The 54233-nt window shown below is 70.0% G+C and carries 54 protein-coding genes and 3 pseudogenes (2 of these 57 only partly in view); 29 read left to right on the top strand and 28 right to left on the bottom strand.

Going from position 1 to position 54233, the window contains the following annotated elements:
• On the bottom strand, positions 1 to 1575 hold the 5' portion of the coding sequence (locus ACG00Y_RS09740) for an oxidoreductase (protein WP_394478271.1). It extends 486 nt beyond the left edge of the window; 1575 of the gene's 2061 nt are visible here — the first part of the coding sequence; its start codon is at positions 1573 to 1575; its stop codon lies beyond the left edge, outside the window.
• Positions 1576 to 1742: 167 nt separating this feature from the next.
• Here ACG00Y_RS09740 and ACG00Y_RS09735 point away from each other — a divergent pair, with 167 nt between their 5' ends.
• From ACG00Y_RS09735 to ACG00Y_RS09695, 9 genes are all read left to right on the top strand, one after another.
• On the top strand, positions 1743 to 3065 hold the full coding sequence (locus ACG00Y_RS09735; protein WP_394478270.1) for a DUF4397 domain-containing protein: 1323 nt from the start codon (positions 1743 to 1745) through the stop codon (positions 3063 to 3065).
• A gap of 79 nt (positions 3066 to 3144) precedes the next feature.
• Entirely contained in the window at positions 3145 to 3834 is a 690-nt protein-coding gene (locus ACG00Y_RS09730; protein WP_394478269.1) for a hypothetical protein, read from the top strand.
• A gap of 15 nt (positions 3835 to 3849) precedes the next feature.
• Positions 3850 to 4260 carry a DUF1801 domain-containing protein gene (locus tag ACG00Y_RS09725; protein ID WP_394478268.1) on the top strand — a complete coding sequence of 137 codons (411 nt, stop codon included), beginning with the start codon at positions 3850 to 3852 and terminating at the stop codon, positions 4258 to 4260.
• The gene (locus ACG00Y_RS09720) at positions 4257 to 4472 is read left to right on the top strand and encodes a cysteine-rich CWC family protein (RefSeq protein WP_394478267.1); all 216 of its coding nucleotides are present in this window, start codon (positions 4257 to 4259) and stop codon (positions 4470 to 4472) included. The genes ACG00Y_RS09725 and ACG00Y_RS09720 overlap by 4 nt, the downstream gene beginning before the upstream one ends.
• Before the next feature lie 32 nt (positions 4473 to 4504).
• Positions 4505 to 5386 carry a DMT family transporter gene (locus ACG00Y_RS09715; protein ID WP_394478265.1) on the top strand — a complete coding sequence of 294 codons (882 nt, stop codon included), beginning with the start codon at positions 4505 to 4507 and terminating at the stop codon, positions 5384 to 5386.
• On the top strand, positions 5383 to 7044 hold the full coding sequence (locus ACG00Y_RS09710) for a long-chain-fatty-acid--CoA ligase (RefSeq protein WP_394478263.1): 1662 nt from the start codon (positions 5383 to 5385) through the stop codon (positions 7042 to 7044). Before ACG00Y_RS09715 ends, ACG00Y_RS09710 begins: the two co-directional genes overlap by 4 nt.
• Positions 7041 to 7607, top strand: a complete 567-nt coding sequence (locus ACG00Y_RS09705; protein WP_394478261.1) for a nucleotidyltransferase family protein — start codon at positions 7041 to 7043, stop codon at positions 7605 to 7607. Before ACG00Y_RS09710 ends, ACG00Y_RS09705 begins: the two co-directional genes overlap by 4 nt.
• A gap of 52 nt (positions 7608 to 7659) precedes the next feature.
• On the top strand, positions 7660 to 8133 hold the full coding sequence (locus ACG00Y_RS09700; RefSeq protein ID WP_394478259.1) for a GreA/GreB family elongation factor: 474 nt from the start codon (positions 7660 to 7662) through the stop codon (positions 8131 to 8133).
• 25 nt (positions 8134 to 8158) lie between these two features.
• Positions 8159 to 8827: a glutathione S-transferase gene (locus ACG00Y_RS09695; protein WP_394478257.1), complete on the top strand. Its 669-nt coding sequence runs from the start codon at positions 8159 to 8161 to the stop codon at positions 8825 to 8827.
• A gap of 20 nt (positions 8828 to 8847) precedes the next feature.
• Here the strand turns inward: ACG00Y_RS09695 and ACG00Y_RS09690 are convergent, their stop codons facing one another.
• The 4 genes from ACG00Y_RS09690 to ACG00Y_RS09675 are packed head-to-tail and all read right to left on the bottom strand — an operon-like array spanning position 8848 to position 11172.
• Positions 8848 to 9336, bottom strand: coding sequence for a DUF456 domain-containing protein (locus tag ACG00Y_RS09690; protein ID WP_394478255.1), 489 nt, complete (start codon positions 9334 to 9336; stop codon positions 8848 to 8850).
• A gap of 31 nt (positions 9337 to 9367) precedes the next feature.
• Positions 9368 to 10354, bottom strand: coding sequence for a TerC family protein (locus ACG00Y_RS09685; protein WP_394478253.1), 987 nt, complete (start codon positions 10352 to 10354; stop codon positions 9368 to 9370).
• A gap of 42 nt (positions 10355 to 10396) precedes the next feature.
• Complete coding sequence (locus ACG00Y_RS09680) at positions 10397 to 10828, bottom strand: TerB family tellurite resistance protein (protein WP_394478251.1); 432 nt, start codon at positions 10826 to 10828, stop codon at positions 10397 to 10399.
• A gap of 5 nt (positions 10829 to 10833) precedes the next feature.
• Positions 10834 to 11172: an HPF/RaiA family ribosome-associated protein gene (locus tag ACG00Y_RS09675; protein ID WP_394478250.1), complete on the bottom strand. Its 339-nt coding sequence runs from the start codon at positions 11170 to 11172 to the stop codon at positions 10834 to 10836.
• 97 nt (positions 11173 to 11269) lie between these two features.
• On the opposite strand from ACG00Y_RS09675, the gene ACG00Y_RS09670 reads away from it, so the two are divergent.
• Positions 11270 to 12160, top strand: a complete 891-nt coding sequence (locus ACG00Y_RS09670; RefSeq protein ID WP_394478248.1) for a LysR family transcriptional regulator — start codon at positions 11270 to 11272, stop codon at positions 12158 to 12160.
• A gap of 59 nt (positions 12161 to 12219) precedes the next feature.
• On the opposite strand, the gene ACG00Y_RS09665 is transcribed toward ACG00Y_RS09670, so the two are convergent.
• The 3 genes from ACG00Y_RS09665 to ACG00Y_RS09655 all read right to left on the bottom strand — a co-directional run bounded on the left by ACG00Y_RS09665 (position 12220) and on the right by ACG00Y_RS09655 (position 16438).
• Positions 12220 to 15288: a S8 family peptidase gene (locus tag ACG00Y_RS09665; RefSeq protein ID WP_394478246.1), complete on the bottom strand. Its 3069-nt coding sequence runs from the start codon at positions 15286 to 15288 to the stop codon at positions 12220 to 12222.
• A 22-nt stretch (positions 15289 to 15310) separates the two neighbouring features.
• On the bottom strand, positions 15311 to 15991 hold the full coding sequence (locus tag ACG00Y_RS09660; RefSeq protein ID WP_394478244.1) for an NF038120 family PEP-CTERM protein: 681 nt from the start codon (positions 15989 to 15991) through the stop codon (positions 15311 to 15313).
• A 129-nt stretch (positions 15992 to 16120) separates the two neighbouring features.
• On the bottom strand, positions 16121 to 16438 hold the full coding sequence (locus tag ACG00Y_RS09655) for a DUF2834 domain-containing protein (RefSeq protein ID WP_394478242.1): 318 nt from the start codon (positions 16436 to 16438) through the stop codon (positions 16121 to 16123).
• Positions 16439 to 16547: 109 nt separating this feature from the next.
• Between ACG00Y_RS09655 and ACG00Y_RS09650 the strand changes: the two genes are divergently transcribed.
• Positions 16548 to 17321 carry a helix-turn-helix domain-containing protein gene (locus tag ACG00Y_RS09650; RefSeq protein WP_394478240.1) on the top strand — a complete coding sequence of 258 codons (774 nt, stop codon included), beginning with the start codon at positions 16548 to 16550 and terminating at the stop codon, positions 17319 to 17321.
• A 28-nt stretch (positions 17322 to 17349) separates the two neighbouring features.
• Here the strand turns inward: ACG00Y_RS09650 and ACG00Y_RS09645 are convergent, their stop codons facing one another.
• Together ACG00Y_RS09645 and ACG00Y_RS09640 are read right to left on the bottom strand one after the other, a co-directional pair.
• Complete coding sequence (locus ACG00Y_RS09645) at positions 17350 to 17604, bottom strand: hypothetical protein (protein ID WP_394478238.1); 255 nt, start codon at positions 17602 to 17604, stop codon at positions 17350 to 17352.
• Between the two features lie 50 nt (positions 17605 to 17654).
• The gene (locus tag ACG00Y_RS09640; RefSeq protein WP_394478236.1) at positions 17655 to 18038 is read right to left on the bottom strand and encodes a hypothetical protein; all 384 of its coding nucleotides are present in this window, start codon (positions 18036 to 18038) and stop codon (positions 17655 to 17657) included.
• 157 nt (positions 18039 to 18195) lie between these two features.
• Between ACG00Y_RS09640 and ACG00Y_RS09635 the strand changes: the two genes are divergently transcribed.
• Complete coding sequence (locus tag ACG00Y_RS09635) at positions 18196 to 18717, top strand: DUF1697 domain-containing protein (RefSeq protein ID WP_394478235.1); 522 nt, start codon at positions 18196 to 18198, stop codon at positions 18715 to 18717.
• A gap of 32 nt (positions 18718 to 18749) precedes the next feature.
• On the opposite strand, the pseudogene ACG00Y_RS28875 reads toward ACG00Y_RS09635, so the two are convergent.
• From ACG00Y_RS28875 to ACG00Y_RS09625, 4 genes and pseudogenes are all read right to left on the bottom strand, one after another.
• Positions 18750 to 19550: pseudogene (locus ACG00Y_RS28875) on the bottom strand (putative bifunctional diguanylate cyclase/phosphodiesterase); the annotation flags it as partial.
• A gap of 132 nt (positions 19551 to 19682) precedes the next feature.
• Positions 19683 to 20063 (bottom strand): annotated as a pseudogene (locus ACG00Y_RS28870) (diguanylate cyclase domain-containing protein); the annotation flags it as partial.
• A 135-nt stretch (positions 20064 to 20198) separates the two neighbouring features.
• Positions 20199 to 20993, bottom strand: a pseudogene (locus ACG00Y_RS28865) (response regulator); the annotation flags it as partial.
• A complete protein-coding gene (locus ACG00Y_RS09625) occupies positions 20990 to 23212 on the bottom strand; it encodes an ATP-binding protein (protein WP_394478231.1) in 2223 nt (740 codons plus the stop codon). The gene ACG00Y_RS09625 and the pseudogene ACG00Y_RS28865, both read right to left, overlap by 4 nt.
• A gap of 256 nt (positions 23213 to 23468) precedes the next feature.
• Here ACG00Y_RS09625 and ACG00Y_RS09620 point away from each other — a divergent pair, with 256 nt between their 5' ends.
• From ACG00Y_RS09620 to ACG00Y_RS09605, 4 genes are all read left to right on the top strand, one after another.
• Positions 23469 to 23864, top strand: a complete 396-nt coding sequence (locus ACG00Y_RS09620) for a VOC family protein (RefSeq protein WP_394478229.1) — start codon at positions 23469 to 23471, stop codon at positions 23862 to 23864.
• 189 nt (positions 23865 to 24053) lie between these two features.
• Complete coding sequence (locus ACG00Y_RS09615; RefSeq protein ID WP_394478227.1) at positions 24054 to 24806, top strand: SDR family oxidoreductase; 753 nt, start codon at positions 24054 to 24056, stop codon at positions 24804 to 24806.
• A complete protein-coding gene (locus tag ACG00Y_RS09610; RefSeq protein WP_394478225.1) occupies positions 24803 to 24940 on the top strand; it encodes a hypothetical protein in 138 nt (45 codons plus the stop codon). The genes ACG00Y_RS09615 and ACG00Y_RS09610 overlap by 4 nt, the downstream gene beginning before the upstream one ends.
• Before the next feature lie 28 nt (positions 24941 to 24968).
• Positions 24969 to 25874 (top strand): AraC family transcriptional regulator, encoded by a 906-nt coding sequence (locus tag ACG00Y_RS09605; RefSeq protein ID WP_394478223.1) that lies wholly within the window; start codon positions 24969 to 24971, stop codon positions 25872 to 25874.
• Between the two features lie 6 nt (positions 25875 to 25880).
• Here the strand turns inward: ACG00Y_RS09605 and ribA are convergent, their stop codons facing one another.
• Complete coding sequence (ribA, locus tag ACG00Y_RS09600) at positions 25881 to 26480, bottom strand: GTP cyclohydrolase II (RefSeq protein ID WP_394478221.1); 600 nt, start codon at positions 26478 to 26480, stop codon at positions 25881 to 25883.
• 166 nt (positions 26481 to 26646) lie between these two features.
• Between ribA and ACG00Y_RS09595 the strand changes: the two genes are divergently transcribed.
• From ACG00Y_RS09595 to ACG00Y_RS09585, 3 genes are read left to right on the top strand one after another with little or no spacing between them, the layout of a single operon-like run.
• Positions 26647 to 27714, top strand: a complete 1068-nt coding sequence (locus ACG00Y_RS09595) for a collagen-binding domain-containing protein (protein WP_394478219.1) — start codon at positions 26647 to 26649, stop codon at positions 27712 to 27714.
• A gap of 3 nt (positions 27715 to 27717) precedes the next feature.
• Positions 27718 to 30552 carry an XrtA/PEP-CTERM system TPR-repeat protein PrsT gene (gene prsT, locus ACG00Y_RS09590; protein ID WP_394478217.1) on the top strand — a complete coding sequence of 945 codons (2835 nt, stop codon included), beginning with the start codon at positions 27718 to 27720 and terminating at the stop codon, positions 30550 to 30552.
• Positions 30553 to 30607: 55 nt separating this feature from the next.
• The gene (locus ACG00Y_RS09585; RefSeq protein ID WP_394478215.1) at positions 30608 to 31303 is read left to right on the top strand and encodes a dienelactone hydrolase family protein; all 696 of its coding nucleotides are present in this window, start codon (positions 30608 to 30610) and stop codon (positions 31301 to 31303) included.
• Positions 31304 to 31314: 11 nt separating this feature from the next.
• On the opposite strand, the gene ACG00Y_RS09580 is transcribed toward ACG00Y_RS09585, so the two are convergent.
• Genes ACG00Y_RS09580 through ACG00Y_RS09565 form a run of 4 tightly spaced genes read right to left on the bottom strand, consistent with a single transcriptional unit; the run spans position 31315 to position 35770 of the window.
• Positions 31315 to 31902 (bottom strand): PAS domain-containing protein, encoded by a 588-nt coding sequence (locus tag ACG00Y_RS09580; RefSeq protein WP_394478213.1) that lies wholly within the window; start codon positions 31900 to 31902, stop codon positions 31315 to 31317.
• 47 nt (positions 31903 to 31949) lie between these two features.
• Positions 31950 to 32885 carry a DUF481 domain-containing protein gene (locus ACG00Y_RS09575; RefSeq protein ID WP_394478211.1) on the bottom strand — a complete coding sequence of 312 codons (936 nt, stop codon included), beginning with the start codon at positions 32883 to 32885 and terminating at the stop codon, positions 31950 to 31952.
• Between the two features lie 8 nt (positions 32886 to 32893).
• Positions 32894 to 34981 carry a M13 family metallopeptidase gene (locus ACG00Y_RS09570; RefSeq protein WP_394478209.1) on the bottom strand — a complete coding sequence of 696 codons (2088 nt, stop codon included), beginning with the start codon at positions 34979 to 34981 and terminating at the stop codon, positions 32894 to 32896.
• A 51-nt stretch (positions 34982 to 35032) separates the two neighbouring features.
• On the bottom strand, positions 35033 to 35770 hold the full coding sequence (locus ACG00Y_RS09565; protein WP_394478208.1) for a hypothetical protein: 738 nt from the start codon (positions 35768 to 35770) through the stop codon (positions 35033 to 35035).
• Between the two features lie 209 nt (positions 35771 to 35979).
• Between ACG00Y_RS09565 and ACG00Y_RS09560 the strand changes: the two genes are divergently transcribed.
• Entirely contained in the window at positions 35980 to 36714 is a 735-nt protein-coding gene (locus ACG00Y_RS09560) for a CPBP family intramembrane glutamic endopeptidase (protein ID WP_394478207.1), read from the top strand.
• Between the two features lies 1 nt (position 36715).
• Here the strand turns inward: ACG00Y_RS09560 and ACG00Y_RS09555 are convergent, their stop codons facing one another.
• On the bottom strand, positions 36716 to 39232 hold the full coding sequence (locus ACG00Y_RS09555) for a mechanosensitive ion channel family protein (protein WP_394478206.1): 2517 nt from the start codon (positions 39230 to 39232) through the stop codon (positions 36716 to 36718).
• 107 nt (positions 39233 to 39339) lie between these two features.
• Between ACG00Y_RS09555 and ACG00Y_RS09550 the strand changes: the two genes are divergently transcribed.
• Positions 39340 to 40176, top strand: coding sequence for a hypothetical protein (locus tag ACG00Y_RS09550; protein ID WP_394478205.1), 837 nt, complete (start codon positions 39340 to 39342; stop codon positions 40174 to 40176).
• Between the two features lie 22 nt (positions 40177 to 40198).
• Entirely contained in the window at positions 40199 to 42430 is a 2232-nt protein-coding gene (locus ACG00Y_RS09545) for a patatin-like phospholipase family protein (protein ID WP_394478204.1), read from the top strand.
• Positions 42431 to 42524: 94 nt separating this feature from the next.
• Here the strand turns inward: ACG00Y_RS09545 and fic are convergent, their stop codons facing one another.
• On the bottom strand, positions 42525 to 43619 hold the full coding sequence (fic, locus tag ACG00Y_RS09540) for a protein adenylyltransferase Fic (protein ID WP_394478203.1): 1095 nt from the start codon (positions 43617 to 43619) through the stop codon (positions 42525 to 42527).
• A gap of 108 nt (positions 43620 to 43727) precedes the next feature.
• Positions 43728 to 44198: an Lrp/AsnC ligand binding domain-containing protein gene (locus tag ACG00Y_RS09535; RefSeq protein WP_394478202.1), complete on the bottom strand. Its 471-nt coding sequence runs from the start codon at positions 44196 to 44198 to the stop codon at positions 43728 to 43730.
• An 87-nt stretch (positions 44199 to 44285) separates the two neighbouring features.
• Here ACG00Y_RS09535 and ACG00Y_RS09530 point away from each other — a divergent pair, with 87 nt between their 5' ends.
• From ACG00Y_RS09530 to ACG00Y_RS09520, 3 genes are all read left to right on the top strand, one after another.
• Entirely contained in the window at positions 44286 to 47825 is a 3540-nt protein-coding gene (locus ACG00Y_RS09530) for an L-glutamate gamma-semialdehyde dehydrogenase (protein ID WP_394478201.1), read from the top strand.
• A gap of 184 nt (positions 47826 to 48009) precedes the next feature.
• Positions 48010 to 48312 (top strand): nucleotidyltransferase family protein, encoded by a 303-nt coding sequence (locus tag ACG00Y_RS09525; protein WP_394478200.1) that lies wholly within the window; start codon positions 48010 to 48012, stop codon positions 48310 to 48312.
• 23 nt (positions 48313 to 48335) lie between these two features.
• Entirely contained in the window at positions 48336 to 48668 is a 333-nt protein-coding gene (locus ACG00Y_RS09520) for a HepT-like ribonuclease domain-containing protein (protein WP_394478199.1), read from the top strand.
• An 11-nt stretch (positions 48669 to 48679) separates the two neighbouring features.
• Here the strand turns inward: ACG00Y_RS09520 and ACG00Y_RS09515 are convergent, their stop codons facing one another.
• The 5 genes from ACG00Y_RS09515 to ACG00Y_RS09495 form a co-directional block, all read right to left on the bottom strand.
• On the bottom strand, positions 48680 to 49324 hold the full coding sequence (locus ACG00Y_RS09515; protein ID WP_394478198.1) for a pyridoxamine 5'-phosphate oxidase family protein: 645 nt from the start codon (positions 49322 to 49324) through the stop codon (positions 48680 to 48682).
• Positions 49321 to 49887: a hypothetical protein gene (locus tag ACG00Y_RS09510; protein WP_394478197.1), complete on the bottom strand. Its 567-nt coding sequence runs from the start codon at positions 49885 to 49887 to the stop codon at positions 49321 to 49323. Before ACG00Y_RS09510 ends, ACG00Y_RS09515 begins: the two co-directional genes overlap by 4 nt.
• A gap of 3 nt (positions 49888 to 49890) precedes the next feature.
• Positions 49891 to 50643, bottom strand: coding sequence for a DUF899 domain-containing protein (locus ACG00Y_RS09505; protein WP_394478196.1), 753 nt, complete (start codon positions 50641 to 50643; stop codon positions 49891 to 49893).
• 81 nt (positions 50644 to 50724) lie between these two features.
• Positions 50725 to 51378: a Vgb family protein gene (locus tag ACG00Y_RS09500; RefSeq protein ID WP_394478195.1), complete on the bottom strand. Its 654-nt coding sequence runs from the start codon at positions 51376 to 51378 to the stop codon at positions 50725 to 50727.
• A gap of 45 nt (positions 51379 to 51423) precedes the next feature.
• Positions 51424 to 52644: a helix-turn-helix domain-containing protein gene (locus ACG00Y_RS09495; RefSeq protein ID WP_394478194.1), complete on the bottom strand. Its 1221-nt coding sequence runs from the start codon at positions 52642 to 52644 to the stop codon at positions 51424 to 51426.
• Between the two features lie 83 nt (positions 52645 to 52727).
• Between ACG00Y_RS09495 and ACG00Y_RS09490 the strand changes: the two genes are divergently transcribed.
• The 3 genes from ACG00Y_RS09490 to ACG00Y_RS09480 are packed head-to-tail and all read left to right on the top strand — an operon-like array spanning position 52728 to position 53548.
• Positions 52728 to 53045 carry a hypothetical protein gene (locus tag ACG00Y_RS09490; RefSeq protein WP_394478193.1) on the top strand — a complete coding sequence of 106 codons (318 nt, stop codon included), beginning with the start codon at positions 52728 to 52730 and terminating at the stop codon, positions 53043 to 53045.
• 27 nt (positions 53046 to 53072) lie between these two features.
• Entirely contained in the window at positions 53073 to 53258 is a 186-nt protein-coding gene (locus ACG00Y_RS09485; RefSeq protein WP_394478192.1) for an oxidoreductase-like domain-containing protein, read from the top strand.
• Positions 53259 to 53269: 11 nt separating this feature from the next.
• A complete protein-coding gene (locus ACG00Y_RS09480) occupies positions 53270 to 53548 on the top strand; it encodes a DUF2277 domain-containing protein (RefSeq protein WP_394478191.1) in 279 nt (92 codons plus the stop codon).
• A 20-nt stretch (positions 53549 to 53568) separates the two neighbouring features.
• Here ACG00Y_RS09480 and ACG00Y_RS09475 read toward each other — a convergent pair whose 3' ends face one another.
• The gene (locus ACG00Y_RS09475) at positions 53569 to 53796 is read right to left on the bottom strand and encodes a DUF6364 family protein (RefSeq protein WP_394478190.1); all 228 of its coding nucleotides are present in this window, start codon (positions 53794 to 53796) and stop codon (positions 53569 to 53571) included.
• A gap of 104 nt (positions 53797 to 53900) precedes the next feature.
• Between ACG00Y_RS09475 and ACG00Y_RS09470 the strand changes: the two genes are divergently transcribed.
• Positions 53901 to 54233, top strand: partial view of a hypothetical protein gene (locus ACG00Y_RS09470; protein ID WP_394478188.1) — the 5' portion only. The gene runs 93 nt beyond the window's last position; only the first 333 of its 426 coding nucleotides appear in the window; its start codon is at positions 53901 to 53903; the stop codon falls past the right edge of the window.

Genomic DNA, 54233 nt, shown 5'->3' with positions numbered 1-54233 from the left:
CTCCGCCACGTCGAAGCCGATGCCGCCCGCGCCGACGATGGCCACGCGTGCCCCGACCGGCTTGTCGTGCCGCAGCACGTCGATGTAGCTCAACACCTGGCCGCGCGCCGCGGCCTCAATCTGGCCCTGGATCTTCGGGTCGCGTGCGCTGACGCCGGTGGCCAGCAGCACCTCGTCGAAGCCCTTCAGGTCGTCCGCGTCGACCCGACGGTTCAGCCGCAGGTCCACGCCGGTCACCTCGATGCGGCGGCGGAAATAGCGCAGCGTCTCGCTGAACTCCTCCTTGCCCGGGATGCGCCGCGCCATGTTGAACTGCCCGCCAATCTCGGCTGCGCCGTCGAACAGCGTTACCGCATGGCCGCGCTCGGCCAGCGTCGTGGCAGCGGCGAGACCTGCCGGCCCGGCGCCGACGACGGCGATGCGCTTCCTCGCGCCTTGCACCGGCCGCACGACGATCTCCTGCTCGTAGGCCGCCCGCGGGTTGACCAGGCAGGTCGAGATCTTCTGCGCGAAGGTGTGGTCCAGGCAGGCCTGGTTGCAGGCGATGCAGGTGTTGATCTCGTCCGCCCGCCCCTGCCGCGCCTTCTTGACGAACTCCGCGTCGGCCAGAAACGGCCGCGCCATCGAGACCATGTCCGCCGAGCCATCCGCCAGCAGCCCCTCGGCCACCTCCGGCGTGTTGATGCGGTTGCTGGTGATCAGCGGCGTCGTGATGCCCTCTTCCCGCAGCTGGGCCCGAAGCTTGGCGGTCACCCACGCGAAGCCCGCGCGCGGCACGCTGGTGGCGATGGTCGGGATGCGCGCCTCGTGCCAACCGATGCCGGTGTTGATGATCGTCGCCCCGCCGCGCGCCACGCGCCGCGCCAGCTCCAGCACCTCGTCCCACGAACTGCCGCCCGGCACCAGGTCCAGCATCGACAGCCGGTAGATGATGATGAAGTCCGGCCCCACCGCCTCGCGCATGCGGGCCAGGATCTCCAGCGGCAGGCGCATGCGGTTCTCGTAGGACCCGCCCCAGCCGTCCGCGCGCTGGTTGGTGTGCGTGACGAGGAACTGGTTGATGAAATAGCCCTCCGAGCCCATCACCTCCACGCCGTCGTAGCCGGCCTCGCGGGCCAGCTTCGCGCAGCGGATGAAGGCGCGGATCTGCCGCTCGATGCCGCGCGCCGACAGCTCGCGCGGCGTGAACGGCGAGATCGGGCTCTGGATGCGCGACGGCGCCACGCACAGCGGCGAGTAGCCATAGCGGCCCGTGTGCAGGATCTGCAGCGCGATCTTGCCGCCCTCGGCATGCACGGCGTCCGTGATCTGCTGGTGCCGGCGCGCCGCGCCGCTCGTCGCCAGCGTGCCGGCGAACGGCTTGGCCCAGCCCTCGATATTGGGCGCAAAGCCGCCTGTCACGATCAGCCCCACCTCGCCCCGCGCCCGCTCGGCGAAGTACACCGCCATGCGCTCGAAGTGCTTGGCGCCGTCCTCCAGGCCCGTGTGCATGCTGCCCATCAGCACGCGGTTCTTCAGCGTCGTGAAGCCCAGGTCCAGAGGCGCGAGGAGGTGGGGGTAGTTCATCCGGCCCATGCTACCTAGCGCCACCCGCCCGGAACTGGAGGGTTCTCCTCCTTGCAGCAACAGTTCTTCACCCCGTGCTAGAGGGCGGAAATCCCGATATCGCTCGCTTGGGTTCTAATCGCGCGTCCGCGTTTTGGGATTCGGCCCGGCGGTTTGGTTTTTTCGGAGAGTTCTCGATGCGATTCACCCCCTGGGCCACACGACTGGCCCTGACGCTGAGCCTGTCGGCCACCGCCCTCCTGACCGCCTGCGGCGGCGGCGGCAATGACGGCGACAGCAACACGCAGGTTCGCCTGCTCAATGCCACGCGTTCCTACGCCCAGCTGGACCTGTCCGTTGACGACAAGGCCGTCAACACCAAGGTCGCCTACGCCAGCGTTGGCGAATACGGTTCGGTGAAGTCCGATGGCCCGGCCGTCCGGGTGTTGACCAGCGATGTCGGCACCAGCATCACGGCCACGCAGCCGTCGCTGGCCGGCGGCAGCAACTACACCTTCATCAGCTATGGCTTCGCTGGCGCCGTGCGCATGACGACGCTGCAGGAAGCCGAGACGGCGCCCGACGCCAACAAGGCCAAGCTGCTGGTGCTGAACCTGGCCCCGGACGCCGGCGCGCTGGACATCTACGTGACCACCGCCACCGACCCGCTGGACACCGCCACCGCGCTGAGCACCAACCTCGCCGGCGGCTCCGGCAGCGGCTACATCCAGATCAACTCGGGCACCTTCCGCGTCCGCGTCACCGGCTACAACAAGCGCACCGACCTGCGCCTGGACATCCCGGCCATGACGCTCGACTCGGCCAGCGTCAACACGCTGATCCTGACCTCCTCCGATGGTGGCGTGCTGGTCAACGGCATCTCGCTGGTCCAGAAGGGCGCGGTCAAGAACTTCCTCAACACGCAAAGCCGCGTGCGCACCGTCGCTGCACTGACCAACAACGCCACCGTCGGCACCACGCTGAACGGCCAGGCAATGTTGACCGGCGCGATCAGCCCGCTGATCAGCGAGTACGTCACCACCGCCTCCGGCGCCTCCACGCTGTCGGCCATGGTCAACGGCTCGCCCGTCACGTTTGCCGCACCGACGCTTGCCGCCGGCGGCGACTACACGCTGATGGTCTGGGGCTCGGCCGCCGCTCCGCAACTTGCCGTGCTGAGCGACGACAACCGCCTGCCGACCGTGAACGGCAACGTCAAGGTCCGCCTCGTCAACGGCTTGACCGGCCTGACCTCGTCGCTGAACGTCGACTTCAGCGCGCTGGCCTCCAACGTCGGTGCCGGCCTGGCGTCCACGTCGGCCAGCGTCTCGTCGACCGCCAGCTCCCAGGTGGACGTGACGGTGCCGACCTCGTCGACGCCGATCTACACCAACTCCGCCCTGGCCCTGCCGGCCAACAGCGTCTGGACCTTCTTCGCGGTGCCCAACACCGCGACCGTCGGCACGACGACCTCGCCGGTGCCCGGCATGTCCGCCCTGCCCAAGCGCGAGCGCCCGTAAGCCTCCCGGCTTCACCGCTCAAAGCCCCCGTGCCTGCCGGCCGGGGGCTTTTTCAATGCCGACGCGGGAAGATCGCACCATGGCCGTGCCCACCCGCTTCCACCTGCAACGCCTGCGCCAGCTCTGGCGCAGCGCCGGCTGGCCCTGTCAGGACCTGGTCGAGATCGAGCTGCTGGCCGCCGGCTGGGTCGAGCGCCTGCAGGAGCCCGGCGGCCGCGAGCGCCTGCGCGTGACCGACCTGGGTGTGGCGCTGATCGCCGAGTCGCTGACCCGCAACCGCGCCGCCCGCGATGCGCACGAGCTGCTCGTCGAGCGCGTGGCCACCGAGATGCAGCGCGCCGGCCGCATCGCCTGGCGCGGCCTCGCGCTGCGCGCCGGGCTGCCGCAGGACGACGGCAAGACGCTGTGGGTCAACGCGATGCCCGACGTCTATTCCATCCGCCACAGCACGGTGGAGGACTACCTCGAACCCGCCATCCACGAGATCAAGGTCAGCCGCGCCGACCTGCTCGGTGAGCTGCGCCGCCCGGCCAAGTCCGCGGCCTACCGCGCGCTGTGCGGCCAGTGCTGGTTCGTCATCAAGGCCGGCATCGCCGAGGCCGAGGAGATCCCGCCCGAGTACGGCGTGCTGATAGGGCACACCAGCCACCTCGAACTCGCCCGCCCGGCGCCCAGGCGCGCCTGCAAGCCCGACTTTGCGACCTGGATGGCGCTGGCGCGCGCTACGCCGCTGGTGCCGCCGGACGACGATCCACAATCTCCTCTCTGATCCGGAGCACCCGCCATGGCAGCCAACAAGACCGTGCCCACCGACGCCGATGTCGAGGCCTACTGTGCGGCCCAGCCCGAGGCGCGCGCGGCCGACTGCCGGGCGCTGATCGCGCTGATGCAGTGCGCCAGCGGCCACACGCCGAAGATGTGGGGCCGCATGGTCGGCTTCGGCCACCACCACTACGTCTACGACAGCGGCCGCGAGGGCGACATCTTCGAGATCGGCTTTGCCAGCGGCGCCGGTGGCAAGGGCGACATCAGCCTCTACGTGAATGCCACCGGCGCCGAGCGCGCTGCTCTGCTGGCCCGCTTCGGCAAGCACCGCGAAGGCAAGGGCTGCGTCTACATCAAGCGGCTGTCCGACGTGGACACGGGCGTATTGGGTGAACTCTGCGAGGCCGCGTTGCGCGAGCTGCGCGCATGAGCGGCGACCCCCTCGCCGCCACCTGCCCGCGCTGCGGCGGCGGCTTCGAATGCGGCGCCAGCACAGGCCACTGCGACTGCTTCGACCTCCGCCTGACCGACACGCTGCGCGCCGAGCTGGCGGCGCGCTATCCCGGCGCCTGCCTGTGCCTGCGCTGCCTGCGCGAGCTGATGCAGGCCGGCTCGGCACCGCCTGCCCCGGCCCGTGGTTAAGCCGCCCTGACCTTGGGCATGATGCCCGCCTGATGCGCACCCCCTCCCTTCTCGACCGCCTCGCGCCGCCGCTCTTCATCTTCATCTGGGCCACCGGCTACCTCGTCGCCAAGCTGGCCGCGCCGCATGCCGACCCGCTGACCTTCCTGAGCTGGCGCTACGCCGGCGTCGTCCTGCTGATGACGGGCCTGGCGCTGGTCGCGCGTGCCCGCTGGCCGTCGCGGCGCGACATGGCCCACCTGGCGCTTGCCGGCGTGCTCATCCAGGCGATGTACCTCGGCGGCGTCTGGGTCGCGATCCGCCAGGGCCTGCCGGCCGGCACGGCGGCGCTGATCGTCAACCTGCAGCCGGTGCTGGTGGCCGCGCTGGCGCCGCTGATCGGTGAGCGCGTGGCACCCCGGCAGTGGGCGGGCGTGGCGCTGGGCCTGGCCGGCGTCGTGCTCGTCATCTGGCACAAGTTGACGCTGGGCACCAGCTTCGGCCCGCCGCTGCTGCTGTGCCTGATGGCGCTGCTGGCCATCACCGCCGGCACGCTGTACCAGAAGCGCTTCGTGCCGCAGTTCGATCTGCGCAGCGGCCAGGCCGTGCAGTTCGCGGCGTCGCTGGCCGTCACGCTGCCGCTGGCCTGGGCGCTGGAGCCGATGCGCATCACCTGGAATGCGCCGGTGCTCGCGGCGATGGCATGGAGCATCTTCGTGCTGACGGCCGGCGGCATCAGCCTGATGTTCTACATGCTGCGCCATGGCCGCGTGACGGCCGTGTCGAGCACCATGTATCTGGTGCCCTCTGTCACCTCGGTGATGGCATGGCTGCTGTTCGACGAGACACTCGGCGCACAAGCCATCGCCGGCATGGGCGTGACGTTGCTGGGCGTCTATCTGGTGGTGGCCAAAAGACCGGAGACCACTGCATGACACTAGCGCACCACGCCTTCTGGCCCGCCCGCGTGCCCCACGCGATCAGCCCGCCCGCCACCGCGCTGCCCGACAACCTGCTGGTCAGCGCGCGCCGCTTCCCCGACCGGCCGGCGCTGGTCTTCCTGGGCCACACGACGACCTATGCGCAGCTGGCTGCGCAGGTCGAGCGACTGGCCGCCTGGCTGGCCGAGCGCGGCGTGAAGCGGGGCGACCGCGTGCTCGTGGGCCTGCAGAACTGCCCGCAGCTGGTCGTCGCGCACTACGCCATCCTCAGCGCCAACGCCGTCGTCGTGCCGGTCAACCCGATGAACAAGGCGGCCGAGCTGAGGCACCTGATCGAGGACAGCGGCGCCGTGCTGGCCATCACCAGTACCGAGCTGAGCGCCGAATGGCTGTCCGCCGGCATGGCCGCGCGCGACCTGCTCGTCGCGCACCTGGCCGAAGTGCTGCCCGGCGGCCGAACGGACGGCGAAGGACTTCCCGCAGGCTGGGCTGACTGGCTCAACGCCGACATCGCCTTGCCCGACGGCGCCACGGCTTGGCGCCATGCGCTGGCCTGCAGCGCCGCGCCGCCCGCGCTCGAAGTGGGCGCCGCCGACCTCGCGCTGCTGGGCTACACCAGCGGCACCACCGGCCACCCCAAAGGCTGCATGCACCGGCACAGCAGCCTGCAGCACAACGTCTTCGCCGGCGCGCTGTGGGGCAACGGCAGCCACGAGGACGTGGTGCTGGGCGTCGTGCCGATGTTCCACATCACCGGCATGGTCGTCGTCATGCACGGCGCGATCATGGGCGGCGCAGCCCTCGTGCTGATGCCGCGCTGGCAGCGCGAGTACGCCGCGCGGCTCATCCAGGAGCACCGCGTCACGCGCTGGACCAACATCCCGACGATGGTCATCGACCTGCTGGCCAGCCCGCAGGTGGACGGCTTCGACCTGAGCAGCCTCGTCTACATCGGTGGCGGCGGCGCGGCCATGCCGCAGGCGGTTGCCGAGCGGCTGCAGCAGCGCTGGGGCCTGCGCTACCAGGAAGGCTACGGCCTCACCGAGACCGCCGCACCCAGCCACAGCAACCCGGCCGACGCGCCCCGGCAGCAATGCCTGGGCGTGCCCTACATCAGCTGCGATGCCCGCGTCGTCGATACCGACACGCTGCAGGAACTGCCCGCCGGCGAGCCCGGCGAAATCATCGTCCACGGCCCCATGGTGTTTGACGGTTACTGGCGCCAGCCCGAGGCCACGCGCGCCGCCTTCATCGAGTTCGACGGCAAGCGGTTCTTCCGCACCGGCGACATCGGCTACGTGGATGGCGACGGCTACTTCTTCATGACCGACCGCCTGAAGCGCATGATCAATGCGAGTGGCTTCAAGGTCTGGCCGGCCGAGGTGGAGAACCTCATGCACGCCCACCCCGGCATCGCCGAGGCCTGCATCGTCTCCGCGCCCGACGCCTACCGCGGCGAGACCGTCAAGGCCATCGTCGTGTGGCGCGCTGGCAACGAGGCACTGACCGAAGACGCGCTGCGCGACTGGTGCCGCGCTCACATGGCCGCCTACAAAGTGCCGGCACGCATCGAGTTTGTCGACAGCCTGCCCAAGAGCGGCGCGGGCAAGGTGATGTGGCGGGCGCTGCAGGAGCGGGAGCGCGACCGTTGAGCGATGTCGAACGCGTGACGGCGCTGGTGCGCGAGACGCCCTGGTTCATGGCCGCGCTGCGCGCCGGCCGTGAGCTGGGCCTGGTGCCCTGGTGCATAGGCGCGGGCGCGCTGCGCAACCTCGTCTGGGACGCGCTGCACGGCCAGCCGCGCTCCGAGCTGGCCGACGTGGACTTCGCCTACTTCTGCGCCAGCGACCTCGACCCCGCACGCGACGCCGCGCTGCAGCGCCGGCTGCTGGCGCTGTGCCCCGACCTGCCCTGGGAGGTGACCAACCAGGCCGGCGTGCACTTGTGGTTCGAGCGCCATTTCGGCCATGCCGTCGAGCCGCTGCACTCGTTGGACGAGGCCATCGCCAGCTGGCCCGAGCCGGCCACGGCGGTGGGCGTGTGGCTCGACGACGCCGATACGCTGCACGTCATTGCGCCCCACGGCCTCGCGGACTTGCTGGGCATGCGCGTGCGCCGCAACCCGGTGCGGGTCAGTGTCGAGACCTATCGCGCGCGTTGCGAGAGCAAGCGCTACGCGGAGCGCTGGCCGCAGGTGGTGGTGGAAGCGGTGTAGCCCTTCACAATCAAGACCTGCCCCCGCTGGTTCGAGATGCCCACCTTTCATCATGGATAAATTCTTGTTGCAGCAGCAGGTGCTGGAACGGCTCGCCGAAGACCTGCTGCAAGCCGAACAGGCAGCGCGGGCGGCTCATGAGACGGCGACTCACGAAGAAAACATCGCCGAGAACAAGTACGACACCTTGGGCCTCGAAGCCGCCTACCTGGCCACCGGCCAAGCGCGTCGCGCCGAAGCCATCCGTCAGGCGATGGCCAATTGGCGCCAATTCCGCCCAAGCCCCTACGACGCCAGCAAGGGCATACAGCTCGGCGCGCTGGTCTGCTTGGTCGATGCCGACGACAGGCAGCAACAGCTCTTTCTGGGCCCGGGTGGGGGCAGCATGAAGTTGGCCAGCGGCGTTCAGGTCATCAGCAGCGAAGCCCCGTTGGGCCAGGCCATGCTGGGCAAATGCGAGGGTGATGAGGTGTCGATACAGGGCACGCCGAACCGACAGCAGTTTGAGGTGTTGCGGGTTCACTAGGAGGCAAGCTCACGCCGAATTCGCCATGCACACACCACTCACCACCCCAGGCCCCGAGTTGCCGCGGCTCTACACCTTTCGCCGCTGCCCCTACGCGATGCGCGCACGGATGGCGCTGCTGCAGGCCGGGCGCGCCTTCGAGGCGGTGGAGGTGGAGTTGCGCGACAAGCCCGCAAGCTTGCTGGCCTTGTCGCCCAAGGCGACGGTGCCGGTGCTGCAGTTGCCCGATGGCCGCGTGATCGAGGAGAGCTGGGACATCATGCGCTGGGCACTGGCTGAGCCGGATGCGCAGGGCTGGTGGGCGCGGGCGCAGTCGCCTGCGAACCTTGACCTCGTACAGCGCAACGACGGCGACTTCAAGCATCACCTGGACCGCTGGAAGTACCCCCAGCGCTACTCGAGTGAGACCCTCACGCCGGACGCACACCGCGACAGGGCGCTGGATGTGCTTGTGCGACCGCTGGAGGCACGGCTACACAGCGCACCCTGCCTGGGCGGCGCGACGCCTTGCGCCACGGACTGGGCCTTGATGCCCTTCGTCCGGCAGTTCGCCTGCGTGGACCCGGCATGGTTTGCGACGCTGAACCTGCCATCGGTGCGGTCCTGGTTGAGCGGATGGCTCGCCAGCCCGCTGTTCATGGCGTGCATGGTCAAGCTGCCCGCGCAAGCTGCGACTCGCTTTCCGTCGCTTTGAGGCTTGCTTGACCGCGGCCCTCAGAAGATCAACGCCGCCACGAACACGCCGATCATCATGAACGCGATGACGACCTTCGCGACCAGCGCCAGCAGCAAGCCCAGCCCGGTCGCGATGCCCACGCGCGCGGCGGCCTGGTGGTCGCGCCGGGCGATGTACTCACCCAGCGCCGCGCCGATGAAGGGCAGCACGAACACGCCGACGATGCCGAACATCAGCCCGGCGACCGTGCCGATGGCCGCGCCGACCAGCGCCAGCCGGCTCGCGCCCACCTTCTTGGCGCCGAGCAGCGCGGCCACATAGTCCAGCACCCAGGACAGCAGCGCCAGCGCGACGAGCAGGCCCAGCGTCCAGCCGCCGACGCGCTCGAAGCCGTCTATCCACGCGCCGAGCACCGCGCCGGCCAAGACCAGCGCCGCACCCGGCAGCACCGGCAGCACGGCGCCCGCGAGGCCGGCCGCCATCAGCAGGGCAGTGAGTATCCAGAGCAGAACGTCGGAGCTGGGCATGGTCAGGAAATGGGTTGAAGTGGCGTGAGCATCAGGCGCTTTGCGCGGCGGCCGGCCCACGCGTCTTCCACAGCGACACCACCACGCCGCCGGCGATCAGGCCGAAGGTGATGCCCAGCGACAGCGCGGGCGGGAACTTGCCGATCACGTTGACGAGGAAGATCTTCGTGCCGATGAACACCAGCACCAGGGCCAGGGCGTACTTGAGGTAGTGGAAGCGGTGGATCATGGCCGCCAGCGCGAAGTACAGCGCGCGCAGGCCGAGGATGGCGAAGATGTTGCTCGTGTAGACGATGAACGGGTCGCTGGTGATGGCGAAGATGGCCGGCACCGAGTCGACGGCGAACACCAGGTCGACGATCTCCACCATCGCCAGCGCCAGGAACAGCGGCGTCGCGTGGCGCACCAGCTTGCCGTTGGCATCGGGCTGCGTCACGAAGAACGCCTTGCCGTGCAGCTGGTCGGTCACGCGCAGGTGGCGGCGCAGGAACTTCAGCACCGGGTTGTTGGCCATGTCGGGCACGTGCTCGGCGGCCAGCCACATCTTGATGCCGGTGATGACGAGGAAGGCGCCGAACAGGTACAGCACCCAGCTGAAGTTCTGCACCAGCGCCGCACCCACGCCGATCAGCGCCGCCCGCATGACGATGACGCCCAGGATGCCCCAGAACAGCACGCGGTGCTGGTACACGCGCGGGATGCCCAGGAAGCCGAAGATCATCGCGATGACGAACACGTTGTCCATCGACAGCGACTTCTCGATGAGGAAGCCGGTGTAGTACTCCAGGCCCGACTGCGCGCCCATGTACCACCACACCCAGGCGCCGAACAGCAATGCGATGCCGATGTAGCCGGCCGAAAGCAGCAGGCTCTCGCGCACGCCGATCTCGCGCTCCTCCTTGTGCAGCACGCCCAGGTCCAGCACCAGCAGCACGGCGACGACGGCCATGAAGGCCAGCCAGGCCCAGACTGGCTTGTCCAGCCAGGGTGTTTGCAACAGGGTGAGCAGGGTGTCCACGAGATCCTCAGGGTTGTGTGGTCGGTGAAGGGGCGGGCAGCGTCAGGCGTGCGCGGCGTCCAGCGCGCGCAGCAGGTCGAGCCGGTCGATGGAGACGTGCCAGCGGCGCGCGGCGGCCTGCAGCACGCGGAACTCGCCGCGCGCCAGGTGGGCGTCAGCCTCGATGACGGCAGCGCACAGCTGCAGCACGCGGATGCGCAGCGACTCGTCCTGCACTTCGTCGAGCAGCGACGCGATCGTCGCGTCGTCCAGCGTCAGCGTGCTGGCTGGCACTGCGGCGTGCGTGACGAGCAGGTCTTCGCAGAAGTCGCGCAGCACGGTCTGCAGGCTGCCGTCGGGCATTGACGCGGCCTGGTTGAACTGCAGGCGCTGCAGCGCACCCAGTTCGCGCGGATGCAGGTTGCCGTCGGCCAGCAGCGCGAGCGCGACGATGCGGGCCACGGCCTGGGGGCTGTCGGTGGGATAGCTGCGCATGGCGGTCAGGCGGCGTCGGGGCCAGGCAGGGCTGGGCGGCGGCGTGACTGCCTGCGGCCCAGCACGCGTGCCAGCAGGTGGCCGGCGCGCAGCAGCGCCTCATGCACGGCGCGCCGCCACGTGGTGGCCAGCGCGCGCACGACCAACGTGCCGTGGCCGTCGGTGCGCAGCGTGATGCGGCATTCCTTGTCGGGGCCGCCGCGCGGGCCGTTCAAGTCCTCCAGCCGCACGGTCACCTGCGGCACGGCGTCGGCGCGGCGCCGCATCGCAAAGCGCACGCGGCGCTCGACGAAGGCGGCCAGTTCGGCGGCGGCCTTGTTCAGGGACTGGAAGTTCACTTGCATGTCGATCTCCGAAGTTGAAGGACGGCCGCACGATAGGGGGCGCGAGTCTTCCGTGAAAGCAGACAATGCGGGAGCAAACTTCCCGAAAAACAGGAACATGTCCCAGCACTTCAACTACCGGCACCTGTACTACTTCTGGGTCGTCGCCAAGGAGGGCGGCATGTCGCGCGCGGCGGCGCGGCTGGACATGGCGGTGCAGACGGTCAGCGCGCAGGTGCGTGAGCTGGAGCGCGCTTTAGGGGTGCAGCTACTGCGGCCCGAGGGCCGCGGCGTGACGCTGACGGAGGCGGGTCAGCGCGCGATGCAGCAGGCCGACGTCATCTTCGAGGCCGGCGAGGCGCTGCCCGGGCTGCTGCGCGAACGCGACGGCGCCGGGCCTGCCGTGCGGCTGGCGCTGGGCATCAGCGACACCTTGCCCAAGCTGGTGGTGCGCCACCTGGTGCAGCCGGTGCTGGCCACGCCGGGGCTGCGGCTGCTGTGCCACGAGCAGCGCTTCGACGACCTGCTGGGCAACCTGGCCGTCCACAAGCTCGACCTGGTGCTGGCCGACCGGCCCGCGCCGCCGCATGCGGGGCTTAAGGTGTTCAACCACGCGATGGGTTCGTCAGAGCTGGCCTGGTATGGCTCGCCGGAGCTGGCGGCGCGCGCCAAGAAGCGCTTCCCGCGCGGGCTGGCCGATGTGCCCATGCTGCTGCCCGCCGCCAACGCGGCGGTGCGCCCGCACATCGACCGCTGGCTGACGCAGCATGGCATCACGGCGCAGGTGGCCGGCGAGTTCGAGGACTCGGCGCTGCTGAAGATCTTCGCCGCCGGAGGCATGGGCGTGTTCCCCGCGCCTTCACTGGTGCACCAGCAACTGCTGGCCCAGTACGGCGTGCGCCACATCGGCGCGCTGGACGGCGTGATGGAGAACTTCTACGGCATCAGCACCGAGCGGCGCGTCGTGCATCCGCTGGTGCGGCGCATGGTGGAGCCGGCGTCAACTTGAGAATCGCCGCAAGCGCCTGCTCGGTGACACCGCGTCGCGGTGTCACCGAAGACGTGGCTTCAGGGCTTGTTGTTGATGAACAGCACCGTATCCGCCAGAAGCGTGTTGCTCCCGTCGGAGAAGCGCAGGTCACCCAGGTAGCGGGCGCCCGCTGGCACCGACCAGCTGGCAGCCACGGCAGCCTTGCCCCCCGCGTAAACCTGACCCGGCATCGCCGCGCGCAGGGTTTGTGGGCCTGATGGTTCGCCCACCAGCCAGCTCGACAGCGTGTAGGCCGCGCTGGCACTGCCCGCCGTGGCATAACCAATGACACAAGCGGAATAGGTGGCGGCGGTCGGCCTCAGCAGTTGCACCAGTTCATTGGCCTGGGTCCCGCCGCTGTTTCCAACGACCGGGCCTGTGCCGTTCGGGCCACGGGTGATGACCAAGTCAAGGTCGGTCGCTGCGCCGCCTTGCGTTTCGGCATTGAAAAGCTGGAAGCGCGCGACGCGGGTGCCGGCCGGCACGGTGAAGTTCGTGCACTGCTCGAAGCCCGTCGCGACGGCGCCCTGGGTCAGGGTCGCCGGAACAAGCCCGCTGGCCGACAGCTTCATGACGCCGGTATACGACGACGTGACCTGGAACACCTTGCTGCCACTGCCCGAGACACGGACATCCTCCACCAAGGCCGGGGCGGCGAAGGCCAGCGCTCGCGCGCTCACCGGACTGCGCACCGTGCGCGTGCCGTCCGACCACGTCAGACTGCCAAACGCCCAGGTGCCGACAGGGGCCGTGTCACGGGTCAGCGTGAGCGTGAAGCTGGCCTTGGCACCAGGCGCCAGGCTCAAGGCGTTCGGCGACGCGGTGACGGTCCAGCCGGGCAGGTTCGCGGATGCCGTGTAGATGCCGGGCGAGCTGCTCACGTTGGTCACCGTGCGCGTCACGGTCGTCGAGCCCACGATATCGCCCACCGTGATGGAGGCCAGGTTGAGGTTGGCGGCCGAAACCGAGCCCACCGAGGCACAGGAGCCCAGGCCCGCAGGAGGCGTCAGCCCGCCACCGCACAGGAACTTCGCAAAGTCGGTCGCCGTGGCGTCGTACACCAGGCCGGGGTCGGACGCAGCGTTCGGGTTCACATGCCCTGCACCGAAGCCCCAGGGATTGGGATCGACGTTGCCATTGGCCAGCTTGACAGGGTTCGTGCTCGTCATCATGGCCGACTTGATCGCCGCAGGCGACCACGTGGGATAGAGCTGCTTCAGCAACGCGGCAATGCCGGCGATGTGAGGTGCCGCCATCGACGTGCCCTGCAGCGACCCGGCGTTGGCAGCAGGTGTCAACGTGCCGGATGCCACTGCATCATGCTGCGCCTGGGTCAGCGACAGGTCCCGGTACGCTGCGACGACGTCCACGCCCGGCGCGGCGATGTCGGGCTTCAGGATGTTGGCATTGCCCTTGTTCGGGCCACGCGAGGAGAAGTCGCCCATCACCGGCGCCACCACCCCCGCCAGCTGGGTTCCAGGCCCGAACGTGACATTCGCATTCGACGTGGCAGCGTAGGCAAGCACAGCCGCCGAATTGGACGCGGGCAGGTGCACCGAGGGAACGACGTAGGGCTGCAGGATCAACGTATCCGACGATGACGGCGTGTTCTGGATGATCATCGCGGCACCGCCCGCCAGCTTGACCGCGTCGGCCTTGTTGACGAGGACATTGCCGCCGCGGATGCACACCAGCGTCTTGCCGGCCACCTTGGCCGGGTCGAGCCTCGCGTCCGCCGATCCCCCCAAGGCTGGGTCGGCCCGGTCGCTGGCGTTGTAGCAACGCTGGAGCGCGGTCTGATCGGTGGGCGAAAGGTTGGCGAAAGGCACCACGCCGGCATCCTGGGCAAGGATCAGCGGCGTTGTCGGCAGGCCGGTGCCCTGATAGGACGGGCCGCTGTAGGTACTGCCATTGCCCAGCGTCACCGACGCCACGGTGTAGCGGTCATGCGTGGTCGCCGCCGTCGTCATCATCCAGGGGCCGATGTGCGCGACCTGGTTGCCCGGGCCGGAGTTGCCGGCGGAGGTGGCCACGAAGACGCCTGCGGCCACCGCATTCAGGAAGGCCAGTTCGACGGGGTCAGCCGCGTTGGTCTGGCTGCCGCCCACGGAATAGTTCAGCACGTCGACACCGTCGGCCACCGCATCGTCGATGGCCTTGATGGAGTCGTTGCCGTAGCAGCCGCGCTCTTCTTCGATCGTCGCCTCCCAGCACACCTTGTAGGCCGCGATGCGCGCCCGTGGCGCCATGCCCGACATGCGGCCTGCGTCGATGCCATCGATGACGGCCCGTGCCCCGAAATTCCCGCCCGCCGTGGAAGCGGTGTGCGTGCCGTGGCCGTCGCCGTCGCGGGGAGACAGGTACTCGAAGGACGTGCGGATGGCGCGCGGGTTCGCATCGAAGCCCGCGTGGTAGTACCGCGCGCCGATCAGCTTGTTGTTGCACATCGAGGCGTTGAACCCTGCACCGTTCATGCAGGCGCCCTTCCACTTGGCCGGCGGCGGGCCGTAGACGAGGGTGCCGCCCGACTCGTGGTAGCCAATCGGCTGACCCGCAGCGTTGACGCGGTCGCCGAAGGACGGGTTCTCGGGCCAGATGCCACTGTCGATGATGCCGATGATGACGTCTTCGCCCAACGCCTTGCGGGCGCCTGGATCGAACTTGGACCACAGGCCGCCCGGTGCGGTCAGGCCAAGAAAGTCCGGCGTCCGGGTGGTGTCCATGCGGTAGCGCTCGACCGGCTCGACCGACAGCGCACGGCCCGACGCCCGCAGCGCCGCTGCCTGGGCGTCGGTGAGCATCGCGGAGAAGCCGTTGAACGCATAGGAGTAGGCGTGCTGTATCGGCACGTTGCCGATGCTGGCGATGGCAGCCCCGCGCTTTTGCGCCAGATAGCTCACGTAGGCACGGGTGTTCGCCGCCGCCGCATTGAGCTTGGCGCCAGGCGCCGGGCGCGTGGCGGCGATGCCGGCGACACCGCCCTGGTAGGTTGCGGCCGGCGCATCGGCCAGCCGGACGATGTATTGCTTCTGCTGCGCGTTCTGCGCGCCAGCGGCCATGGCCGCCGACAGCAGGCTGAGGGCGGCAAGATTCCTGACAGTGATCATGAGAGCGTCCTCGTGGGTCGTTTCAACGTGCGGTGCGACGGCGTGACCAGCCCAGCCCGAGCAGGGCGGCCGAAACCAGGGCCATGCTGGCGGGCTCAGGGAGCTCAACGGGGTCAGCAATCGTCAATCGGAGGTTGTCCACCGCGAACTGCCCGTTGTTGTTGCCCGTCGGGCAACTGAAGGTGCCGGTGAACACGCAGGTGTAGAAAACGACGGCTTCGAGGTCCTCGAAGGCCAAGTTGTAGTTCCCAAAGGCGCTGACGGGCAAGTTGTAGGCGAGGGCATCCGTACTGCCGTCTGCAAAAAAGAGGTCGAAAGCCAGGATGATGGTCTGTGCCAACTGCGGGTCCTGGGGGATGAAACCGGCCCAGAGGCCATCCAGGTTGAAGCTGCCGCCGTTCTCGCGCTCCAGCGCGAAGTAGCCTTCACCGTAAGTCGCGTAGTAGGCGGAGCCCCCGTTGTTTGCGGGTGCGCCGGACAGCTGATCACCGGGTGTCGCGATCAGCGCAAAGTCGTTGAGCTGCGTGATCCTGAAGCCGTCCTCGACGTAGGCCTCACCTGGATTGACGATCCCGAACTCGGGCGGCACGTTGAAGTCGATGACAACCGGAGCCGCCTGGGCGACGGGCGCGGCCAGCGTCATCGCGACGCCAGACGCGACCAGCATCGATCGAAGATTTCTGAACATCCAGGCTGTCGTCATCAGGCGCTCCGTGAAAAATGTCACGCCCATACTAGCGGCGCATTCGATGAAAAGTGCCCCGCTTGACCCCTGAGCGTGGGACGGGTCTTCCCTTGGGCCCATGGAGGCAGATCAACCTTCTGGCGGCTCTCAGCGGCTTGCCGCGACCGCTGCCGCCGTGAAATCGCTGCGGCCCGACGGCTTCAGCAGCAGGTAGAGCATCGGCCCGAACGAGCCGGCCGCGACCGTGATCAGCGCATAGGGCCAGAGCTTGCGCCCCGTCTGGCGGGCGTCACGCGCCATGAAGCCGAGCAGCAGGAAGGACGTGATGACGAAGTCCAGCAGCAGCTGCCAGGCACCCACGCTGGCCATGCCGGCCTGCCAGATGCCGAAGTAGCCGACCTGCCACATCGCGTACAGCGAGAAGGCACCGAAGGCGGCAAAGACGAGGATCAAGGCGGGTCGCATGGCGATCTCCTGGGGGTTGAAGTGGCGCCATGCTCGCCAGCCACGCGCATCGCCGCAATGACCTCCGAGGTCATCGCCGCGCGTCGGCGCCCACCGCAGAATGCGCCGCATGACCGCCACCTTCGCCGCCCTGCGCAAGTCGCGCCGCGTCAGCCAGCTGGAGCTGTCGCTGCGCGCCGGCGTGTCGCAACGCCACCTGAGCTGCATCGAGACCGGCCGCTCACGCGCCGGCCGCGAGACGCTGGTCGCGCTGCTCGACGCCCTCGGCGCCTCGCTGGAGGAGCGCAACCAGGCGCTGCTTGCCGCCGGCTACGCGCCCGCCCATGCCGAGCGCGCGCTGGATGCGCCCGAGATGGCGCCGGTGCGGGCCGCGCTTGAGCAGCTCATCCACGCCGGCGGCAGCGCGCCCGCGCTGGTCCTGGACGGCGACTACCACGTCGTCATGGCCAATGCCGGCGTGGCGCGGCTGCTGGACCTGCTGGGCCTGCCGGGCGAGGCGATGTTGAGCCAGCCGATGAACCTGCTGCGCGCCGTCTTCGCGCCGGGTGGCCTGCGTGGCTATTGCGTCAACGAGGCCGAGATGTGCGGCGAGATGTGGGCCCGCGCCAGTCGCGAGGCCGAGCACCTGCCCCGCCTGCGCGCGCTTCTGGACGAGCTGCGCCCGACGCTGCAGCCCTGGCCCGCCGTCGAGACCGGCAACCTGCCCGTGCTGTCCTTCGGCCTGCGCGCGGCCGACGGCACGACGCTGAGCTTCTTCTCCGCGCTGACCAGCTTCGGCACGCCGCTGGACATCACGCTGGCGTCGCTGAAGGTGGAGCACCTGTTCCCGGCGGACGAGGGGACGCGGCGGGCGTTGGCGGGTGGTGATACGGCCTGCGGGTAGCGGCCCGGGGCGAAACCCCGAAGGACGCTCAGGCCACGACGAGCCCGGCGGCTTCGAGCCTCTGCTTGACGGAGGCCAGGTTGCCCTCGTACTCCCAATAGAGAACGCGACCGTGGGACGACGAGACGAGAAGGTATTTCTCGCTGATCGACTGGATGCGCTCTACGGCCACCAGCTTCTCGATGAACTCTTCGCCTTCGATCACCTCGGTGATCTCCGTGTTGTCCTCGGTGTAGCCGTGCATCACGAGCGAATTGCGAACACGCAGAGAGATGAACTTCATTGCACGGGGGCCTTGTTGCAGACGTTGCGGGTTCTCGATGCCGTGCCGACTCATCGGCGTGCGGCCGCCGGCGGCCGGCGCTGCCACTTGTCCACGTCGTTGACGACGTTCTCCCAGGCGCGCCGGTCGTAGGTGACGGCGGCGAACAGGTTGTCCTTGGTGGGCTGCTGCTTGACCGCGGTGCTGGCCAGCGTTTCAAGGGAAGGGCGGGCCGCTGCGACGCAGCCGCCCAGGTCGGCGAACCAGGAGCCGACGCGGTGGAACAGCACGCCGCGATGCAGTTCGGTCGCCTTCAGCGACGCGGCCTCCACCAGGCGCAGGAAGACGCGGGCCTGGCCCTCGCCGAGCAGTTCGACGCAAAACTCCCGGCGCCAGCCGGTCAATGCCTGTTCGGCGGTCAGGGTCGGCGGGTTCTCTTCAAAGTGAATGGTCATCGTGCGAGTCTGCACCATGGATGGCAGCCCCATGCGCCACGGGTTGTATCGCGCTGTTTCGCGCATGGCATAACCTGCTATCGCAGCGGCATCGATTCAAGCCCTGGCTGAATGGCTTCGGCGCTATCGTTGCGGCCCCGCCCAACTTGTCAGCACCATGCCCCGTTATGTCGCCCTGCTCCGAGGCGTGAGCCCGATGAACTGCAGCATGCCCGACCTCAAGCGCAGCCTGGAAGCCGCCGGCCTGGCCGATGTGAAGACACTGCTGAGCAGCGGCAACGTGGCCTTCACGCTGGCGCGCACGCTGCCGGCGGCGGTGCTGCAAAAGCGCGTGGAGAAGGCCATGAAGGACGGCATGGGCCGCAGCTTCGCGACCCTCGTGCGCACCAGCGCACAGCTGCAGCAGCTCATCGCGGCCGACCCGTTTGCCGAGTTCGACCTGCCCGAAGGCGGCAAACGCGTCGTGACCTTCCTGCGCACTCCCGGCGCGGTGGGGCATGTGGACCTGCCGGTGGCCACGCACGACGCCTGCATCCTCAAGCGCATCGGCAGCGAGGTGCTGTGCGTCTACGTGCCCGGCGAGAAGGGCGCAGCTTTCATGCACTTGCTGGAGAAGACCTTCGGCCAGGACATCACCACCCGGAGCTGGGACACCGTGGCCAAGTGCGCGGCGGCCTAGCGCAACGGCCGGGCTAGGAGCCCGTCGGGCGCCTAGAACTGCGTCATGTGACCCGGCAACGAGTCGAAGCTGGTGTCCACGCCCTCGCGCCTGGCGTTCTCGCGCGTGGACATCCACACCGGCACCTCGTCGGCCGGCATCGGGCTGGCGACGTGAAAGCCCTGCAGCACGTCGCAGCCCAGGTCGCGCAGCACCTGCAGCTGCTCCTCGCTCTCGACACCCTCGGCCACCACCTCCAGCCGCAGCGCATGGGCGAGTTGCACGATGGCCTCGACCACGGCGCGGGCCTCGGCACTGACCGTCAGGTCGACGACGAAGCTGCGGTCGATCTTCAGCTGCCGTGCCGGGATGTGGCGCAGCTGGGCCAGCGACGAGTAGCCGGTGCCGAAGTCGTCGATGGACAGGCGCACGCCCAGTGCGGCGATGCGGTCCAGCGTGCCCCGCTCCTCGGCGGAGTTCTCCATCATGGCCGACTCGGTGATCTCGCAGGTCAGCCGCCCCGGGTGCAGCCCGTGCCGGCGCAGCGCGGCCCGCATGCGCTCGACGAGATCGGGCTGGCGCAGCTGGTGCGCTGACAGGTTGATGGCGATGCGGGTGTGCAGGCCCTGCGCATGCCAGGCGGCGAGCTGCGCGCAGGCCTCTTCGAGCACCCAGTCGCCGATGGCGCCGATCAGGCCGAAGCGCTCCGCCAGCGGGATGAACACGCTGGGCGGCACGATGCCGAAGCGGTCGTGCTGCCAGCGCAGCAGCGCCTCCAACCCGTAGATGCGGCCGCGCACGCTGTCGACCTTGGGCTGGTAGAACAGCGTCAAGGCGCCGCGCTCCAGGGATTCACGCAGCGCCTGCTGCATCAGCACCTGCTCGGTGCCGTCGTCGGACATGCCCGCGTCGTAGGGCACGCAGGCGCTGCCGCCGATGCGCTTGGCCGCGTACATGGCGGCGTCCGCGCAGGCCAGCAGGCGGTCGCCGGAGCGCTCCTGGTCGGGGTAGACGACGACGCCGATCGAGCATGACAGCGCGAGCTTCTGGTCCATGACGGCGAACGGCCGCTTCAGCGCATCGATGATGCGGGCGCCCAGCCGCAGTGCGTCCGACCCGGCTTCGGGGGATTCGATCAGCGCGACGAACTCGTCGCCGCCCAGGCGCGCCAGCACATCGCTTTCACGCACGATGGCCCGCAGCCGCTTGGCGACCTCGCGCAGCACTTCGTCGCCGGCGGCGTGGCCGAAGGAGTCGTTGATGGGCTTGAAGCCGTCCAGGTCGATGAACAACACGGCCAGCTTCGCGTCCTGGGCCGTGGCGGCGGGCAGTGCCGAGATGCGCCGCAGTGCCTGCTGCAGCCGGCTGTTGAGCATGGCGCGGTTGGGCAGGCCGGACAGCGGGTCCTGAAAGGCCTGCCGCTGCAGCTCGTCGTTGGCGCGGCGCAGGTCGATGTTGGCGATATGCAGCGACTCGGCCAGCTGGCCGATGCGGCTTTCGGCGGCCTTGCGCTCGGTGATGTCGCGCGACAGGGCGATGAAGCGGGCCACGTCGCCGTCGCCGGCTTTGCGCGCCATCGACAGCTCGAACCAGCGATCCCCGCCTGGCAGGTGCAGCCGGTATTGCCGGCCTGTGGAGCGCCCCGTGCGGGCGGTCTCGGCAATGGCGGCCATCGTCATCTCGATCAGCTTGGGCGACAGCGCCTCGCTGACGGTGCGCCCTGGCAGGGCCTGCAGATGGTGGGCCAGGTCCTCCGACGCCGGCGCATGGCATTCGATGAATCGCCCGTCGGCGTCGAGCTCGATCAGCAGGTCGGGCAGGGCCTGGAGGATGGCCTTGGTGCGGGCTTCGGCGGCGTGCAGCTCGCGCTGCATGTCGTAGTTGCGCAGCAGGTGGCTGACGCGGTGGCCGAGGATGGACCAGTTGATCGGCTTGACGATGAAGTCGGTGGCGCCGCACTCGTAGGCGCGCTGCACGGACGCGACATCGTCCCGGCCCGTCACCATCACGATGGGCAGCAGGGGGCCGGCCTGCCGGCGCAGCCGGCGGCAGACCTCGTAGCCGTCCAGCTCAGGCATGTCGACGTCCAGCAGCACCATGGTGTGCGGCTGCTGCTGGAACGCGTCCAGCGCCTCGCGGCCGTCGGCGGCCAGCGTGACGTCCAGGCCCAGCTTGCGCAGCGCTGCGCGCATCAGCGTGCGCGTGCCGGCCTCGTCATCGGCGAAGAGCACGCGTACCACCGCGCCGTTGGGCGGCGCCTGCGCTGGCGTGGCGGGAAGCTGCCCGTCGCCGCTCATGCCAGCTCCCGCAGCAGTTCGGCGAGTTCGGTCTGCACCTGCGCATGCTCCTGGCGGGACTGATCCAGCCATGCCCGGGCGCTGCGCAGGTCCTCGTTGCGGGCACAGCGTTCAAGCTCGCCGAACAGCCGCGACAGCGCCAGCGCGCCGGCATTGCCGGCCGTCGATTTCAAGGTATGAGCCAGGCGGGCCGCCGCGTCCGGGCGACCTTCGGCCAGTGCGGCGTCCATCGCTGCCAGCCCGGTGTCAGCCGCTGCCAGGAAGCCTGACGCGACCTCGCGCAGCAGGGCCGACCCGCCCGCCTCGTCCAGGTCGATCAGCGTGGCGATGACGGCCGAGTCGATGCGGGCCCGGTCCGCCGGCAATGGCGCTGGCGCCGTGGCTGCCGTCGCTGCGTCCGTGCCGGCCTGCAGCCAGGGCGCCAGCGCCGCCGCCAGCGTGGCGAGCGTGAAAGGCTTGCCGATGAAGCCGTCCATGCCGCTCTCGCGGCAGCGCGCCTCGTCCTCGGGCGTGGCGTTCGCCGTGAGGGCGACGATGGGCACGCGGGCGCGGTCACCCTGCTGCGCCCGGATCGCACGGGTGGCCGCGTAGCCGTCCATGACCGGCATCTGGCAGTCCATCAGCACGGCGTCGAAGTCATGCAGGCGCGCCAGCTCGACGGCGGCGGCGCCGTCCTCCGCCACCTGCCATGCGACGCCGAGGCGGCGCAGCATGCCGATGGCGACGGCGCGATTCACCGGGTGGTCTTCGGCGAGCAGCACGGTGCCATGCAGCCGCTGTGGCACCTCCTCGGCGGCGTCCAAAGTCGATGGGCTGCTGCCGTCCGCCACCCGCAGCTTCACGTCCACCGTGAAGCGCGTGCCCCGGCCCATCTGGCTGTCCACCTCGATGTGCCCCTGCATCAGCCCCGCCAGCTCGCGGCAGATGGCCAGGCCCAGGCCGGTGCCGCCGAAGCGGCGCGTCGTCGAGCCATCCGCCTGCGAGAAGCGCTCGAAGATGCGCCCCTGCGCCTCCGGCGCAATGCCGATGCCGGTGTCCGCGACGGCGATGCGCACATGCGCCAGGCCGGCAACCACGCCCTCGTGCTGCACCCGCACCGTCACGCCGCCGTGTGAAGTGAACTTGATCGCATTGCCCACCAGGTTGGCCACGACCTGGCGCAGCCGCAGCGGGTCGCCCAGCAGGCGCACGCCGGCCGGCAGCGGGGCGCAGCTCATCTGTAGCGTCAGCCTCTTGGCCTGGGCCGGCTGCGCGAACATCAGCCGCACGTCCTCGATCACCTGCGGCAGGTCGACCGCCACCTCCTCCAGCGGCAGGCGGCCGGCCTCGATCCTGGAGACGTCCAGCACATCGTTGATCAGCGCGAGCAGGTGCCGGCCGGACACCTGCACGGCGTTCGCCCAGCCGCGCTGCTCCGGGTCGAGCGGGCTGGCCATGAGCAGCTCGTTCATGCCCAGCACGCCGTTGAGCGGGGTGCGGATCTCGTGGCTCATCGTCGCCAGGAAGGCGCTCTTGGTCTGCGCCAGTTGCTCGGCGGCCGCGCGTGCCTGCTCCAGCGCCCATTGCGCCGAGAAGTCCTTGCGCACGATGAACTCGCGCCACCAGCCGACACCCACGGCCAGCGTGAACAGCGTCACGACGTGGTAGGACCAGTAGGCCAGCTCGGCACTGGACTGGTTCGGGTGCCACCACAGCGTGGTCAGGAAGGCGGCCAGGATCGCCACGCCCGCGAACAGCGCCGCGCGGAACTGCAGGCCCAGCACGATGAAGCAGTAGAACTCCAGGAAGGTGAAATTCAGGATGCCCACCCAGGAGCTCAGCCCCCGGCCGCCCTCGGCGTCGATGCGCAGCAAGATCCAGAACAGGCACAGCGATGCGGCGACGATGAAGCCTGCCAGAACGCCCTGCCAGTGGCGGCGCGCCTGGGGCAGGAAGGTGTAGGCCAGGCCGCCGAGCAGCACCGGCAGCGCGACCTGCAGGCGCAGCCAGTTGGCCGCCACCTCGGGCGTGGCCAGCCAGTCGACGAGGAAGTCGCCGCTCACCAACAGCACGCCCAGCACCAGCGCGGCCTGCGCGTAGCGGTAGTAGAAGGACAGGTAGTGCGCGCCGAAGCGCTGCTCGAAGGCCTCCGGCGTGAACCTCAGCATGAGCCGCAGCGGCAGTGCCGGCGCGGGCTCCGGGGAGTCGCTCAGAGGCTCATCAAGCGAACGCGTGGCCACCACTTTCCCCCCTGAACGGGCGCGCCATCCGCGCCCAACCCGCGAGCTTCTATGCCCGGCGTCAGACACCGGGCGGTGACGCACATTCACGGGCCGGGCCGGCGCCGATGACTGCGTTGTCTATCGGGCCGGATGTTATCGAGCGCTTGCCGCAACGCTTGCCGCCCATCCGTAAGCCAGGCGCGCGTCTCGTGGCGTTTGACGCGTTCCCCCGCCCCGCATCGCGGGGCGCACGACCTTGGGTATCGTCGCGGGCATGCCCGCCGTGCTCGACCACCTGCTCATCCCCGCCCGCGACCGCCGCGCCGCTGCGCAGCGACTGGCCGCCATCCTGGACGTGCCCTGGTCTGCGCAGGCGGCGGTGGGGCCGTTCAGTGCGGTCTATGTGTCGGATGACCTGACGGTGGATTTCGACGAGGTCGCGCCCGGTGCGGAGGTGCCGCGGCAGCACTACGCCTTCCGCGTCGGCGAGGCCGACTTCGACGCGCTGCTGGACCGGCTGAAGGCGCTGGGCATCGCCTGGCGCAGCACGCCGGGCGGGCCGGACGACGGCCAGGTCAACACCTACGGCGGCGGCCGCATCGTCTACTGGCGCGAGCCCGATGGGCACGCGTGGGAAGCGCTGACGAAGAGCTACGCCAGGGCGCCTTGAGCTTCCGTCGGGGCGGTCGGCCGGCTGCGCAGACTGCCGTGCGGTAAGTCGGGCGGTGTGACGCCGATGCGGGAGGTCGCTCCGGGGCGGTTTTGGACGATGGCAAAACAAAAGCGGACTGTTGGCTGTAGAGCGTCCGGTTTGTGCGGCCTATCGTTCAGTCACCGCAACCCACCCTCTGGAGCCCCCATGAAGACCGTCCTCATCACCGGCTGCTCGTCCGGCTATGGCCTGGCCACCGCCCACCACTTCCATGACCTGGGCTGGCACGTTGTCGCGACGATGCGCCAGCCTCGGCCCGAGCTGCTCCCGCAGTCCGCGCGCATGCGCGTCGTCGCGCTGGACGTGACCCGGCCCGACAGCGTCGCCGCCGCAGTGTGGGCCGCCGGCCCCATCGACGCGCTGGTCAACGACGCCGGCATCGGCGTGGTCGGCGCTTTGGAGGCCACGCCGTTGGCGCTGGCCCGCGAGCTCTTCGAGACCAACACCTTCGGCGTGATGGCCATGATGCAGGCCGTCATTCCTCAGTTCCGTGACCGTCGCGCCGGCGTCATCGTCAACGTGACGTCCAGCACCACGCTGGCCTCCTTCCCGCTGGCTGGCGTCTACACCGCCAGCAAGACGGCGGTGGAGGGGCTGACCGGCTCGGTCGCGCATGAGCTGGCCGCCTTCGGCATTCGCGTGAAGCTGGTGCAGCCCGGCTATGGCCCCAGCACCCGGTTCGCAGAGAACGGTGGGTCGCGCATGCAAGGGCTGATTCCGCCCGCCTACCGGGCCTTCGCCGATCCCATCTTCACGGCGTTCGCCAACCCGGGCGCGGTGACCACCGAGGCAGCCGTGGCTGAAGCGGTCTGGCAGGCGGCGAACGATGCGACTGAGCGGCTGCACTTCGCCGCCGGCGCCGACGCCGTGGCGCTGGCGCGCGCGCTGGGGCGGCCGTGAAGGCCGGCGGCGCGCTCTACGTCGGCATCGTCGTGCTCAGCCTGCTGGCCTCGATCTGCCTGGCCAGCACGCCGCACGCGGTGCTGGCTGCACACAATGCGGTCGGCCAAGCTTCCGGGAGCCCGTGCTCATGACCCCACCATCCATCCACGAGCGGCGGCGATGAGCGACCCGCTGACCCAGGTCGTGCAGCTGCTGCAGCCGCGCGCAGTGTTTGCCAACCTCATCAGCGGCAAGGGCGCCTGGGCGGTGCGTTTCGCCGAGTACGGTCGGCCCAGCTTCTGCATCATGCTGGCGGGGCAATGCCGTCTGGCCGTGGACGGCCATGAGCCGGTGACCTTCGCTGCCGGCGATTTCGTGCTGCTGCCGGCCACGCCGGCGTTCACGATCTCCAGCGCCGAGCCGGCGATGCCCGTCCACATCGACCCCCACAGCATCGGCGGCCAGGGTGAGGTGCGCTACGGCGCGCCGGGCGGCGAGCCCGACATGCTGTCGCTGGGTGGTGCCTTCCTGTTCGATGCAGACGACACCAGTCTGCTGGTGGCCCTGCTGCCGCGCGTGGTCCATGTGCAGGGCTCGGCAAGGCTCGCCCAGCTGGTGCGCATGGTGGGCGAGGAGTACGAGCAGCAGCTGCCCGGCAGCGAGTTCATGCGCGCGCAACTGGTGGCGCTGATGCTGGTGGAGGCCATGCGCTCGACGACGGGTGGCAGCGCGCCACCAGGCCTGATGCGCGGCTTGGGCGACGAGCGTGTGGCTGCAGCGCTGCAGCAGATCCATGCCCAACCGGAGCACGCCTGGACCGGAGAGCAACTCGCCGCCGTCGCAGCGCTGTCGCGCTCGGCCTTCTTTGATCGCTTCACACGCAAGGTGGGCGTCGCGCCGATGGAGTACCTGCTGCGCTGGCGCATGCAGCTCGCCAAGGGGCTGCTGCGCGACGGCGGCCTGGGCATCGCTGCCGTGGCCGAGCGAGTGGGCTATTCGTCCACCAGCACCTTCAGCACCGCGTTCCGACGCCACATGGGTCAGGCGCCCCGGCAGTTCATGCGTGGGCCCGACTTGCCGCCTTAGGGTCGCTCAATCGAACCAGTCGGCCAGATGCCCCATCTGGTCACGCTTGGTGCGCAGATAGCGCTCGTTGTCCGGCCCCGGCTCGGTCAGCGAGGCCTCGCGCTCGACGACCTCGATGCCGAACTCGGCCAGCGCGGCCATCTTCAGCGGGTTGTTGGTGAGCAGGCGGATGCGGTGTACGCCCAAGGCGCGCAGCATGCAGGCGGCGGCGTCGTAGCGGCGCGCGTCGATCGGCAGGCCCAGCTGGGCGTTGGCCTGGATGGTGTCGGCACCGGCGTCCTGCTCGGCGTAGGCGCGCAGCTTCTGCACCAGGCCGATGCCGCGCCCCTCGTGGCCGCGCATGTAGATGATGGCGCCACGGCCTTGTTCGGCGATGCGCCGCATGGCGCTTTCCAGCTGCGGCCGGCAGTCGCAGCGCAGCGAGCCGAACACCTCGCCGGTCACGCACTCCGAATGCACGCGCACCAGCGGCGGCTCGTCGCCCGTCAGGTCGCCCATGCTGAGCACGACATGCTCCTGCCCGCCCTCGGTCTCACGGAAGCCGTGGATGGCGAATTCGCCATGGGGCGTTGGCAGGCGGGTGGAAACGATGCGTTCGATCTTCATTTGGGTGCGTGGCGAGCTGCCATTGTCGCCGGCCATGGAAGACTGCGTCTTTCAGTGCGAACAGGCACGAAAGCGCGCGAGGCCCCCTCCGGGCGCGGGGGGTGGTCTGACCGTAGCCATCCCTAAAATGACAGCCTTGTCACCCCGTGCCGTATTCGATATGCGATTGTCTGCCCCGCTTGCTGCCCTCGTCTCCGGTCTGCTGTTTTCCGGCGCGGTCCAGGCGGCCTTTGCGCCGTTGACCGGCCAGCAGGTGCTGCAGCAGTTCAACCTGGTGGCGCTCCACGGTGGCAGCAGCAGCACCCATGTGCATGGCCGGGGCTGGATGGGCGGCAACTTCGTCGGCAGCAGCGGCGCCGAGTTCGCCAACGACAGCCCCATCCCGGTGTCCAACTACGCGGCGCTGACGGTCTTTGGCTCGGCCAGCAACGTCTCGGTCAACAACAACGGCTCGGCGGCCGTGGGCGTCGTCACGTCGGGCAACCTCAGCGGCGCGACGATCAACAACGGCGGCGGCGTGGTGCAGGGCTCGGCCAACTCGGTCAGCTTCAACGGCAACAGCGGCGGCGCCTATGTGGCCGGCTCGGCCACGGCGGTCAACTTCAACAGCGGCAAGGTCACCAACCTGGCCGGCAACGCCAAGCTGCAGTCTGCGCTGGATGCCGCTGGCTCCACGAACATGAGCGCCGTGATGACCGGCCTGTCCAGCCAGCTGGCCGCGTTGTCGGCGACCAGCTCGGTCAGCCTGCAGGGCAGCAAGGCGGTGTTCACCGCCGTGGCCGATGCCACGGGCCGCGCGGTGTTCGACCTCAACGGCAGCTTCGGCGCGCAGGTGCTGGGCGCGAGCGAGTTCGAGTTCAACCTCGGCAATGCATCGACCTTCATCTTCAACAGCGACCTCAGCTCGGTGGTGGTCGGCGCCAACTTCCTGGGCGGCAGCGCCAATGGCAAGCTGGCCAACGCGGCGGTCTGGAACTTCAACAAGGCCACCAGCGTCACCATCAACAGGAACTTCGGCGGCGGCATCCTGGCCACCCAGGCGGCCTTCAAGAACACCGCCGACATCGAGGGTTCCGTCATCGTCGACACCCTCAACAGCAGCGGCGCCCAGATCCACCTGTACAGCTTCACCGGCGATGTGACCGTCAACAAGGTGCCCGAGCCGGCCTCGCTGGCACTGGTGGCGGTGGCGCTGGCGGGCGCGGGCTGGTCGCGCCGCCGCCGCGCGCGCTGATACATGCGTGTGCCACGCCGGCTGACGGCCCCGCTGCTGGCTCTGTGCGCCGCCGGTGCGCTGGCCGCCTCGCCGGGTGAGGCGCTCTCCAAGCGCGACCTGGCCTACCGCTTCTTCGACACCGCCGAGAAGTGCTTCGACAAGCGTGACCTGGCTTGCGCCCTCGAGCAGGTGCGCAAGGCCTTGCTCACCGACCCGGACATGCTGCTGGCCGAGGTGCTGCTGGGCAAGGTGCTGCTCGAAGGCGGCAACGCGGCCGGCGCCGAGGCCGCCGCCGAGCGGGCGGTGACCCGCGGCGTGGCCGTCGAAGACCTGGCCGGCACCTTGAGCCGCGCCCAGCTGCTGCTGGGCAAGCACAGCCAGCTGCTGGCCGACGCCCGCCTGGCACCGCCGCAGCTGCGTGGCCTGGCCCGCCGCCAGGTCTTGCTGGCCCGTGCCCAGGCCCAGTTCGAGCTGGGCCGCAGCGACGCTGCGCTGGCCGAGCTGGCGCAACTGCGCGCCGAAGACCCCGACAACCTCGCCGCCGCGCTGGCCGAACTGCCGGTGCGCCTCAAGCTCGGCCAGCGCCGCGAGGCCGCCGCCGCCGTGGAGCGCGCGGTGCGGCTGGCGCCGGACGCTGCCGACGCTCGTCTGGCCCAGGCCCAGCTGCTGCAGGCCGAAGGCGCGGCGGTGGACGCCCAGCTGGCCGCTCTGGAGCGGGTGCTGGCTGTCGATGCCAGGCATCTGGAAGCCCGGTTGATGCGCGCGCAACTGCTGCTGCAGCAGCAGCGCTGGGACGACCTGCGCGCCGAGCTGCGCCTGCTGAACCTCGACCACGGCCAGGACCCGCGCGTGGCCTACCTGCAGGCGCTGGACGCCGGCCAGCGCGGCGACCGCGCCGCGATGACGGCGGCGCTGCGCCGGGTGACGGCCCAGATTGACCCGCAGCCCGACGGTCAGCTGCGCTTTCGGCCACGCATGCTGCTGCTGGCCGGCCTGGCCCATTTCGCCCTCGGCGAGACCGACCAGGCCAAGAGCTTTCTGGAGCGCTACCGCGTCGCCCAGGGCGGCGGCGCCGGCGCGACGCTGCTGGCCCAGCTCTACCTGAGCCAGCGGCAGACGACCGCCGGCATAGCCGCCCTGGAGGCGGCGCTCGCCGAGCAGCCCCGCCAGGCCGACGCGCTGAACCTGCTGGGCCAGGCCCGCCTGGCTGCCGGCCAGACCGAGCAGACCGTGGCGCTGATGCGCGAAGCGCTGCGCAGCCAGGAGTCGCCGGCCTTCTACACGACGCTGGGCCGGGCGCTGCTGCGCCAGGGCCAGACGAACGCGGCGGTCCAGGCCTTTCAGGGCGCGCTCAGGAAAGACCCCCTGCAGGCCGAGGCCGCGCTGGCCCTGGCCCAGGCGCTGGCCGAGCGCGGCGATGCGGCGAGCCAGCAGCGCGCCGTGGCGGTGCTGGCCGAGCAGCTCAAGCGCCAGCCGCGTCAGCAGGCCGTGCGCCTGCAGCTGGCCCGCCTGCAGCTCGGCGCCGGCCAGGCGGCTGCGGTGCTGCCGCTGCTGGAGGCAGGGCTCAAGCTCGACCCCGAGCTGCACCAGGCCCGGCTGATGCAGGCCGAGGCGGAGCGCCAGCTCGGCCGCCTGGACGCCGCCGCCGCGCGGCTGCTGGCCATGGTCAAGGCCGACCAGCTGGCGGTGGACGCCTGCCTGGCCCTGTCGGCGCTGGAGGAGGGCCGCAACCGGCCCGCCGAAGCCCAGGCGCTGCTGGAGCGGGCGCTGGCCAAGTCCGGCCCGCAGGAGCTGCGCCCGCAGGCTGCGCAGGTCGAGTTCCTGCTGCGCCAGCGCCGCAGCGGCGAGGCCCGTGCGGCGGCCAAGGCCTTGCTCGTGCGTGCGCCCGATCATGTCGGCGCGCTGCTGCTGGCCGCGCGCGCCGCGCTGGCCGACCGTGACGCGACGGCGGCCCGGCCGCTGCTGGTGCAGGCCGGCCGGCTGGCCGACCAGGACGTCATCATCCTCGCGGCGGTGGGTCGGCTGCAGATGTCGGCCGGCGATGCGTCGGGCGCGCGCTTCACGCTCGACAAGGCCGTGCAGCTGCAGCCCGCACAGACCACGCTGCAGCGCCTGCGCGTGGAGGCCGCGCTGCTGGCCGGTGATGTGGCCGACGCCGAGGTCCGCGCCCGCCAGCTGGTGGCGCAGAGCCCCAAGTCCGCGCTGGGCTACAGCCTGCTCGGCCAGGCCGCGCTGGCGCGCGGGCAGACCGCTGCGGCCATCGATGCCTTCGCCCAGGCCCAGCGCCTGGCGCCGGGCACCGAGAACCTGCTGCGCCTGTATGCGGCCCAGGTCGGCCAGGTCGACCCGGCGCGCAGCTTGGGCCTGCTGGAGCAATGGCTGGCCCAGCGCCCGGACGACGTGCTGGTGCGCAACGCGCTCGCCGAAAGCCTGGTGGCCCATGGCCGCTGGGCCGATGCGCGCCGTCACTACGAGCGCCTGCTGCAGCAGACCGGCGCCAACGCCGTGCGCAACAACCTGGCCGAGGTGCTGCTGCAGCTGAAAGACCCCGGCGCGCTGCCGCTGGCGCTGGAAGCTCTCAAGCGCGAGCCCGGCAATGCCGCCATCCTCGACACCGCCGGCTGGGCCCATGCGGTGCAGGGCCAACATGACAAGGCGCTGCCGCTGCTGCGCGAGGCCCGGCTGCGGGCCCCGGCCTTGGCTGCGGTGCGCTACCACCTCGCCAGCGTGCTGGCCCAGCTGGGCCGCCGCGAGGAGGCCTTGCAGGAGCTGCGCACCGCGCTCGCCGACCCGCAGGCCGCCTTCGACCGCCCGGCCGCCCAGGTCTTGCTGCAGCGGCTGGAATCACAACGCTGAGCGTCGGAAAAGGGGGGATGCGCTAGCCTTCGCGCCTTCGCAACCGGAGACGCCCATGAGCCAGTACATCCAGTTCCAGCGCCCCGACGGCGCCGCCGTCAGCGGCTATCTCGCCGAGGCTGCCCAGCCGGTCGGCGCCGTCGTCGTCATCCAGGAGTGGTGGGGCCTGAACGATCAGATCCGTGGCGTCGCCGAGCGCTTCGCCCTGGCCGGCTTTACGGCGCTGGTGCCCGACCTCTACCGGGGCAAGAGCACCGTCGAGGCCGAGGAGGCCCACCACCTGATGACTGACCTGAACTTCGGCGACGCCGCCGCGCAGGACGTGCGTGGCGCCGTGAGCTACCTGAAGGGGTTGAAGCTGGGCAGCGGCAAGGTCGGCGTCACCGGCTACTGCATGGGTGGCGCTCTGACGGTCCTGGCGTCCACGCTGGTGCCCGAGGCCGACGCCGCCGTCGTCTGGTACGGCATGCCGCCGCTGGACTTTGTGGACGCCAGCAAGATCACGATGCCGCTGCAGGCCCACTGGGCCACGCAGGACGAGGCCTTCCCGATTGCCGGCGTGGACGGCCTCGAAGCCAAGCTCGCCGAGGCCGGCGTGCGCTACGAAGGCCACCGCTACCTGGCCCACCATGCCTTCGCCAACGAGACCGCGCAGGGCCCGGGCCGCCTGGCCAGCACCCAGTACGACGCGGCCTGGGCGCAGCAGGCCTGGGACCGGGCAATGCGCTTCCTCGGCCAGCACCTGGGCTGACCAGGCCGCCACTACGGCCGGGCCTTGCGCAGCTCCTCCAGCTGCGCCGCCGACGCCTGCAGCAGGTCGTCCACCAGGCCCAGCACGCGTTCCCGCTCCTGGGCGATCTTTACGTCGGCGGGTTCCGCCATCAGCAGGTGGAACGGCAGCGCCAGCGCCGCCCCCAGCATGGGGCCGCGCGGCCCTTCGGCCAGGCCGCCCTGGGGCGAGGGGGCGCGGTCGGTCAGGTCGAGCATGGTGCCGACCATGCGCAACGCCCGCCCCTCGGGGCAGCGCTCGATGATGCGGCCCCGCGAGTGCATCAGCCGATAGCCCGAGCCATTGCTGCGCAGGCGGAACCGGGCCTCGTAGCCGGGCTGGGCGCCGCCCGCATGCTCGCGCATCGCGGTCATCATGGCTTGCAGGTCCGCCGGATGTACCCGGCAGCGCCAGAAATGCGTGCTGTCCGCGCGGTGCGGATCGGGGAAGCCCAGCCGCTGCTTCCATTGCGGGCAGTAGTGAACGGTCTCCAGGTCCAGGCGCAGGTCCCAGAGGCCCAGTTCCCCCGCTTCGATCATTTGCTGCCAGCGCATCCAGGCCGGTTGATGCCGCATGTCCATGCGGGTGATTGTGGGGGGGCGCCGGGCGGGTCCAGATCGGTTGGCGGTCAGAAGTCGACCCGGGTCGTGAGACTCAACCGGTTGTAGACGCCCAGCGCCAGATCGACGGCGTTCTTGCGGTACTCGTGGCGCAGGCCGATGCGCAGGCGGTCCGTCAGGTCATAGCTGACCTCGGCCAGGCTGTCGACGCCGGTGCCGCCGTTGGCCCAGCGGTAGACATACAAGGTGTTGGCCAGCGTGACGCGTGGCAGCAGGCGCACATGGTTCTCGAACAGGATCGAGGTCGCGTGCGTCTGCACCGTCACGTCGCGACTGAGCAGGCTCAGTGTTACCCGGTCATGGTTCAGCGCCAGCAGGCTGTAGCTTTCGGGTGTCCATTGCTTGCGCCAGCCCAGGCCCGCCGTGGCCTGCAGCAGCACATAGTCCAGCGTGGGCAGCGGGTCCAGCGTGAAGGTGCTGCGCTCGGCCCGCAGCCGTGCCAGGCTGAACCAGGGCGAGCGCAGATCGTGCGTCCAGCGCAAGCTGCCCGTCTGCTCGTTGCGGTCGACCTCGTCGTCGACCACCTTGTAGTCGGTCGACAGGCTCAGCCGCACTTCGTCGCGTGGGCGCTTCCAGGTGGCGTCCAGGTCCACCCCGGCGTCGCTGGAGATGCTGCCGTCGTCGCGCTGCCAATAGCCCGACAGGCCGATGGACCAGGTCGTGGGTCTCCAGGCGGGGGAGGGCGCAGGTGCGGCGGGCTGCGCCTGCACCGCAGCCACGGCGGCCACAGGCGCGGCTTCAAAGCGCGCCTCGGCGGCCGTGAAGCTGAGCCGGCCGAAGCGGTCGGACTTGAAGACGCCGCCCGCCGCGCTCATCTCGACCAGCTCGCCGGACAGCAGATTGCCGTCGCCGTAACGCAGCCAGCCGCGCGTCTGCGCCTGAGCGGCGGCGGTCAGGCAGGCCAGGGCTGCGGCCAGCCAGAAAGAACGCGGTACTGCCGGCAACAGCCCCACTACCAGATGCGTACCCGATCGGCCGGCTTGCGCCACATCGGGTCACCCGGGCGGGTCTGGAAGGCCTTGTGGAAGGCGTCCAGGTTCAGCAGCGGGCCCACGCCGCGCACGCCGGTGTTGGCGTGGTAGTCCGTCGCGGCCAGCAGGCGGATGCGTTCAGGCCGGGCCTTGTAGGTCCACAACTGGGCCCAGGCGACGAAGCAGCGCTGGTCGGTGCTCAGGCCATCGACCTTGGGCTGGGGCTTGCCCTTGAGCGCCCGCTGCAGGGCCGCATGGGCGAGCGTGATGCCGCCCAGGTCGGCCGTGTTCTCGGTGAGGGTGAGCGCGCCGTTCTGGAACAGGCCGGGCAGCAGCTGGAACTGGTTGAACTGGCTCGCCAGCACATCGGTGCGCTTCTTGAACTCCGCAGCGGCCTGCGGCGTCCACCAGTCGCGCACGTTGCCGGCGGCGTCGTACTGGCGGCCGGTGCTGTCGAAGCCGTGAGTTAGCTCATGGCCGATCACCGCACCGATGGTGCAGTAGTTCACCGCGATGTCTGCGCCCGGCTTGTAGAACGGCGGCTGGACGATGGCAGCGGTGATGTCGATGCCGTTGAACTGTGGGCTGTAGGCGGCGTTGACGGCGATGGGGCTGGTGAAGGTCGGGTCGGCAAAGCGCTCGGTCACAACCGGCCGCCCCACCTTGGCGAGGTCGCGCTGCAGGTTGAACGCGGCCAACCGCTGGTTGTTGGCGAGGTGGTCGTCGGCGCGGATGTCCACGCCACTGAAGTCGATCCAGCGCTGTGGGTAGCCGACCTGGATGTCCACCTTGGCCAGCTTCTCCAGCGCCGCCGCGCGGGTCTTCTCGTCGAGCCAGGGGTTGGTGCGCAGGCGCGCGCCGAACTCGTCCTTGATGTGGCCCACCATGTGGGTGATTTCCTGGCGCGTGCTGTCGGGGAAATGCGCCTTCACGTACATCTGCGCCAGCGGGTGGGAGAGCTGCATGGCGATGTTCTTGACCACCTGCCGGTCCAGGTCCATGGTCTTCACCAGGCCGTCGCGCTTGCGTTCGTACTCCTGGTTCAGGCCGAACCAGGGTTGACCCAGCAGGCCGATGTTGGACGACAGCGCCGCCCAGTGCAGCACCGTCTGCACCTCGCCGGGCGTGCGTGTCGTCAGCAGGCGGTTCAAGGCCTTGAGCCCCTCGACGTCGATGACCTGCACCTGGGCCGGCACCGGGGCCTTCAAGGCGGCCAGCAGTTCCTTCAGATCCACCGCCGGGATCAGCGCCTGCACCTCGGCGAGGCTGAACAGGTTGTAGATGCGCGCCGGGTCGCGGGCCTCCAGCGGCTTGAGCCGGGGCGCCATCAGCTCGGTCTCGATGGCCAGGATTAGCCGCCCCTTGCCGGCGGCCACGTCCGGGGCATCGCCGAGCTGCCGGTAGACCGACGCGATGAACTCGACATAGAGGTCGCGGACCTTCTGGCTGGCCGGGTCGGTGTACTGGTCCTGCTCCAGCTCGGCGCCGCCCGGGTGCAGCACCATGCGGGTGGCCGTGCTGTCCTTCAGGTCGGTCATCGTCAGCACGTTCACCAGCGGCGAGTACTGGGTTGACGCCTGCAGCCGGGCCGACAGCCGCGCCAGGTCGGCCGGCCCGCTGGCCTTGGCCGCCCAGTCCAGGTCGGCCTGGATGGGCTTGAGGCCGAGCGCATCCTGCCGCGCGGTGTCCATGGCGGCGCGGTAGAAGTCACCCACCTGCTGCTCCGGGCTGCCCCTCGGCGCGCTGGCCTGGCTGGCCTTCAGGGCCAGCTGCAGCAGCTGCTGGTCGAGGTTGGCGGCCAGCATGGAGAAGCCGCTGATGTCGCCCTCCGCGTCGGGGATGGTCAGCTTGTTCAGCCAGTTGCCCGTGGCATAGCGATAGAAGTCCTGGCGCGGGCTGACGCTGCGGTCAATGTGCGTGGCCGAGTAGCCGATGGCGCCGGCAGGCACCTGGCTGGTGGGCTTGGCGGGGCGATGGATCACTCCGGCTGCCGGGCCGGGTGGGGCGGTCATCGCGGTGGTGCTCAGCAGGGCGATGGCGGCGGCGACGGTGGGCTTGAAAAGGCGCATGGTGTGGCTCATCGGTCGAGAAGGTGGGGGTCGAGGTGATCAGGCTCAGCCTCAGAAGCGCCGACCCGCTGCCCAGTCGCCCATGTCGCACTTGCCGCTGAAGCTGTTGAGGCCCTGGATCTCGACGAAGCCCGTGTTGCGATCGATCGAGACCGTGGGTGAGCTGGCGAAGTTGAGCTTGTAGCGTGCCGTGATGCGGTCGGGCTCCATGCGCAGGTTCTCCAGCGGCCACCAGCCGTCACTGCCGCCCGAGTTCAGCGGCGGGATCAGCTTGCCGGTCAGGTGGATGCGCCCTGCGCCGTCCTTGATGTCGATCTGCACGCCGGTGTTGAACCGCTCCTTGTCCGACTCGAAGCGCGTCGTCGGCTCATAGTGCTTCTTGTCCCGGTTCCACTCGTAGCCCGAGTGCGAGCTGATCGTCGCGTGTTCGCCCTGGCCGTAGCAGATCAGCGTCAGCGTGCCCGCCGTCGGCTCGGGCTTGGCGGTGCCGCTGGCGCCACCCGGGCGGCAGTTCTGCGTCGGCACGCCGTTGATGCTGGCGTAGCGACCGTCGGAGGTGGCGACGGCCACGCACTGGTTCTGCGTGTCACTCCACCAGAAGCTCCAGGCCTGGTCGCGCACCTGGGTGACACGGATCAGCGCATAGCCCCGCGCCAGCATCTGGGTTTCGCCGCTGCTGCCCCGTGCGCCGACGAGGTCGGTCAGGTCGGCGGGCGTGTCGGCCCAGGCGGGCACCGAGGTGGCCAGCGCCAACGAAACGAGAGCCAGCGTGGAGATCCTGTTCTTCATCTTTGCTTCCTCATCGGGATGGGTTGGCGCGACTTTCGGCGATCCTCGCGGTTTGATCAATCGCCTAGGCGGCGGCACCCCAAGTTCATCGGTGTCACGCAGGTGGCGACGTTAGGTTTCTGGGGGCAGACGTGTCGCCTTGGCTTGCCCGGGCCACAACCGCCGGACTATCCTGCGTCGCAACAAAACGGCCGCTCAGGGGCGCTCGAATGAAAACCGAACCCAACTGGCGCATGGCGGTGGCGGTCTACGCCGTCTACAACGCCATCATCTTTGCGACCTGGGCGGCGGTCGGCGCGGACTACCGCAACCTCGTCGCCGAGCCGGTGGCCTTGCAGCGCCTGGTGCTGCCGCTCGCGCTGGGCGCGGTGTTCGCCATTGCCGCAGTCACCTGGCTGGGCTGGTGGCAGCCGGCAACGCGCGAGGCGTCGGCGAGCCGGCCGGGCTGGCCGCTGTGGCTGGTGCTTGCCCCCATGTTGGGCTTCTTCGTCGCCAACGCCAGCGCCATCCACTGGCCGGCGCTGTCGGCCACCCACATCGCGATGCTGGCCGCAGCCTCGGTGATGGTCGGCTTCAACGAGGAGCTGGTCACGCGCGGCGTGCTTGTCACGGGGCTGCGGGGCTCGCGGCGCAGCGAGGTGGGCGTGTGGTTCTGGTCCTCGCTGCTGTTCGGCGCCATGCATGTGCCGAATGCGCTGTTCGGCCTGCCCCTCACGGGAGGCCTCATCCAGGCGGTGTTCGCCTTCCTGATGGGTGGCGCCTTCTACGTGGTGCGGCGCACCAGCGGCTCCATCTGGCTGTGCATGGCCTTGCACGGGGCCTGGGACTTCACCAGCTTCTGCATGCAGGCCAGCGGCTCGACGTCCGACGCGGCGATGTTGTTCCAGTTCGGCACCTACCTGCTGGCCATCGCCATGGTGGTCGTGGTGCTGCGCAGGCGCTAGTTCAAGCGTCCTGTGGCGGCGGCGCGGGGCGAAGCCAGTCTCGCGCCTCGGCCGACACCGTCTTCACGTTCAGGTCCACCTGGTTGAACGGCACCTGAATGCCGGCATCGGCCAGCGCGGCCAGCACGCGCGTGAGCAGCTCGCTGCGGATGACGACCCAACGGTCGTAGTCCTGCGTCCAGACGCGCAGCACGACATTGAGGGAGCTGTCGCCATAGCCTTTGAGCAGGGCGGCAGGCGCCGGTTCGGCCGCCACGCCAGGCACCTCGCGGGCGGCGGCCTGCAGCATGGGCAGCACCTGGGCCGCGTCGGACCCGTAGGCCACCGGCACCTCGATCTCGATGCGCCGCGAGTGGTCCGTCAGCGTCCAGTTGGTCAGGCTGCCGGTCAGCAGCATGCCGTTGGGCACCACCACGTCGGCGCCTTCAAAGGTGCGGATGAGCGTGGCGCGCAGGCCGATCTCGCGCACCCGGCCCGAGACGCCGGCCACGTCGACGATGTCGCCGGGCCGCAGCGGCCGCTCGACCATCAGCACCAGGCCCGAGACAAAGTTGTTGACGATGTTCTGCAGCCCGAAGCCGATGCCCACGCCGAGTGCGCCGAACACCAGCGCCAGCTGGCTGACCTTGAAGCCGGCCGCCGACAGGGCGAGCAGGAAGCCCAGCAGCAGCAGGCCGTAGTAGCTGAGCGAGGCCACGCTGTTGGCCACGCCGCGCGGCAGCGACTCGCGCGCCGACAGCTGTTCCCCCAGCAACTGCCGCACGATGCGCGCGACCCAGGTGGCGACGACCACCGACACCGCGAACACCAGCAGATTGCCCAGGCTCAGCGAGATCTCGCCCACCTCGAAGTCGTGGCCCAGCACCGCCTCCAGCCAGCTCTGCACGGGCCGCAGCACGCGGAAGGAGTTCATCGCATAGACCAGCCAGCCGAAGGCGGCGGCCAGGGCCAGGCCGCGTGTGGCGGCGCTCAGCAGGGCCTCCCCGTGGCGGCGCACCAGCGCCAGCCGTTGCACGGCGGGGTCGCTGCCCACCACCCGCAGCAGCGCCCGCGCGACGGCGACGGCCGCGTACAGCAGCAGCGCCGAGTAGCCGCTGTCGATGACGCCGCTGGTCAGCGTCTCGGCCAGCGACACATTGCCCACCGCATTCAGCAAGGCCGCCAGCCCCAGCAGCACGGCGGCGGCCCAGGCGGCGGCGCGTGCGATGGCGGCCGCGCGTGTCAGCGCCGGGCCCTGGCTGCGGGCACGTTGAAGGAACCACAGGGTGACCAGCAGGGCCAGCACGGTCAAAGCGAAGTGATAGAGCCTGAACACGGCGCCGTTGCCGATCAGCACCACGCCCAGCCGGGAGAGCGCGTACAGGCCGATGGCCAGGTAGGGCCAGGCGTCGGGCACCGGCAGGCGGTGCGCCGGCAGCAGGCGCAGCAGCGGCACCAGCGCCACCAGCATCGCGACCTGCAGCGCCAGCAGCGGCGCGTCGCGCTCGATCGCCAGCACCGCCATCATGGCCAGCAGCAGCCAGGTGGACACCGGCCGCCGCAGGATCTGCGCCGAGGCGGCGTCGGTGCTGGCCATGGGCACCAGCCGGCTGCGGTAGCGCAGGCCCGCCAGCACGGCCAGCAGCAGCAACTGCACGATCAGCAATGCCGCCTTGTTGCCCGTGGCGTTGACGGCGTAGGCGCTGGCGAAGCGCCCCTCGATATCCATGCCGCGCTCGATCATGGCGCTGCTTTCGCTGCCGGTGCGATCGCCCAGCCGCAGCGACCACAGCGGCGGTGCATCGATCTTCAGCAGGCGCAGGTCGATGGCCGCAATCGCCTCGGCCACCTCGGTGCGGCCCGCCTGGATCTGCGCGTCCAGCGTGTCGGCCCGCCGACCGATCTCGATCTGCCGCGCCAGCGGTGCGGACAGCGCCTCCTCGGCCGCGCTCAGCGCCAGCTGCAGCGCATCGACCCGTTCACGCAGCACGGCGGGCAGTTGCTGCACGACGGCGGAGTCCTGCGTGGCGCGCCACACCGCGCGGCGCTGCGCCAGCTGGGCGGTGGCGTTGCTGAAGGGGCTCATGGCCCGCTGTGCCTCCTTCTGCCACTGCAGGAAGCGCGCGGCGTCGAACTTCCAATGCCGCTCCAGGCTCTCCAGCCGCATCACGGGCAGCTCGCGCAGGCTCTCGGCGCCGAAGGAGCGCAGCTTCTCCTCCACCGGCGCCTCGATGGCCTGCAGCTCGCGCGACAAGCGCTCTGCCACTTCGGTGCGCTCAGCCTGCCGGAGGATGCGGTCGGCCAGGCGCTGGTCCTGGTCCGCCCGCACCACGATCTCGGTCGCCACGATGGGCGCTGGAGATGAGGCCACGGCGGTCGCGCCGGATGCGCCTGGCGCGGCGGTGGCCGGCTGCTGGGCCCCGCTCGCCATCACCGCCGCTGCCAGCCCGGCAGCCGCAACCCAACGCGCCTTCTGCACGGTGGCGGCGAAGAGTCGGCGCGCCGCCGAGCCGCGCCGAGCCACTTCCCTGCTGGCCATGCATCCTCCCTAGAACCGCTGGATGCCGCGCATTCTGAACGATGCCTTGAGCGATCAACGCATGGCAGACTTGCCAGCGTTTGTGGCACAACCTAGGGAGTTAGCTCATGGGATCTGTCGCGTTGCGTCGTCATGCCTTGGCCACGCCGCTCCTTGTTGTTGCCGCTCTCGGCGGGCCCTTCGCGGCGAGCGCCGACCCGGCTGCACGCAGCCTGTGGCTGCGTGTCGAGGCCTTCCGTGCCGATGTCAGCACCAACGTCCGCATCGATGACCCCGGTGCCAACCTGGTGGGGACCGAGTTCGCGCTGGAGCGCTATGGCCTGACCGACGGCAAGACGCTGCCCACGGTGCAGCTGGGCTACCGCTTTGCGGAGCGCTGGCGGCTGGAGCTGGAGTACTTCCGGCTCAGCCGGACGGGCCGTGCCGAGCTGGATCGAAGCATCACCTTCAACGGCACCACCTTCCCGGTGCAAGCGACGCTGGACACGCACTTCCGCTCGGACGTGGGCCGCGCCAGCATCGGCTACTCCTTCCTGCAGTCACCCGACTTCGAACTGGGCGCCACCGCTGGCCTTCACGTGACGAAGTTCGACATCTCCCTGCAGACGGCGGTGTCGACTTCCGGCTCGACGCCCACCGTCGACCGCGCCGTCACGAATGCCACCGTGCCGCTGCCGACCCTCGGCATCTACGGCAACTGGGGCATCGCTTCCGGCTGGGCGCTGGATTGGCGGGCCGACCTGTTCGCCCTCAAGCACCGGGGCTATGACGGCAAGCTGATCAACGGCCAGGCCAGCCTGCTGTACCGGCTCTCGCCGAACGCCGCGCTGGGTGGTGGCTGGCGTTATGTCGACTACCAGGTGCGCTCCAGCAGGACCGACGTCAACGGCAAGGTGGACTACAAATTCAAGGGCCCGCAGTTGTTTGCCGAGGTCGGTTTCTAGACAGCCGGGCGCCTGGCTGCCGATGCGACGCGCTCCCCATCGTCCGGCGTGCCTGGTCCTTGCCTGGGCGCTCTGTGCGGCCCCATGCCTGGCGTCGGCCGCCACGCCGGCAGCGCCTGCCGTTGCTGCGGAGAGCCGCCCGCGCATCGGTCTCGTGCTGTCCGGCGGCGGCGCCCGGGGCGGCGCGCACCTGGGCGTGCTGAAGGTGCTGCGTGAGCTGCAGGTGCCGGTGGACGTGATCGTCGGCACCAGCGCCGGCGCCATCATCGGTGCCGCCCACGCCAGCGGCATGTCGCCTGACGAGATCGAGGCCGAGCTGAAGCCGCTCAACACAGCGCTGCTGTTCCACGATGTGGCCCGCACCGACCTGCCGGTGCGCCGCAAGGACGACGACAGCCGCAACTTCATCGGCCCGGAGATCGGCATCGGCCCCAAGGGGCTGTTGCTGCCCACGGGCGCGGTCGCCGGTGTCTCGCTGGAGGCCGTGCTGCGCCGGCTGACGGTGCGCCAGCGCGGCGAGCACTTCGACCAACTGCCCATCCCGTTCCGCGCCGTGGCCACCGACGTGACCAATGCCGAGATGGTGGTGCTGGCACGCGGCAGCCTGGCCACTGCGGTGCGGGCGAGCATGGCGCTGCCGGCCATCGTCAGCCCGGTCGAGCTGGACGGGCGGCTGCTGGTGGACGGCGGCATCAGCCGCAACCTGCCCGTGGACGTGGCCCGCGCCATGGGGGCGGAGGTGGTGATCGCCGTCAACATCGGCACGCCCATGCTGCAGCGGCAGGAGCTGAAGTCACTGCTGTCCGTGTCGGAGCAGATGACGCGCTTCCTGACGAGTAAGAACGTCAACCAGTCCTTGACCGAGCTGACGCCGCAGGACGTGCTGATCACGCCCGAGCTGGGCGCCGTGGGATCGGCCGACTTCGACCGCATGCTGGACGCGGCCGCCGCCGGCGAGACAGCCGCGCGTGCCGCTGCGGCCCAGCTGCAGCGTTATCGCATCAGCCCCGAGGCCTACGCCGCGTTGCAGTCCCGGCAGCATGCCGGCAGCGCGCTGCCCACCGCCACGCTGGCCGAGGTGCGCATCGTCGGCGCGCAGCGCGTCAACCCGGACACCATCCGCAGTGCCATGCAGAGCCAGGCCGGCCAGCCCTTCGACGAGGCCAAGGCCGATGCCGACATGCGGCGCATCTACAGCACCGGCGACTTCGAGCGCGTCAACTACCACCTGGTGCAGCGCGACGACGGCGGCCAGGTGTTCACCGCCGACGTGACCGAGAAGTCCTGGGGCCCGCACTACCTGCGCGCCGGCCTCGGGCTGTCGAGCGACTTCCGTGGCAGCTCCTACTTCAACCTGATGCTCAGCCACCGCCTGACCTGGCTCAACTCGCTGGGCGGCGAATGGCGCAACGACCTGCAGATCGGGCGGGTCGACCGCCTGCGCAGCGAGTGGTACCAGCCGCTCAACACCGGGCAGCAGACGTTCACCGCCGTCCACCTGGAGTCGCGCCGCGAGCCGTTCGACCTGTACATCCAGGAGCAGCGCATCTCGCGTTTCCGGCGCGAGCAAACGGTGCTCGGCGCCGACGCCGGCCTGGCGTTCGCGGGCATCTACGAACTGCGTGCCGGCGTGCGGCGCGGCCGCGTCCGCCTGGGCACGGACACCGGCGTCATTCCTGGCAAGGAGCTGGTGCCCAGCACGGATGTCGGCGGTGTTGCCGCGCGGCTGCGCGCCGACACGCTGGACAGCACCCGCTTCCCGCGCAACGGCGTGGCGCTGGACCTGAACTACTTCCTTTCCCGCGCACGCCTGGGCGCGAAGGACGAATACGGCAAGGTCGACCTGTCACTGCAGGGCGCCGTGTCCAGCGGCCCGCATTCGCTGCGCGCCGCCGTCTACGCCACCCAGCCCACCGGCAGCAACGACTTGCCGGGCTACGAGTTGGCCCAGCTGGGCGGCTTCCTGCGGCTGTCGGGCTACCGCAGCGGCGAATTCGTCGGCACACGGATGCGTTTTGCGCGCCTCGTCTATGCCTGGCGCATCAGCGCGCCCGGGCTGCTGGACGGCATGTACCTCGGCCTGTCCGCCGAGGTCGGGCGCATCAACGACCAACTCGGCGAGTCTCCTCAGCGCACCTTGCGCAGCAACGCGCTGTTCCTGGCGGCGGACACGCCGCTGGGGCCGGTCTACCTGGGCTACGGCCGCGGGGCTTCGGGGCGCAGTGCGACATATTTCTATCTGGGCCTGCCGTGAGAGGGCCGCTAGCTCAGAAAACCGGTCGGGCTGATGGAGAGGCGTGTGCGCCCGGCGCCTTTCGAATGTCCCGTTGAAGCCCTTCTCCTTCTCATCAGTCGCGCTTGAGCAGTTCGATGAACGCCGGGTTCAGGAAGACCTTCTCACGGCCCAGCTTGTGCTCGCGCAAGATGCCGATTGCAGCGAGTTCCTTGAGATAGGTGCTGGCCGTCTGGCGCTTGGCCAGCCCCGCGTCCACCACGTGGGCAATGCGGCAGTACGGCCGCACGAACACGAGTTCGGCCAGCTCGCGCGAGTAGATCGAGCCCGCCTCGCGCCGCATTCGCTCGGCCGTGTCCGTCAGCAGGCGGCGCAACGCCACCACCTTGTTCATGGTCCAGGTCGCGGTTTCGGCCACGCCCTGGAGCATGTAGAGCAGCCAGGGCTCCCATGCACCCGTTGCTGTGACGGACTGCAGGCCGGCGTAGTAGCCGGTCTTGTTGCGCAGCATGTGGCGGCTCAGGTAGAGCACGGGGATGTCCAGCAGCCCTTGCTCGACGAGGTAGAGCAGGTTCAGCACCCGGCCGGTGCGGCCGTTGCCATCTGTGAACGGATGGATCGCCTCGAACTGGTAGTGGCCGGCGGCCATGCGCACCAGCGGGTCCACGTCCTCGCTGCCGGGCAGGGTGCCATGCATCCAGCGCTCCCAGTTGGCGAGCTTTTCGCGCAGCAGGGCCTCGCCTTCGGGCGGGGTGTAGATCACCTGGCCGGTGCGTTCGCTGTTCAGCGTCGTGCCCGGGGTGCGGCGGATGTCCATGTCGACACCCTTGATCGCCCTGCAGACCTGGATGGCCGTGTTGGTGCTCAGCGGCCGGCTGGACAGCGCCTGGAAGCCCTCCCACAGGGCGGCCCGGTAGCGCAGCGCTTCTTTGGTGGCGGGGTCGGCCTCGACATCGCTCGCCCCGTCGAACAGGAACATCTGGTCGGTGGTGGTGACGATGTTCTCGATCTCGCTGCTGGCCTGTGCTTCCAGCAGAGGGATGGAGTTGATCAGCAAGCCCTGGTTGGGGATCAATTGCCCGGCAGCCTTCAGCTCGGCCACCGCAGCACGCGCGGTGATGCAGGCTTTCAGTACTGCGCGGGACTCCAGCTCAGCCTGCGGAGGGAGGGCCGGTAGATCGTTGTACGGACGGGCAGGGTCGTAGGCCATATGTCGACGAGTCGGAGAAAAATCGACGCATCTGAAGCATATGTCGAGCGGATCAACATAAGACGATGATGTGTTGAATTTTCTCTTCTAAATCGACATAAGGCGCCGTCAAATCGGCAAGGCATTCGTCGCCTTCACCTCTTCCATCACCGCATACGTCCGCGTCTCCCTTACCCCCGGCAGCGTCCAGATCACGCTGCCGATGAACTCGCGGTAGGCGCTCATGTCGCGCACGCGGGTCTTCAGCAGGTAGTCAAAGCCGCCGGCCACCAGGTGGCATTCCAGGATCTCGGGCCGGGCCTGGACGGCGGCCTTGAAGGTGTCCATCACGTCCTGCACCGTGCGGTCCAGGTGGATCTCGATGAAGACGAGCATGGCCGCGCCCAGCTTGGCCGGGTTCAGCCGCGCCTCGTAGCCGAGGATGTAGCCGTCGCGCGTCAGCCGCTTCACGCGCTCCAGCACGGCGGTGGGCGACAGGTGCACTTCCTCGGCCAGCTTGAGGTTGGAAATGCGCCCGTCGGCCTGCAGCACGCGCAAGATGCGGGCGTCGGTCTTGTCCAGTCGGGGTTGATCGCTCATCTGGATTTATGTCGGCTGATATGGCAATTCTTGGAATTTAATTCAAGACCGTCATGAATACATTGCTGATCTCACCAGGAGAAAGCCGTGCCCACCTTCGCCGCCCCGCTCGAACAGCCCCGCCTGCCGGACCCCTACCGTGCCGAGGCCGCCGTGGTGCAGGCGCTGGCCGAGCGGGTCGGCACGGCGCTGGACTGGCCCGGCGTCATCGCCATGGCCTCGCCCTGGGTTGAGCAGGTGCGCCGCAACCCGGCCCCCTTCTGGGCGATGGAGTCGCTGCTGCGCGAGTACCCCATCACCAGCGCCGAGGGCCTGGCGCTGATGCGGCTGGCCGAGGCGCTGCTGCGCGTGCCCGACGCGCCCACGGCCATTGCGCTGACGGCCGACCAGCTGGGCCGTGCGGACTTCGAGGGCGCCAGCGAGGGCAGCCCGCACAAGATGCTGGCCGCGCTGTCGGCCTCGGCCATCTCCATGTCCAAGCGCTTCCTGCCGGGCGCGGAGGATGACGGCGGGCTGTTCAAGCGCCTGGGTGCGCAGACGGTCGTGGCGGCCACCGTGCGCGCCATCCAGCTGCTGGGCCGGCAGTTCGTGCTGGGCCGCAACATCGGCGAGGCGATGAGCGAGGCCGACGACGCCCGCAAGGCGCAGAAGCAATTGCGCTTCAGCTACGACATGCTGGGCGAAGGCGCCCGCACCGAGAACGACGCGCGCCGCTATCAGGCCGCCTACGTCGGCGCCATCAAGGCCATCGCCGCCGGCCCGCGTGCTGACTCGCCGGAAGCCTCCGACGGCATCTCCATCAAACTCAGCGCCCTCTTCAGCCGCTACGAGGTGCTGCAGCGCGACCGCGTCTTCGCCGAGCTGCTGCCGCGCGTGTGGGAGCTGATCGAGCTGGCCGCTAACGCCAACATCAACCTGACCATCGACGCCGAGGAGGTCGACCGCCTGGAGCTGTCGCTGGACGTGCTCGACACGCTGGCCGCGCGCATCGCCGCGCACCACCCGCAGTGGCGCGGTTTCGGTCTGGCGGTGCAGGCGTACCAGACGCGCGCGCTCGCCGTCGTCGACGAGGTGGCGGCCATCGCGCGCAAGCACGGCCTGCGCTTCATGGTGCGGCTGGTCAAGGGCGCCTACTGGGACGGCGAGATCAAGCGCGCCCAGGAGCTGGGCCTGGCGCACTACCCCGTCTTCACGCACAAGCAGCACACCGACGTGAGCTACCTGGCCTGCGCCCGCGCGCTGATCCAGCATGCCGATGTCATCTACCCGCAGTTCGCCACGCACAACGCCGGCACCATCGGGGCAATAGTGCAGATGGCCCGTGCGACCAATGCAGCCTTTGAAATGCAAAGGCTTCACGGCATGGGCGAAGGCGTCTATCGCGAGGTGCTGAAGGACGGCAGCATCCCCTGCCGCGTCTACGCCCCGGTGGGCGAGCACCGCGACCTGCTGGCCTACCTCGTGCGCCGGCTGCTGGAGAACGGCGCCAACTCGTCCTTCGTGCATCAGTTGGCGGACCCTAGCGTGCAGGTGCCCGAGCTGCTCGGCTCGCCGCTGCTCGACGTGCGCAACACCAGCGCGCTGCCGTTGCCGCCGGCGCTCTACGGCGGCCGACTCAACTCCGCGGGTGCGGACCTGACCGCGCCGGCTCAGCGCGCGCCGCTGCAGGCCGCGCTGGAGAGCACGCCGGTGCGCGCCGTGCCCGAAGCGACGGCCGCTGACGTCGACGCCGCGATGCAGCGCCTGCACGCCGGCTTCACCGCCTGGAACGCCCGCCCCGTGGCCGCCCGCGCCGCCATGCTGCGCCGCGCTGCCGACGACCTCGACGCGCGCCTGGCCGAGTTCTGCGCGCTGCTCGTCAAGGAGGCGTTCAAGACCCAGGCCGACTGCGTCGCCGAAGTGCGCGAGGCCGTGGACTTCCTGCGTTATTACGCCGACCAGGCCGAGGCCGACGCGCAAGGCATGCAAGGCCGCGGCGTCTTCGTCTGCATCAGCCCGTGGAACTTCCCGCTGGCCATCTTTGCGGGCCAGGTCGTCGCCGCGCTCGTGGTCGGCAATGCCGTTGCCGCCAAGCCGGCTGAGCAGACACCCTACGTCGCGCTGCAATTCGTCGAGCTGCTGCACCAGGCCGGCGTGCCGGCCGACGCACTGGCGCTGCTGCACGGCCCTGGCGAGACCGTCGGCGCCGGCCTCGTTGCCCACGCGCACACGGCCGGCGTCTGCTTCACCGGCTCCACGGCGGTGGCGCAGATCATCAACAAGGCGCTGGCGGCAAAACCTAACTCACCCATCCCGCTGATCGCCGAGACCGGCGGCCTGAACGCGATGGTCGTCGACTCGACCGCCCTGCCCGAGCAGGTCATCGATGCGGTCGTGCAGTCCGCCTTCCGCTCCGCCGGCCAGCGCTGCTCGGCGCTGCGTCTGCTGTGCGTGCAGTCCAGCATCGCCGACGGCGTCATCGAGATGCTGAAGGGCGCGCTGCAGCAACTGCACGTCGGCCAGCCCGCCAACCTTGCCACGGATGTCGGCCCCGTCATCGATGACGAAGCCCACACCGGCATCAGCCGTCACGTCGAGCGCCTGAAGCGCGACGCGAAACTCATCGCCGAGGCGCCCGTCACCGAGCCCATGCCGCGCCAGATCCGCCCCGTCGCCTTCGAGCTGCCGCGCATCGCCGACCTGGGCGAGGAGATCTTCGGCCCGGTGCTGCACGTCGTGCGCTTCGACGGCTCGGTGGACGACGTCATCCAGGAGATCAACGCCCTCGGCTATGGCCTCACGCTGGGCATCCAGACCCGCATCGACAGCCGCGCCCAGCGGCTGGCAGACGCGGCGTGCATCGGCAATGTCTACGTCAACCGCAACATCATCGGCGCGGTGGTGGGCGTGCAGCCCTTCGGCGGCGAAGGCCTGTCCGGCACCGGCCCCAAGGCCGGCGGGCCCGACTACCTGCGCCGCTTCTGCGCCGAGCCGCACATCGACGCGCCGGCGCCGCCGCTGGCCCTTGACGGTGCCGCCGCGCCGCTCGCCGTGGGTGCCGACGCCACCTGGCGCAACACCCCGCTGGCCGACCGCATCGCCACGCTGCGCCGCGCCGCCGACACGCTGGACGCGCCCAGCGCCTTCGCGCTGCGCGGCCTCTTCACGGCAGCGCAAACGGCCTTCGCCGACCTGGTGCTGCCCGGCCCCACGGGAGAGAGCAACACGCTGCGCCACCATGCCCGCGGCGCCTTCGCCGTGCTGGGCCGTGGCGACGCGGGCCTGGCCGCCGTCGTCAGCGCGCTGCTGGCCGGCAACAGCGCCATCTGGCTCAGCGACGACGAACGCGCCCGCCAGGCCCTGCTGCGCGCTGGCCTGCCGGCCAATGCGCTGACGCTGCTGCCCGACTCGGCGCTGCCCGGCCTGCTCGCTGCGCCGCAACTGGCCGGCGTGGCGCTGGCGTCATCCGACGCCGACGCCGCTCACATGCTGTCGCTCGCACTCGCCGCCCGCCCCGACGCCATCCTGCCGCTGGTCACGGCCGCCGGCCATGTGCGCCAGCTCTACCGCTTCACGGCGGAGCAGACGCTGACGGTCAACACGGCGGCGGCGGGGGGGAATGCGGCGTTGCTGGCGGGCGGGCATTGACGGCGTAGGTATGGGGTGAGCCTGCGAACCCCAACGCGGGCAGTCGCCGGGCTTGGTGAACGCCCCGTGCTGGATGCGTTGGGGTTCACTGCGTTCTCCTCAACCTACGGTCTCGGGTTCTCCAACCCTTGGTGGACCTCGATCACGCGCTCATCGCCGAGCGCGCCGTCTTGGCATGGCCCGCATGGCTAAACTCTTTCCCATGCACCCGCTGATCGAAGCCCACCGCACCGCACTCGTTGCGCTGGCCCGGCGCCGTGGCGTGACGGGCGTTCGGGTGTTTGGCTCGATGAGCCGGAACGACGCAACCGACCACAGCGACGTGGACCTGCTGGTCACGTTGGCACCGGGTACCAGCGCCCTCGCCCTGGGTGGGCTGGTGCTTGATGCGCAGGATCTGCTGGGCAGGCGCGTCGACGTGGTCACCGAAGCCAGCCTGCACCCGGGCCTGCGCGATCGCGTACTGGCCGACGCCGTTGCGCTGTGACGCCCGGGCCCGACGCTGATCGGGTGCTGCTGGCGCACATGCGCGAGTGCCTTGAGCGAATCCACGAATACACGGGCGGCGAGCGCGCCCGTTTCGAAGCCTCCCGGTTGGTGCAGGACGCCGTCATTCGCAACCTGCAAACGCTGACGGAATCGAGCCAGCGCTTGTCGGGCGGCATCAAGGCCACTGAGCCCGAGACCCCGTGGCGCGATCGCTCCGGCTTCCGCAACGTGATCGTCCATGGCTACCTGGGCGTTGACTTGCACGCCGTCTGGTTGGTCGTCGAGCAGGACCTGCCCGCACTGGCCGACGCATTGAATCGCATGGCTGCGCGCCTGGCTCCTCCACCCGCTTGACGGTGGAGCCGTCAATAAAACCCCACCCGCTTCCCATACCGCTCCGCCCGCTCCCGGTCATACCCCGCCGCATCAAACCCCTCACCCTGAATCGCCCGGTGCACCTCGCCGCCGGTCGGCATGGACTCCGGGGCCACGAAGCGTGCCGGGTCCCACAGGTGCGAGCGCAGGAACGCCTTGGAGCACTGGGTATACGCCTCCTCGATGTCGACGATCAGGCCCAGCGTCGGCACCTTGCCTTCCACCGCGCTCGGTGCGAGCAGGGCAGCGTCGGTGGTGATCACCGCACGGCCGTTGACGCGGAAGGTGTCCGTCGCGCCCGGCACGATGAAGAGCAGGCCCAGCTGAGGGTTGGCGAGCAGGTTGCGCAGCGAATCCGCCAGCCGGTTGCCCGGCCGTTCGGGGATCAGCAGCGTGCGGTCGTCCAGGATGCGCACGAAGCCGGCGGGGTCGCCGCGCGGGCTGACGTCGCAGCGGCCCTCGGCGTCGCTGGTGGCCAGGCAGACGAATGGTGAGCGCTCCACGTACAGGCGGGTCGCCGGGTTGAGCCGGTCGGTGATCTTGCTGCAGGTCAGCGCGGCGGGTTCGCCGATGAGGGCGCGCAACTGGGCTTCGGTGTGGATGAGGTCGGCGGTGAGGCGGTGGGACGGAGTCATCGGTGGCGGACGGGCAACGGGATGGAGCGATTGTGGTGTCCACGCGCCAGCCAACGTCGCAGCGTCCGCACGCATGAGGAAGCCACCAGCGCCGCCCCAGCCGTCACCGCCAGCATCGCCACCATGTGCACCGACACGGCCGCCAGCGCCAACACCAGCGACCCCGACGCCGTGATCTCACGGGCCGGCGAGGCGCTCAGGCATAACGGCACCAGTGCAGGCACCAACATCAGGCCGCTGCCGTGCAGGGTGGATGTGACGAAGGCGCCAAGCGCGACGGCGGCGCGCCCCGTGCGCAGCCGCTGGGCAAGGCCCGCGATCAGCAGGGCACCGAGCAGCACGCCGACCGCCATCGGCAGCAGCACGCCCGGCTCCGCACCCAGCGCCACCATCGCCGCCACGCCGGCCACGGACGCTGCGTGCCCGAGGGCCACCGCCGCCAGTGCTTGCAGCGCCTGCCCCCGGCCGCAGGCCAACGCCAGGGCCCAGCCGGTGCAAGGGTTGAGCCCGTGCAGCGCCCCGGCTGCCGCAACAGCGAGCCAGGGCCAGAGGCTGGTGCTCACGGCTCAGGCCTTGGCGCCGCCGCAGCAGGCCGGCGCGGGCGCGTCCTCGTAGCGGTCGTGGTGGCGCACCCAGGCCATCGGGTACGACGGACCCGCCTCGTCCCGTCCCTTGGGCGTGAGGTCGACGAGGTTGTACGTGCCCATCATCACTTCCACACCACGGCCAAACGTCGAGTACGTGTGGAAGACATCGCCCGCGTCGTCCCTGTAGAAGACGCTGATGCCGGGCGCGTCCGTCAGCGGGAACGGCGTCATGTGGAAGTTGTAATAGACCTCGCCGTCGATGCGGTCCTCGGGCGCGAAGCTGACGTTGAAGTCGCGGTTGAAGTCGTTGCCGCCCGACGACGCCCAGGCGAACTGCCAGCCCATGCGCGCCTTGAACGCCTGCAGGTCGGCCAACGGCGCGCGCGACACCGCCAGCAGCGTGATGTCGCGATGGGCGAGGTGCAGGGCGGCGCCATCGAGGTGGTCGGCCATGAAGGAGCAGCTCTTGCAGCCCTGCTCCCAGCCGGGGGCGAACATGAAGTGCTGCACCAGCAGTTGCCGCCGGCCCTGGAAGAGGTCGCTCAGGCGACGCGGGCCGTCGACGGTGTCGAAGACGTAGTCCGTCTCCAGCTTCACCCAGGGCAGCGCGCGGCGCTCGCGGGCGACGCGGTCGCGCTCGTGGGTCAGCGCCTTCTCCTGCGCAAGCAGCACCTTGCGTTCGGCAATCCAGCGGTCGCGCGATACGACGGGGTGGGGAATGGGGGTGGTCATGGGCAATCTCCTTGAGGTCGACGAAAACGGCCATGCGGCAGCGCAACCCGGGCGCGGGCGGCAGCCGTCAGGCCGGGGAAATCAGGTGGGGGAATTGGCCTTGGGACGGCGGACGGCGCGCAGCTTGCCGCTGCTGCCACCGCCGGCGTAGAACAGGTCACGGCCATCGGATTCGAGGCCGCTGACGCCGGTGCCGGCCGGCATCTGCAGCGTCTCCAGCACGGCGCCGCTGACGGGGTCGATGTGGCGGATCTCGCTCTCATCACCCTCCCAGGTGCCGTGCCAGAGCTCGCCGTCCACCCAGGTCACGCCGGTGACGAAGCGGTTGGTTTCGATGCTGCGCCGGATCGCGCCGGTCTCGGGGTCGATCTGGTGGATCTTGCGCGCCCGGTACTGGCCCACCCACAGGCTGCCTTCGGCCCAGGCCAGGCCCGAGTTGCCGCCCTCGCCCGGCACCGGCAGGGTCGCGACGACGGCGCCCGTGGCGGGGTCGATCTTGTCGATGCGCTGCTCGCCGATCTGGTACAGGTGGCGGCCGTCGAAGGCCGTGCCGGCATCGCAGGCGTGCGGGATGCGCTGCAGCACCTCGCCGCCCGCCGGGGCGATGGCCAGCAGCGCGTCGTTCGTCGCCGCCCAGATGCGTTCGCCGTCATGCGTGACGCCGTGGATGGCGGGCGCGCCGTCGAAGGGGCCGTATTCGCGCGCGATCTCGGCGGCTTGCGTCTTGAGGGTCATGGCTTGCTCCGTTGATGGGCGCCGGGTTCAGCGCATGACCGAAATCTACGCAAGCGGCAGCGCAGCGGGGAGTAACAAGATCGTCGTGAAACCGGTCAGCGGCGGCGCCAGCCAGCGGCGCGAGCGCGTCTGGCCGATGGCGCGCACGCGGCCGGCCGCCTCCAGCTCGGCCAGCGCGCGCTGCACCGTGCGCTGGCTGGCGCCCAGGGCCAACGCCAGCGCCGAGGTGGACCAGGCCGCGCCGTCCGCCAGCAGCGCCAGCAGCTCGCCCTGGTCGCCGTCCACCGGCGGCGCCAGCACGGCCACGGCGCGCCCGTCCAGCGGCCGCAGCGCAAAGCCGCGCGGCGTGGCGTCGATGTCGGCAAGACCTGACACCAGCGCGCGCAGCCGGCTGATCTCCACGCGCAGCCGCACGCGGTGCGTCTCGTCAGCTTCTCGCAGGCGGAAGGCGCGGGCGATCAGCGTGTCGCGCCCCACGTCGCCCGGCCAGGCCTCGGCCAGCGTGCGCAGCAGCGTGAACAGGATGGGCCGGCTGGCCAGCGGCAGCCGCGCGTCGCCTGCACGCAGCGCGTGGCGGCAGGCATCGACGACGAGGGCGCCCGAGTCCAGCAGCGCGGCCACTTCCTGCAGGCGCAGCGGCTGGGCGTCGGCGCCGCTGACACGCCGTGCAGCGGGTTGGTTCAGCACGGCGCGGGCCTGTGCGGTCTCGGCCTGCAGCGCCGGGATGCCGGTGGCGCGCGCTGCGGCTTCGGCGCCGTCCAGCGCGGCCTGTGCGTCGGCCACGCGCAGCGAGCGCAGCGCCAGCTCGGCCTGCGCCAGCGCGGCGACGGCGGCCGGCAGCGCGGGCAGGCCTTGCGTGTCGACGCCGGCCAGCAGCGCTGCGGCTTCATCCAGCCGGCCCAGCAGCAGGCAGCGCCGCGCCGCAATCAAGCGCGCCTGTAGCGCATTGGCCCGGTCGCCACGCGCCTCCAGCGTGGCGCGGGCGGTGTCCAGCGCGCGCGGCGGGTCATTGAAGTCGCGCATGGCCAAGGCCACCTCGGCTTCGGCCACCACGCAGCGCGCCCGTGCTGTCGCCTCTTGCGCACCGAAGCCGCGTGCCGCCTGCTTCAGCAGCTCGCGCGAGCGCGCCAGCTCGCCCAGCTGCGCCATCGCAATGCCGCGCAGGGCCAGCGCTGGCGGGTCGTCGCGCAGCGCTACGCGCTTGAGCGCCTGCAGCGCGTCACCGGCGGCGAGGGCTCTTGCGGCGGCGGAGATCAGCGAGTCCATCCCCAAGGCTAACTTGCCGCCGCAACCCGCCTCGGCCACCATGCCCCCACACGCCTGCTGTCCCGGCGTGCAGGGAGAGACCGATGTTTCCTTTCTTCTGGTTCTGGGCGCCGCAGCTGCACCTGCCCTTCAGCGGCGACGTGGCGCAGGACATCGAGCCCAGCCTCGACCTGTTCTTCAAGGGCATCAAGCCCTGGGCCGGCGACGCGCGCATCGAGCGCCAGGCCTTCGATGTGGCCAGCTACGGTGACCAGCTGGGCGCCATCACCGCGCTGCTGCTGGAGCTGGCCGAGCGCCTGCCGGCCGACGAGCAGGCCCGCTCCCAGCCGCTGCAGGAGCTGCGCGCCATCCACAAGCGCATCCAGGCGATCAAGGTGGCCGAGCGTCACGGGCGCCCTTGACGCACCGGGGCCGGACAATCGCTGGCGATGACCGACGCTGCCCTGCCCGACCCCGACCCCGACCCCATGCCCCAGCCGCCGCACCAGCCCGATCTGGACGCCTGCTGCGGCAACGGCTGCGACCCCTGCATCTTCGACCTGCACGACCTGGCCATGGACGAGTACCGCCGGGCGCTGCGGGCGTGGCGGGAGCGGCATCCCGACGCCAGCTGAAAGGCCCGAGCATGTGCCGCAACATCCGCACCCTCTTCAACTTCGAGCCCCCCGCAACGGAGCTTGAGATTCGCGACGCCGCGCTGCAGTTCGTGCGCAAGTTGAGCGGCTTCAATGTGCCGTCCAAGGCCAACGAAGCCGCCTTCGACCATGCGGTGGCGGCCATTGCCGACGAGGCGCGTGCATTGATCGCGGCGCTGGTGACGACGGCCGAGCCGAAGAACCGCGAGGAAGAGGCCGCCAAGGCCAGGGCGCGGTCGGCCGAGCGCTTCGGCAGTCAGGGCGGTTGAAGTAAGTTGGTATTGGCAGGCTACGCACGCGCGTTGGCCTCGTCGCGGTTGAAACGCCAGCCGCCCAGGCGGCCCGGCGTGGCCAGCGCCGAAGCCTCGAACTCGCGCAGTTCCGCAGCCCGCTGTTCGGCGCCCGCTAACGTTTCCAGGTAGTCCCGCACCGCTTGATTCAAGCTCTTGCCCATGGCCGACGCCGCGCGTCTGGCCTGGTCCGCCACTTGCTCGTCAACCGACAAAGTGATGTTCATGAGGTGCTCCTTGGCCTGTGCGCACATTTTTATGTGCGATTGGGGTGGTGATTGCGCGTGTGCCGTCACTGACAATCGCCGCGCCCTCGCTCACCCCACACCCCATGCGCCTGAAGATCGCCCTGACCGTCGTCGCACTGCTGCTGCTCATCACGGCCTGGTTCTCCTTCGCCTGGCGCTGGAGCTATTCCGACGGTGAGCGTGCCGGCTGGGTGCAGAAGTTCTCGCGCAAGGGCTGGGTCTGCAAGACCTGGGAGGGCGAGCAGGCGCTGGTGTCGCTGCCCGGCACGGCCAGCGTCGAGAAGTTCCATTTCACGGTGCATGACGAGGTTACGGCCCTGGCCATCAACAAGGTCATGGGCCGGCGCGTGAACCTGCACTACGAAGAGAAGGTCGGCCTGCCGGGCTCCTGCTTCGGTGAGACCCGCTACTTCGTC

The organism is Pelomonas parva (assembly GCF_043555835.1).
GTDB classification, from domain to species: Bacteria; Pseudomonadota; Gammaproteobacteria; order Burkholderiales; family Burkholderiaceae_C; genus Pelomonas; species Pelomonas parva.
This window is presented reverse-complemented; position numbering and strand designations above follow the sequence as displayed.

Excerpts from the sequence above, each read along its gene's own strand:
- ACG00Y_RS09735 (WP_394478270.1), top strand. The coding sequence starts at position 1,743 with ATGCGATTCACCCCCTGGGCCACACGACTGGCCCTGACGCTGAGCCTG.
- ACG00Y_RS09730 (WP_394478269.1), top strand. The coding sequence starts at position 3,145 with ATGGCCGTGCCCACCCGCTTCCACCTGCAACGCCTGCGCCAGCTCTGG.
- ACG00Y_RS09725 (WP_394478268.1), top strand. The coding sequence starts at position 3,850 with ATGGCAGCCAACAAGACCGTGCCCACCGACGCCGATGTCGAGGCCTAC.
- ACG00Y_RS09720 (WP_394478267.1), top strand. The coding sequence starts at position 4,257 with ATGAGCGGCGACCCCCTCGCCGCCACCTGCCCGCGCTGCGGCGGCGGC.
- ACG00Y_RS09715 (WP_394478265.1), top strand. The coding sequence starts at position 4,505 with ATGCGCACCCCCTCCCTTCTCGACCGCCTCGCGCCGCCGCTCTTCATC.
- ACG00Y_RS09710 (WP_394478263.1), top strand. The coding sequence starts at position 5,383 with ATGACACTAGCGCACCACGCCTTCTGGCCCGCCCGCGTGCCCCACGCG.
- ACG00Y_RS09700 (WP_394478259.1), top strand. The coding sequence starts at position 7,660 with ATGGATAAATTCTTGTTGCAGCAGCAGGTGCTGGAACGGCTCGCCGAA.
- ACG00Y_RS09695 (WP_394478257.1), top strand. The coding sequence starts at position 8,159 with ATGCACACACCACTCACCACCCCAGGCCCCGAGTTGCCGCGGCTCTAC.
- ACG00Y_RS09690 (WP_394478255.1), bottom strand. The coding sequence starts at position 9,336 with ATGCCCAGCTCCGACGTTCTGCTCTGGATACTCACTGCCCTGCTGATG.
- ACG00Y_RS09680 (WP_394478251.1), bottom strand. The coding sequence starts at position 10,828 with ATGCGCAGCTATCCCACCGACAGCCCCCAGGCCGTGGCCCGCATCGTC.
- ACG00Y_RS09675 (WP_394478250.1), bottom strand. The coding sequence starts at position 11,172 with ATGCAAGTGAACTTCCAGTCCCTGAACAAGGCCGCCGCCGAACTGGCC.
- ACG00Y_RS09670 (WP_394478248.1), top strand. The coding sequence starts at position 11,270 with ATGTCCCAGCACTTCAACTACCGGCACCTGTACTACTTCTGGGTCGTC.
- ACG00Y_RS09665 (WP_394478246.1), bottom strand. The coding sequence starts at position 15,288 with ATGATCACTGTCAGGAATCTTGCCGCCCTCAGCCTGCTGTCGGCGGCC.
- ACG00Y_RS09660 (WP_394478244.1), bottom strand. The coding sequence starts at position 15,991 with ATGACGACAGCCTGGATGTTCAGAAATCTTCGATCGATGCTGGTCGCG.
- ACG00Y_RS09655 (WP_394478242.1), bottom strand. The coding sequence starts at position 16,438 with ATGCGACCCGCCTTGATCCTCGTCTTTGCCGCCTTCGGTGCCTTCTCG.
- ACG00Y_RS09650 (WP_394478240.1), top strand. The coding sequence starts at position 16,548 with ATGACCGCCACCTTCGCCGCCCTGCGCAAGTCGCGCCGCGTCAGCCAG.
- ACG00Y_RS09645 (WP_394478238.1), bottom strand. The coding sequence starts at position 17,604 with ATGAAGTTCATCTCTCTGCGTGTTCGCAATTCGCTCGTGATGCACGGC.
- ACG00Y_RS09640 (WP_394478236.1), bottom strand. The coding sequence starts at position 18,038 with ATGACCATTCACTTTGAAGAGAACCCGCCGACCCTGACCGCCGAACAG.
- ACG00Y_RS09635 (WP_394478235.1), top strand. The coding sequence starts at position 18,196 with ATGCCCCGTTATGTCGCCCTGCTCCGAGGCGTGAGCCCGATGAACTGC.
- ACG00Y_RS09620 (WP_394478229.1), top strand. The coding sequence starts at position 23,469 with ATGCCCGCCGTGCTCGACCACCTGCTCATCCCCGCCCGCGACCGCCGC.
- ACG00Y_RS09615 (WP_394478227.1), top strand. The coding sequence starts at position 24,054 with ATGAAGACCGTCCTCATCACCGGCTGCTCGTCCGGCTATGGCCTGGCC.
- ACG00Y_RS09605 (WP_394478223.1), top strand. The coding sequence starts at position 24,969 with ATGAGCGACCCGCTGACCCAGGTCGTGCAGCTGCTGCAGCCGCGCGCA.
- ribA (WP_394478221.1), bottom strand. The coding sequence starts at position 26,480 with ATGAAGATCGAACGCATCGTTTCCACCCGCCTGCCAACGCCCCATGGC.
- prsT (WP_394478217.1), top strand. The coding sequence starts at position 27,718 with ATGCGTGTGCCACGCCGGCTGACGGCCCCGCTGCTGGCTCTGTGCGCC.
- ACG00Y_RS09585 (WP_394478215.1), top strand. The coding sequence starts at position 30,608 with ATGAGCCAGTACATCCAGTTCCAGCGCCCCGACGGCGCCGCCGTCAGC.
- ACG00Y_RS09580 (WP_394478213.1), bottom strand. The coding sequence starts at position 31,902 with ATGGACATGCGGCATCAACCGGCCTGGATGCGCTGGCAGCAAATGATC.
- ACG00Y_RS09570 (WP_394478209.1), bottom strand. The coding sequence starts at position 34,981 with ATGCGCCTTTTCAAGCCCACCGTCGCCGCCGCCATCGCCCTGCTGAGC.
- ACG00Y_RS09565 (WP_394478208.1), bottom strand. The coding sequence starts at position 35,770 with ATGAAGAACAGGATCTCCACGCTGGCTCTCGTTTCGTTGGCGCTGGCC.
- ACG00Y_RS09560 (WP_394478207.1), top strand. The coding sequence starts at position 35,980 with ATGAAAACCGAACCCAACTGGCGCATGGCGGTGGCGGTCTACGCCGTC.
- ACG00Y_RS09555 (WP_394478206.1), bottom strand. The coding sequence starts at position 39,232 with ATGGCCAGCAGGGAAGTGGCTCGGCGCGGCTCGGCGGCGCGCCGACTC.
- ACG00Y_RS09550 (WP_394478205.1), top strand. The coding sequence starts at position 39,340 with ATGGGATCTGTCGCGTTGCGTCGTCATGCCTTGGCCACGCCGCTCCTT.
- ACG00Y_RS09545 (WP_394478204.1), top strand. The coding sequence starts at position 40,199 with ATGCGACGCGCTCCCCATCGTCCGGCGTGCCTGGTCCTTGCCTGGGCG.
- fic (WP_394478203.1), bottom strand. The coding sequence starts at position 43,619 with ATGGCCTACGACCCTGCCCGTCCGTACAACGATCTACCGGCCCTCCCT.
- ACG00Y_RS09535 (WP_394478202.1), bottom strand. The coding sequence starts at position 44,198 with ATGAGCGATCAACCCCGACTGGACAAGACCGACGCCCGCATCTTGCGC.
- ACG00Y_RS09525 (WP_394478200.1), top strand. The coding sequence starts at position 48,010 with ATGGCTAAACTCTTTCCCATGCACCCGCTGATCGAAGCCCACCGCACC.
- ACG00Y_RS09515 (WP_394478198.1), bottom strand. The coding sequence starts at position 49,324 with ATGACTCCGTCCCACCGCCTCACCGCCGACCTCATCCACACCGAAGCC.
- ACG00Y_RS09505 (WP_394478196.1), bottom strand. The coding sequence starts at position 50,643 with ATGACCACCCCCATTCCCCACCCCGTCGTATCGCGCGACCGCTGGATT.
- ACG00Y_RS09500 (WP_394478195.1), bottom strand. The coding sequence starts at position 51,378 with ATGACCCTCAAGACGCAAGCCGCCGAGATCGCGCGCGAATACGGCCCC.
- ACG00Y_RS09495 (WP_394478194.1), bottom strand. The coding sequence starts at position 52,644 with ATGGACTCGCTGATCTCCGCCGCCGCAAGAGCCCTCGCCGCCGGTGAC.
- ACG00Y_RS09490 (WP_394478193.1), top strand. The coding sequence starts at position 52,728 with ATGTTTCCTTTCTTCTGGTTCTGGGCGCCGCAGCTGCACCTGCCCTTC.
- ACG00Y_RS09485 (WP_394478192.1), top strand. The coding sequence starts at position 53,073 with ATGACCGACGCTGCCCTGCCCGACCCCGACCCCGACCCCATGCCCCAG.
- ACG00Y_RS09480 (WP_394478191.1), top strand. The coding sequence starts at position 53,270 with ATGTGCCGCAACATCCGCACCCTCTTCAACTTCGAGCCCCCCGCAACG.
- ACG00Y_RS09475 (WP_394478190.1), bottom strand. The coding sequence starts at position 53,796 with ATGAACATCACTTTGTCGGTTGACGAGCAAGTGGCGGACCAGGCCAGA.